Annotated in this window: 51 protein-coding genes and 1 tRNA gene (2 of these 52 running past the window's edge); 32 read left to right on the top strand and 20 right to left on the bottom strand. The window is 65.3% G+C overall.

The window, feature by feature from the left end; genetic code table 11:
- Positions 1-525, top strand: partial view of a hypothetical protein gene (locus tag PAA8504_RS13725; RefSeq protein ID WP_146190497.1) — the 3' portion only. It extends 192 nt beyond the left edge of the window; 525 of the gene's 717 nt are visible here — the last part of the coding sequence; its start codon lies off the left edge, out of view; it ends in the stop codon at positions 523-525.
- Here PAA8504_RS13725 and PAA8504_RS13720 read toward each other — a convergent pair.
- The gene (locus PAA8504_RS13720; protein WP_108894761.1) at positions 501-1,487 is read right to left on the bottom strand and encodes a 2-hydroxyacid dehydrogenase; all 987 of its coding nucleotides are present in this window, start codon (positions 1,485-1,487) and stop codon (positions 501-503) included. The genes PAA8504_RS13725 and PAA8504_RS13720 overlap by 25 nt on opposite strands.
- Before the next feature lie 120 nt (positions 1,488-1,607).
- On the opposite strand from PAA8504_RS13720, the gene PAA8504_RS13715 reads away from it, so the two are divergent.
- Positions 1,608-2,105: an SH3 domain-containing protein gene (locus PAA8504_RS13715; protein ID WP_108894760.1), complete on the top strand. Its 498-nt coding sequence runs from the start codon at positions 1,608-1,610 to the stop codon at positions 2,103-2,105.
- Positions 2,106-2,153: 48 nt separating this feature from the next.
- Here PAA8504_RS13715 and PAA8504_RS13710 read toward each other — a convergent pair whose 3' ends face one another.
- Positions 2,154-3,845 (bottom strand): acyl-CoA dehydrogenase family protein, encoded by a 1,692-nt coding sequence (locus PAA8504_RS13710; RefSeq protein WP_108894759.1) that lies wholly within the window; start codon positions 3,843-3,845, stop codon positions 2,154-2,156.
- Positions 3,846-4,014: 169 nt separating this feature from the next.
- On the opposite strand from PAA8504_RS13710, the gene PAA8504_RS13705 reads away from it, so the two are divergent.
- Positions 4,015-4,779, top strand: a complete 765-nt coding sequence (locus PAA8504_RS13705) for a sulfite exporter TauE/SafE family protein (RefSeq protein WP_108894758.1) — start codon at positions 4,015-4,017, stop codon at positions 4,777-4,779.
- Between the two features lie 57 nt (positions 4,780-4,836).
- On the opposite strand, the gene PAA8504_RS13700 is transcribed toward PAA8504_RS13705, so the two are convergent.
- Positions 4,837-6,336, bottom strand: coding sequence for a PRC-barrel domain-containing protein (locus PAA8504_RS13700; protein WP_108894757.1), 1,500 nt, complete (start codon positions 6,334-6,336; stop codon positions 4,837-4,839).
- Between the two features lie 110 nt (positions 6,337-6,446).
- Positions 6,447-8,045 carry a phosphoenolpyruvate carboxykinase gene (locus PAA8504_RS13695; protein ID WP_108894756.1) on the bottom strand — a complete coding sequence of 533 codons (1,599 nt, stop codon included), beginning with the start codon at positions 8,043-8,045 and terminating at the stop codon, positions 6,447-6,449.
- 303 nt (positions 8,046-8,348) lie between these two features.
- Between PAA8504_RS13695 and PAA8504_RS13690 the strand changes: the two genes are divergently transcribed.
- The 7 genes from PAA8504_RS13690 (at position 8,349) to PAA8504_RS13660 (ending at position 13,492) form a co-directional block, all read left to right on the top strand.
- Positions 8,349-9,050, top strand: a complete 702-nt coding sequence (locus PAA8504_RS13690) for a response regulator transcription factor (RefSeq protein ID WP_108894755.1) — start codon at positions 8,349-8,351, stop codon at positions 9,048-9,050.
- 10 nt (positions 9,051-9,060) lie between these two features.
- On the top strand, positions 9,061-10,770 hold the full coding sequence (locus tag PAA8504_RS13685) for a sensor histidine kinase (protein ID WP_108894754.1): 1,710 nt from the start codon (positions 9,061-9,063) through the stop codon (positions 10,768-10,770).
- Positions 10,767-11,201 (top strand): HPr kinase/phosphorylase, encoded by a 435-nt coding sequence (locus tag PAA8504_RS13680; RefSeq protein ID WP_245897640.1) that lies wholly within the window; start codon positions 10,767-10,769, stop codon positions 11,199-11,201. The genes PAA8504_RS13685 and PAA8504_RS13680 overlap by 4 nt, the downstream gene beginning before the upstream one ends.
- Positions 11,198-12,091 (top strand): RNase adapter RapZ, encoded by an 894-nt coding sequence (rapZ, locus tag PAA8504_RS13675; protein WP_108894753.1) that lies wholly within the window; start codon positions 11,198-11,200, stop codon positions 12,089-12,091. Before PAA8504_RS13680 ends, rapZ begins: the two co-directional genes overlap by 4 nt.
- Positions 12,088-12,510 carry a PTS sugar transporter subunit IIA gene (locus PAA8504_RS13670; protein WP_108894752.1) on the top strand — a complete coding sequence of 141 codons (423 nt, stop codon included), beginning with the start codon at positions 12,088-12,090 and terminating at the stop codon, positions 12,508-12,510. The genes rapZ and PAA8504_RS13670 overlap by 4 nt, the downstream gene beginning before the upstream one ends.
- Before the next feature lie 3 nt (positions 12,511-12,513).
- Positions 12,514-12,783: an HPr family phosphocarrier protein gene (locus PAA8504_RS13665; RefSeq protein WP_108894751.1), complete on the top strand. Its 270-nt coding sequence runs from the start codon at positions 12,514-12,516 to the stop codon at positions 12,781-12,783.
- Between the two features lie 91 nt (positions 12,784-12,874).
- On the top strand, positions 12,875-13,492 hold the full coding sequence (locus PAA8504_RS13660; protein WP_108894750.1) for a DedA family protein: 618 nt from the start codon (positions 12,875-12,877) through the stop codon (positions 13,490-13,492).
- Here the strand turns inward: PAA8504_RS13660 and PAA8504_RS13655 are convergent.
- Positions 13,489-14,364 carry a 3-hydroxybutyryl-CoA dehydrogenase gene (locus PAA8504_RS13655; RefSeq protein ID WP_108894749.1) on the bottom strand — a complete coding sequence of 292 codons (876 nt, stop codon included), beginning with the start codon at positions 14,362-14,364 and terminating at the stop codon, positions 13,489-13,491. The genes PAA8504_RS13660 and PAA8504_RS13655 overlap by 4 nt on opposite strands.
- A gap of 148 nt (positions 14,365-14,512) precedes the next feature.
- Here PAA8504_RS13655 and PAA8504_RS13650 point away from each other — a divergent pair, with 148 nt between their 5' ends.
- Positions 14,513-15,349, top strand: coding sequence for a DUF6473 family protein (locus PAA8504_RS13650; protein WP_108894748.1), 837 nt, complete (start codon positions 14,513-14,515; stop codon positions 15,347-15,349).
- 5 nt (positions 15,350-15,354) lie between these two features.
- Here PAA8504_RS13650 and PAA8504_RS13645 read toward each other — a convergent pair whose 3' ends face one another.
- The 5 genes from PAA8504_RS13645 to PAA8504_RS13625 form a co-directional block, all read right to left on the bottom strand.
- Positions 15,355-16,281, bottom strand: a complete 927-nt coding sequence (locus PAA8504_RS13645) for an electron transfer flavoprotein subunit alpha/FixB family protein (RefSeq protein ID WP_108894747.1) — start codon at positions 16,279-16,281, stop codon at positions 15,355-15,357.
- Between the two features lies 1 nt (position 16,282).
- Positions 16,283-17,044, bottom strand: a complete 762-nt coding sequence (locus PAA8504_RS13640) for an electron transfer flavoprotein subunit beta/FixA family protein (RefSeq protein ID WP_108894846.1) — start codon at positions 17,042-17,044, stop codon at positions 16,283-16,285.
- Between the two features lie 104 nt (positions 17,045-17,148).
- Positions 17,149-17,721, bottom strand: coding sequence for a cob(I)yrinic acid a,c-diamide adenosyltransferase (locus PAA8504_RS13635; protein WP_108894746.1), 573 nt, complete (start codon positions 17,719-17,721; stop codon positions 17,149-17,151).
- Positions 17,722-17,723: 2 nt separating this feature from the next.
- Positions 17,724-17,930, bottom strand: a complete 207-nt coding sequence (locus PAA8504_RS13630; RefSeq protein ID WP_108894745.1) for a twin transmembrane helix small protein — start codon at positions 17,928-17,930, stop codon at positions 17,724-17,726.
- A 60-nt stretch (positions 17,931-17,990) separates the two neighbouring features.
- Complete coding sequence (locus tag PAA8504_RS13625; protein ID WP_181375801.1) at positions 17,991-18,467, bottom strand: SH3 domain-containing protein; 477 nt, start codon at positions 18,465-18,467, stop codon at positions 17,991-17,993.
- Between the two features lie 136 nt (positions 18,468-18,603).
- Here PAA8504_RS13625 and PAA8504_RS13620 point away from each other — a divergent pair, with 136 nt between their 5' ends.
- The 4 genes from PAA8504_RS13620 (at position 18,604) to PAA8504_RS13605 (ending at position 23,974) form a co-directional block, all read left to right on the top strand.
- Positions 18,604-20,910, top strand: a complete 2,307-nt coding sequence (locus tag PAA8504_RS13620; protein WP_108894743.1) for a DNA topoisomerase IV subunit A — start codon at positions 18,604-18,606, stop codon at positions 20,908-20,910.
- Positions 20,911-20,980: 70 nt separating this feature from the next.
- A complete protein-coding gene (locus PAA8504_RS13615; RefSeq protein ID WP_108894742.1) occupies positions 20,981-21,619 on the top strand; it encodes a hypothetical protein in 639 nt (212 codons plus the stop codon).
- A 101-nt stretch (positions 21,620-21,720) separates the two neighbouring features.
- Positions 21,721-22,896 carry an elongation factor Tu gene (gene tuf, locus PAA8504_RS13610; RefSeq protein ID WP_108894741.1) on the top strand — a complete coding sequence of 392 codons (1,176 nt, stop codon included), beginning with the start codon at positions 21,721-21,723 and terminating at the stop codon, positions 22,894-22,896.
- A gap of 82 nt (positions 22,897-22,978) precedes the next feature.
- A complete protein-coding gene (locus PAA8504_RS13605) occupies positions 22,979-23,974 on the top strand; it encodes a zinc transporter ZntB (RefSeq protein ID WP_108894740.1) in 996 nt (331 codons plus the stop codon).
- Positions 23,975-24,257: 283 nt separating this feature from the next.
- Here PAA8504_RS13605 and PAA8504_RS13600 read toward each other — a convergent pair whose 3' ends face one another.
- Positions 24,258-24,752: a ferritin-like domain-containing protein gene (locus PAA8504_RS13600; protein WP_108894739.1), complete on the bottom strand. Its 495-nt coding sequence runs from the start codon at positions 24,750-24,752 to the stop codon at positions 24,258-24,260.
- 121 nt (positions 24,753-24,873) lie between these two features.
- Between PAA8504_RS13600 and PAA8504_RS13595 the strand changes: the two genes are divergently transcribed.
- Positions 24,874-24,949: transfer RNA gene (locus tag PAA8504_RS13595), tRNA-Trp, on the top strand.
- Positions 24,950-24,985: 36 nt separating this feature from the next.
- Here PAA8504_RS13595 and PAA8504_RS13590 read toward each other — a convergent pair.
- Positions 24,986-25,339, bottom strand: a complete 354-nt coding sequence (locus PAA8504_RS13590) for a DUF3140 domain-containing protein (RefSeq protein ID WP_181375800.1) — start codon at positions 25,337-25,339, stop codon at positions 24,986-24,988.
- Between the two features lie 154 nt (positions 25,340-25,493).
- On the opposite strand from PAA8504_RS13590, the gene PAA8504_RS13585 reads away from it, so the two are divergent.
- Together PAA8504_RS13585 and treS are read left to right on the top strand one after the other, a co-directional pair.
- Entirely contained in the window at positions 25,494-27,464 is a 1,971-nt protein-coding gene (locus PAA8504_RS13585; protein WP_108894737.1) for an alpha-1,4-glucan--maltose-1-phosphate maltosyltransferase, read from the top strand.
- Positions 27,461-30,769 carry a maltose alpha-D-glucosyltransferase gene (gene treS, locus PAA8504_RS13580; RefSeq protein WP_181375799.1) on the top strand — a complete coding sequence of 1,103 codons (3,309 nt, stop codon included), beginning with the start codon at positions 27,461-27,463 and terminating at the stop codon, positions 30,767-30,769. The genes PAA8504_RS13585 and treS overlap by 4 nt, the downstream gene beginning before the upstream one ends.
- Positions 30,770-30,774: 5 nt before the next feature.
- Here the strand turns inward: treS and PAA8504_RS13575 are convergent, their stop codons facing one another.
- On the bottom strand, positions 30,775-31,458 hold the full coding sequence (locus tag PAA8504_RS13575) for a TetR/AcrR family transcriptional regulator (protein ID WP_108894736.1): 684 nt from the start codon (positions 31,456-31,458) through the stop codon (positions 30,775-30,777).
- A 140-nt stretch (positions 31,459-31,598) separates the two neighbouring features.
- On the opposite strand from PAA8504_RS13575, the gene PAA8504_RS13570 reads away from it, so the two are divergent.
- Positions 31,599-32,780: an efflux RND transporter periplasmic adaptor subunit gene (locus tag PAA8504_RS13570; protein ID WP_108894735.1), complete on the top strand. Its 1,182-nt coding sequence runs from the start codon at positions 31,599-31,601 to the stop codon at positions 32,778-32,780.
- A complete protein-coding gene (locus PAA8504_RS13565; protein WP_108894734.1) occupies positions 32,777-35,896 on the top strand; it encodes an efflux RND transporter permease subunit in 3,120 nt (1,039 codons plus the stop codon). Before PAA8504_RS13570 ends, PAA8504_RS13565 begins: the two co-directional genes overlap by 4 nt.
- A gap of 5 nt (positions 35,897-35,901) precedes the next feature.
- On the opposite strand, the gene PAA8504_RS13560 is transcribed toward PAA8504_RS13565, so the two are convergent.
- From PAA8504_RS13560 to PAA8504_RS13550, 3 genes are read right to left on the bottom strand one after another with little or no spacing between them, the layout of a single operon-like run.
- Complete coding sequence (locus PAA8504_RS13560; protein WP_108894733.1) at positions 35,902-37,890, bottom strand: TRAP transporter permease; 1,989 nt, start codon at positions 37,888-37,890, stop codon at positions 35,902-35,904.
- 6 nt (positions 37,891-37,896) lie between these two features.
- Complete coding sequence (locus PAA8504_RS13555; protein WP_245897638.1) at positions 37,897-38,319, bottom strand: DUF1850 domain-containing protein; 423 nt, start codon at positions 38,317-38,319, stop codon at positions 37,897-37,899.
- 26 nt (positions 38,320-38,345) lie between these two features.
- Positions 38,346-39,305 carry a TAXI family TRAP transporter solute-binding subunit gene (locus PAA8504_RS13550; RefSeq protein WP_108894731.1) on the bottom strand — a complete coding sequence of 320 codons (960 nt, stop codon included), beginning with the start codon at positions 39,303-39,305 and terminating at the stop codon, positions 38,346-38,348.
- Positions 39,306-39,542: 237 nt separating this feature from the next.
- Here PAA8504_RS13550 and PAA8504_RS13545 point away from each other — a divergent pair, with 237 nt between their 5' ends.
- From PAA8504_RS13545 to PAA8504_RS13535, 3 genes are all read left to right on the top strand, one after another.
- Positions 39,543-40,244 (top strand): autoinducer binding domain-containing protein, encoded by a 702-nt coding sequence (locus tag PAA8504_RS13545; RefSeq protein WP_108894730.1) that lies wholly within the window; start codon positions 39,543-39,545, stop codon positions 40,242-40,244.
- 100 nt (positions 40,245-40,344) lie between these two features.
- Positions 40,345-41,175 (top strand): acyl-homoserine-lactone synthase, encoded by an 831-nt coding sequence (locus PAA8504_RS13540; RefSeq protein ID WP_108894729.1) that lies wholly within the window; start codon positions 40,345-40,347, stop codon positions 41,173-41,175.
- A 187-nt stretch (positions 41,176-41,362) separates the two neighbouring features.
- The gene (locus tag PAA8504_RS13535) at positions 41,363-41,986 is read left to right on the top strand and encodes a helix-turn-helix transcriptional regulator (protein ID WP_108894728.1); all 624 of its coding nucleotides are present in this window, start codon (positions 41,363-41,365) and stop codon (positions 41,984-41,986) included.
- Here PAA8504_RS13535 and PAA8504_RS13530 read toward each other — a convergent pair.
- Positions 41,979-43,427 carry an alpha/beta hydrolase gene (locus tag PAA8504_RS13530; RefSeq protein WP_108894727.1) on the bottom strand — a complete coding sequence of 483 codons (1,449 nt, stop codon included), beginning with the start codon at positions 43,425-43,427 and terminating at the stop codon, positions 41,979-41,981. The genes PAA8504_RS13535 and PAA8504_RS13530 overlap by 8 nt on opposite strands.
- A 235-nt stretch (positions 43,428-43,662) precedes the next feature.
- Here PAA8504_RS13530 and PAA8504_RS13525 point away from each other — a divergent pair, with 235 nt between their 5' ends.
- The 6 genes from PAA8504_RS13525 to xylB all read left to right on the top strand — a co-directional run bounded on the left by PAA8504_RS13525 (position 43,663) and on the right by xylB (position 50,814).
- A complete protein-coding gene (locus PAA8504_RS13525) occupies positions 43,663-45,237 on the top strand; it encodes an OpgD/OpgG family glucan biosynthesis protein (RefSeq protein WP_108894726.1) in 1,575 nt (524 codons plus the stop codon).
- A complete protein-coding gene (locus PAA8504_RS22090) occupies positions 45,222-45,392 on the top strand; it encodes a hypothetical protein (RefSeq protein WP_181375805.1) in 171 nt (56 codons plus the stop codon). Before PAA8504_RS13525 ends, PAA8504_RS22090 begins: the two co-directional genes overlap by 16 nt.
- A complete protein-coding gene (gene mdoH / locus PAA8504_RS13520; protein WP_108894725.1) occupies positions 45,385-47,157 on the top strand; it encodes a glucans biosynthesis glucosyltransferase MdoH in 1,773 nt (590 codons plus the stop codon). The genes PAA8504_RS22090 and mdoH overlap by 8 nt, the downstream gene beginning before the upstream one ends.
- Positions 47,132-48,394, top strand: coding sequence for an OpgC family protein (locus PAA8504_RS13515; protein ID WP_108894724.1), 1,263 nt, complete (start codon positions 47,132-47,134; stop codon positions 48,392-48,394). The genes mdoH and PAA8504_RS13515 overlap by 26 nt, the downstream gene beginning before the upstream one ends.
- Before the next feature lie 75 nt (positions 48,395-48,469).
- Entirely contained in the window at positions 48,470-49,294 is an 825-nt protein-coding gene (locus PAA8504_RS13510) for a bifunctional allantoicase/(S)-ureidoglycine aminohydrolase (RefSeq protein ID WP_108894723.1), read from the top strand.
- 68 nt (positions 49,295-49,362) lie between these two features.
- Entirely contained in the window at positions 49,363-50,814 is a 1,452-nt protein-coding gene (gene xylB / locus PAA8504_RS13505; RefSeq protein WP_108894722.1) for a xylulokinase, read from the top strand.
- A gap of 342 nt (positions 50,815-51,156) precedes the next feature.
- On the opposite strand, the gene PAA8504_RS13500 is transcribed toward xylB, so the two are convergent.
- A complete protein-coding gene (locus PAA8504_RS13500) occupies positions 51,157-51,666 on the bottom strand; it encodes an ureidoglycolate lyase (protein WP_108894721.1) in 510 nt (169 codons plus the stop codon).
- Positions 51,663-53,072 carry an allantoinase PuuE gene (gene puuE / locus PAA8504_RS13495; RefSeq protein WP_108894720.1) on the bottom strand — a complete coding sequence of 470 codons (1,410 nt, stop codon included), beginning with the start codon at positions 53,070-53,072 and terminating at the stop codon, positions 51,663-51,665. The genes PAA8504_RS13500 and puuE overlap by 4 nt, the downstream gene beginning before the upstream one ends.
- A 72-nt stretch (positions 53,073-53,144) precedes the next feature.
- Between puuE and uraH the strand changes: the two genes are divergently transcribed.
- Together uraH and PAA8504_RS13485 are read left to right on the top strand one after the other, a co-directional pair.
- The gene (uraH, locus tag PAA8504_RS13490) at positions 53,145-53,498 is read left to right on the top strand and encodes a hydroxyisourate hydrolase (RefSeq protein ID WP_108894719.1); all 354 of its coding nucleotides are present in this window, start codon (positions 53,145-53,147) and stop codon (positions 53,496-53,498) included.
- 273 nt (positions 53,499-53,771) lie between these two features.
- The gene (locus tag PAA8504_RS13485; protein ID WP_108894718.1) at positions 53,772-54,392 is read left to right on the top strand and encodes a sensor histidine kinase; all 621 of its coding nucleotides are present in this window, start codon (positions 53,772-53,774) and stop codon (positions 54,390-54,392) included.
- A gap of 11 nt (positions 54,393-54,403) precedes the next feature.
- On the opposite strand, the gene PAA8504_RS13480 is transcribed toward PAA8504_RS13485, so the two are convergent.
- The gene (locus tag PAA8504_RS13480; protein ID WP_108894717.1) at positions 54,404-55,129 is read right to left on the bottom strand and encodes a Crp/Fnr family transcriptional regulator; all 726 of its coding nucleotides are present in this window, start codon (positions 55,127-55,129) and stop codon (positions 54,404-54,406) included.
- A gap of 326 nt (positions 55,130-55,455) precedes the next feature.
- Between PAA8504_RS13480 and PAA8504_RS13475 the strand changes: the two genes are divergently transcribed.
- Positions 55,456-56,057, top strand: the 5' end (the start) of a protein-coding gene (locus tag PAA8504_RS13475) for a urate hydroxylase PuuD (RefSeq protein ID WP_108894716.1). It continues 649 nt past the right edge of the window; only the first 602 of its 1,251 coding nucleotides appear in the window; its start codon is at positions 55,456-55,458; its stop codon lies beyond the right edge, outside the window.

Raw genomic sequence — 56,057 nt, 5'->3', positions numbered from 1 at the left:
GCCCGCCGCCGCGTCGATGAGCCGACGAGCCGGTTCGAGGACATAGAGAAGCTGGCCCAGACCCTATTCCGGACCCCCACCTCCAGCCTGCCGCAGAGCGTGCCCGGCGGACTGCGACAGGTTCCCGTGCCCGATCCCCTGCCGCAGGGCCTTGCCGGACCCGCACTGGCCAGCTTGGTGGTTTGCGCCGACGACAGGATGGTCGCGCTGGACCGAGGCTATCGCATCCTCGCCGTCAGCCAGGCCGAGGCCCGATATCGCCGCGCGACGGCTGGCCATCTGGCGGGCAAGCATCTGCTGGAAGTCATCGGCTGCGGTACCGCGCAACTTCGCGAAAAGAACCGGATCGACCTTGCCTTCGCCGGGCAGCCCCAATCGCGCGAGATCGAGGCGCCCGAGCACCATGGTGCCGGCCCGTTGATGAAGCGGATCGATGCGGTAACGGACAAGGCAGGGCGGTGCTACGCCGTGGCGATCCGCACGACGCCCGTGGCCGAGGATCAGAGGTCGGCCGGGACGACCTGATCGGGCGGTCGGTGCCCGTCGGCGAAGGTCTTGATGTTGATGATGACCTTCTCGCCCATCTCGGCCCGCCCTTCGACCGTAGCCGATCCCATATGCGGTAGAAGCACCGTGTTCGGAGTCTCGCGCAGCTTCGGGTTGATCTCGACCCCGTGTTCGAACACGTCGAGGCCCGCGCCCGCGATTCTTCCATGCTCCAGCGCCCGGGCCAGCGCATTCTCATCGATGACCTCCCCGCGCGAGGTGTTCACGATCACCGCCGTAGGCTTGAGCAGCTGGATACGGCGGGCATTCAGCAGGTGGAAGGTCGAGGGGGTGTGCGGGCAATTGACGCTGATCACGTCCATCCGCGACACCATATGGTCGAGGCTTTCGTGATAGGTCGCGTCCAGGTCCTCCTCGATCCGGGGGCGGACGGGGCGACGGTTGTGGTAATGCACCTGCATCCCGAAGGCCTTGGCGCGGCGCGCAACCGCCTGGCCAATCCGGCCCATCCCAAGAATGCCGATGCGCCGCCCCGCGATGCGTCCGCCCAGAAAGGCGTTGGGCGACCAGCCCTCCCACGCGCCGGACTGCATGGTGGCCAGACCTTCGGGAATGCGTCGGGTGACGGCCAGGATCAGCGCCATCGTCATGTCGGCCGTATCGTCGGTCGAGGCGCCCGGCGTGTTCGATACCAGGATCCCCTTTTGCCGCGCGGTCGCCACGTCGATATTGTCCACGCCTGCGCCGTAGTGGGCGATCAGCTTCAGCCGCTCGCCCGCGCGGGCCAGAAGGCGGGCGTCGATCCGGTCGGTGACCGTGGGCACCAGCACGTCGGCGCGGGCGACCGCGTCGGCCAGCTCTTCGCGCGTCATCGGGCGGTCGTCCTCGCGCAGTTCGACGTCGAACAGTTCGCTCAGGCGGGCCTCGACCGCGGCGGGCAACCGTCGCGTGACGACAACACTCAGACGATCAGGCGACATCTATACCTCCTGGGGAATTTCATTCGGATTTTGTTTGGCGCAAGGTGCAGGGGAACGGGGCGCAGCACAAGCCGAAGACCCCGACAGGCCCCTGGTCGAGCGGTTGGTCCGGACGGACACATGACAGAACGAGTTTTCCTTGCGGCGTTGGCCGCGTGTTTCATCGCGACGGGCGTCGCGGCCGAGGCCGAGCGTGGTCCGGTTACGAACCTGCCCATGCCGCGCTTCGTTTCCATGAAGGCGACGGAGGGTAACGTGCGGCGTGGACCGTCGCTGAGCCATCGGATCGACTGGGTTTACAACCGCAAGGACCTGCCGCTGATCATCACCGCCGAATACGGCCATTGGCGCCGGGTCGAGGATCGGGATGGTCAGGGCGGATGGGTGCATTACTCGCTTCTGTCGGGGGTGCGGACCGTGATGGTCGACGCCGAGGAGGTCGTGCTGCGCGCCACCCCCGATCTCCGCGCGCCCGAGATCGCGAACGTCAAGCGCGGCGTGGTCGCCCGGATCGACGAATGCGTGCGCGACTGGTGCCGGCTGCGCAAGGCGGGCTATCGCGGCTGGGCCCCGAAGGCCGCACTGTGGGGCGTGGGGTCGGACGAAGTCATCGAATAGGCCCCCCTGCCAAGGGGGGCGGCCGTACTGTGCGTCAGTCATGCCAAATCAGGTCGCGCGCGTGTCGAGGAGGCGGCGCGCGATGACCTGTGCCTGGATCTCGGCGGCGCCTTCGAAGATGTTGAGGATCCGCGCGTCGCACAGGACACGGCTGATGGCGTATTCCAGCGCAAAGCCGTTGCCGCCATGGATCTGCAAACCATTGTCGGCGGCCGCCCACGCGACCCGCGCGCCAAGCAGCTTCGCCATCCCGGCTTCGAGGTCGCAGCGCCGCCCGTGGTCCTTCTGGTAGGCCGAGAAATAGGTCAGCTGCCGGGCCACCATGATCTCGACCGCCATCATCGCCAGCTTGCCCGACACGCGCGGAAACTCGATCAGGGACTTGCCGAACTGCTTGCGGTCCTCGGCGTAGCGCATGGAGATGTCGAGCGCGGATTGTGCCACACCGATCGCGCGCGCGGCGGTCTGGATGCGGGCGGATTCAAACGTCTCCATCAGCTGCTTGAAGCCGCGGCCTTCCTCTCCGCCCAGAAGGTTCTCGCCCTTCACCGCGAAGCCGTCGAAGGCCAGCTCGTATTCCTTCATCCCGCGATAGCCCAGAACCTCGATCTCGCCGCCGGTGATGCCGTCATCGGGGAAGGGGGCGTCGTCCGTTCCGGGGGTCTTTTCGGCCAGGAACATCGACAGGCCGCTGTAATTCGTGGTCGCGGGGTCGGTGCGCGCCAAAAGCGTCATGACATGCGTGCGCGCGGCGTGGGTGATCCACGTCTTGTTGCCGGTGATCTGCCAATCGTCGCCGTCGCGGGTGGCGCGGGTGCGCAAGGCCCCCAGATCCGAACCGGTGTTGGGTTCGGTGAAGACGGCGGTGGGCAGCGTTTCGCCCGAGGCGATGCCCGGCAGCCACTTCTGCTTTTGCTCTTCGGTGCCGCCGCACAGGATCAGCTCGGCCGCGATCTCTGACCGGGTGCCAAGGCTGCCGACGCCGATATAGCCGCGCGACAGTTCCTCGGACACGACGCACATGGACGCCTTGGACAGGCCGAAGCCGCCGTATTCCTCGGGGATGGTCAGGCCGAAGACGCCCAGCTCGGCCATTTCCGAAACGATCTCCATCGGGATCAGTTCGTCCTTCAGGTGCCATTCGTGGGCGTGGGGTTCGACCTTGTCGACGGAGAAACGGCGGAACTGCTCACGGATCATCTCGAGCTCGTCATCGAGGCCGGTGCGGCCCACGGTGATCTCGGCCGAGCGTTCGCGCATCAATTCCAACAACCGCGTGCGCGCAGCCTGGTTGTTGCCAGAGCGGATCAGGGTGTCGATCTCGGGCCCCTCGATGCCCGCGTCGAGGCCGAGGTCCGTCAGGCGCAGCATCTCGCCCTGGCTCATCGGGATGCCGCCGCGGATCTGGGCGAGGTACTCGCCGAACGCGATCTGATGGACCAGGCCTTCGACCTCGCCGAAGGTGCCGGCTTCGGTCAGCTTCTCGGCCCAGGTCTGCATCTGGCACAGCGCCTCGACATAGGTCGCCAGCCAGGCAAGCCCGTGAACGGCATGCTGGTGCGCCTCGATCCGTGCGCCGGAGACGCGGTCACCTTCGGTCACATGCGTGCGGACCGCCTGAATGGCCTTGTCCTGCACCGATTCCAGCGCCGGGATCGCCGCCGCCGTCAGCGACAGCAGGTCGGGAAGAAGGTCTGTCCGAGGCTCGACCTGAAACTGGTCCTGTCCATCGTGGGGCATGATCGTTCCTTATGCTGCGGTTGCGAAGCGAGGTAGCGCGACCGGATCGCGCGCGCAACAAGATTTCTAAATAATGTGCGTGATCTTTCCAAAAGTGACGCGTCCAATTTTTGCGCGCGGGTGGTTTTGCAGGATGCGCCCCCCGGTCCCTTGGGATACCGCTGGGCGCATGTTGCCAGACACGCTTCCCCCCGCCCTTCTTGCCTATGCCTTCCTCCTGACCCTAGGCGCCGGGTTCGTGAAGGGGGCCGTAGGGTTCGCGATGCCGCTGATCATGATCTCGACCCTGTCGATCCTGATCGACCCGCGGCTGGTCGTGGCGGGCATCGTCCTGCCCATCGTGATGTCGAACGCGTTGCAGGTCGCGCGATCCGGCCGCGCCGAGGCTTGGGCCGCCGTGCTGGAATTCCGGCGGTATATCGTCATCGTCTGCGTGATGATCCTGATCGCGGCGCAGTTCCTGACGGTGGTGCCCGAACGGGCGATCTATGTCGCGCTGGGCGTGCCCGTCGCGATGCTGTCGGTCATCCAGCTGACCGGGTGGAGCTTTCGCGTCCCGGACGCGCAACGCGGGCGCTACGATCTGGGGATCGGGCTGGTCGCTGGGGGGCTGGGCGGTTTCGCGGGCGTGTGGGGGCCGCCGACGGTGCTGTACCTGCTGGCGCTCGATACGCCGAAGAAGAAGCAGATGGCGGTGCAGGGGGTGGTCTACGGGCTGGGATCCGTGGCGCTTCTGGTGGGGCACCTGCAATCGGGGATCCTGAATGGCGAGACTGTGGGCTTCTCGGTCTTCCTGCTGATCCCGGCGGCGCTTGGCATGTGGATCGGGTTCAAGGCGGGCGACAGACTGGACGCGGTGAAGTTCCGGAAGGCCACTTTGGCGGTGTTGATCGTCGCGGGGCTGAACCTGATCCGCAGGGGTATCTTCGGATAGAAAAAAGCCGCGCGCCGGGGGACCGGCGCGCGGCGGAAAAGCAATCCCGTCAGGGAATTACATGTTCACTTGCGCATCGTCGGGAAGCGCAGTCTCCGAGTCGTACTCGAAGCCTTCGGCACTTTCGATCTGCTCTTCGGTCATCGACTGAAGCATGATCTGGCCGTCCTGCATGGTGACGTCCGACAGGGCCACGGGAACTTGCGTGTCGCCGATCCCGAGGAAGCCGCCCGAGGAGATGACGAGCATCTGCTCACCGTCCATCTCGATCACCGCGTCGGGGGTGCCGAGATCGTCGCCATTGGCGCTCATCACGGTCATGCCGAGGATGTCGCCCACGGTCATGGTCTCACCGCCGGCCGCGGCGCTGTCTTCTTCGGCGGAAGCTTCGCCGTCCGACATCGTCACGGTTTCATCGGTGCTTTGCTCGGACGACTGATCCGAAGCCTGCTCCTCCGAGGATTGCTCCGCCGAAGTGGCAGCGGCCTCATCTTCGGACTGCTGACCTTCGGACTGCGATTGCTGCGACTGGCGCTGCTCACGCTCTTCCTGCGTCTCGAAGGTTACCTGAGGCTCGCCGCTCTGGACGATCTCGACCGACGGCTGCTGGGCGAACTGAACATCGACCTGCGGATCGGACCCGCTGTAGCTTACAGTCGGCTCGCCGCCGCTGTTGATCTCGACCTGCGGTTCTTCGTCGTTCTGGACCATCTGCACGGTCGGCTCGCCGCGGGTGGTGGTCACGTTACCGTCGACGGAATCGCCTTCGGACCCGTCGGAGCTTCCGCCCTCGGCACCTTCACCTTCGACGTCGGTGGCGTTCTCGCCAACTTCGTCTTCGGCCAGAGCAATGGTGACGTTGGGATCAGGCTGCGTGACTTCGACCTGAGCTTCGCCCTGCTGAACGTCGACCTGCGGCTCGCCCTGCTGCACGGAAACCGACGGATCGGCCTGCAGAACATAGAGGTTCGGCGCGGGGATCTCGACGCGTACGATGATTTCGGGGATCTCGACCGAGACGGTCGGCTGCGGCTGCTCGAGCTCGATCTCGGGCGCTGTCTGATCGACAGTGACCGTGGGCGTGCCGGGCGTTACGGAAACGTCGGAGCCGGGAACCTGAACGTCGACATTCGGCGCGGGCACGGAGGCCTGTGCTTCAGCTTCGACATCGAGTTGCTCGGTCGCCTGGACTTCTTCGCTGACTTGAACGTCGGCCTCGGCCTCTGCATCGGCTTCAGCCGTGGCCTCTTCGCTCGCCTGGTCTTCTTCGGATGCCTGGGCCTGATCTTCGGTCTCGCCGGACGTGCCACCAAGCTCGCTTGCTAGCGTGGAGCAGGTTTCAGCTTCGTCCTGGTTGATCGCGGTCACGACGTCCTGGGCGGACACGTTTTCGACCTGACCGTCCATATCGGCGACCATCTGGCCGAGATCCTGGCATTCGGTCGACTTGCCGGTCAGCTGGTCGGGGTTGATTTCAATTTGCTGGGCGAGGGCGGTGCCGGCGAGCGGCAGCGTGAGAGCCGTGCCAAGCAGCATTGCGCGTGTGCGGTTGTTCATAGGAGCCTTCCTCCACTAGATACGTAACTGACCTCATCGGGCCTGTTCACGAAAGGCGGAGGAAGGCGAGAGGTTCCGAGAAACTTCTACTTTTCCAGAGAGCCAGAAACCTAGTTCAAGGCGATCGCGCGGACGTCGTCGTCGATATGCGCCTCATATTGCGCGAAATTCTCCGAGAACATGTCGACGAGCTTGCGTGCCTGCGCATCGTAGGCCGCCGGATCATCCCAAGTCTTGCGTGGGTTGAGCAAAAGGTCGGGAACGCCGCCGACGGTCGTAGGGACCTCGAACCCGAAGTTCGGATCCTTACGGAACGGGGCCTGGTCGAGCGATCCATCCAGTGCAGCGGACAGCAGGGCACGGGTCGCCTTGATCGGCATCCGGCTGCCTTCGCCATAGGACCCACCGGTCCAGCCGGTATTGACCAGCCAGCAGGTCGCGCCGTGCTTGGCGATCTTCTTTTTCAGCAGTTCGCCGTAGACTTCGGGGCGCCGCGGCATGAAGGGCGCGCCGAAACAGGTTGAGAATGTCGGCTGCGGCTCGGTCACACCACGTTCGGTCCCCGCGACCTTGGCGGTGAAACCCGACAGGAAGTGATACATCGCCTGCGCCGGGGTCAGCCGCGCGATGGGGGGCAGCACGCCGAACGCATCGCAGGTCAGCATGATGACGTTCTTGGGGTGTCCGCCAAGCGCCGTTTCAGACGCGTTCGAGATATAGTGCAGCGGGTAGGCGCAGCGCATGTTCGCCGTCAGGCTGTCATCGTCGAAATCCAGATCGCGCGTGGTCTCGTCATAGACCATGTTCTCGATGATGGTCGCGAAGCGCTGGGTTGTGGCATAGATCTCGGGTTCGGCCTTGGGGTCGAGGCCGATGGTCTTGGCGTAGCAGCCGCCCTCGAAGTTGAAGGTGCCGCGATCCGACCAGCCGTGTTCGTCGTCGCCGATCAGCACCCGGTTCGGGTCGGCGGACAGGGTCGTCTTGCCGGTACCCGACAGGCCGAAGAACACGGCCGTGTCCACCGGGTTGCCCGGCGCGTGATTGGCCGAACAGTGCATCGGCATGATGTTCTTCTCGGGCAGGATGTAGTTCAGCAGGGTGAAGACGGACTTCTTGTTCTCGCCGGCATATTCAGTGCCACCGATCAGGATTGTCTTGTCGTCCATGTTGATGGCGATCACCGTTTCCGAGCGGCAGCCATGCTTTTCGGGCTCGGCCTTGAAGGTCGGGCAGTTGATGATCGTGAAATCGGGCGTGAAGGTCTTCAGGCTTTCCGCATCCGGGCGCCGCAGAAGATGGCGGATGAACAACGAATGCCAGGCCAGTTCGGTCACGACGCGCACGTCAAGGCGATGGGCCGGGTCGGCCCCGCCGAAGAGGTCCTGCACAAAATAGTCGCGGCCCTTCATATGCTCCAGCATGTCGGCCTTCAGCGCGTCGAACTTTGCCGGATCCATGGGGGGGTTGTTCTCCCACCAGATGGTGTCCTCGGTCGAGGGGGTCTTCACGACGAACTTGTCCTTGGGTGAACGCCCGGTGTGCTTGCCGGTCGACACCAGCAGCGTGCCGCCCTGGCCCAGCTTGCCCTCGCCCCGATCAAGGGCCGTTTCCATCAACTGCGGCTCGGTCAGGTTATAATAGACGGTGCCGAGCCCGCCGATACCTTGCGTCTCGAGGGTGTGGTTCGGGTTCACGCGTCCGTCGGTCATCCTGTCCGTCCTGAATGAAGTAACAAAGTTGCTTGGTAGGTGCCTGCCAAGGGTCCTTCGTTACACCGTCGAAGGTTTTGGGGCCAGACCGGTTAGCGCAACCGGGGCGAGTTTAACGCCAACGGGCAATTTGGCGAGGTGAGGCAATTAAGTCAGCCCTAACGATTTAAAGGTCACATGAGGCAGCGCATCGGGCGCCGAATCACGAAACCTGTTGCCTCGGTTTCGGCCACACGAAATTATGACCGAAAAAAGACGGCCACAGGCAACAGAAGAAAATCGTGCAGTAGAAGGACGACTCCCATGTCGAGAATTGCCCTCGTGGACGATGACAGGAACATCCTGACATCGGTCGCCATGACGCTCGAGGCCGAAGGTTTCGAGGTCGAGACGTACAATGACGGTCAACAGGCGCTGGATGCATTCAACAAGAAGCTTCCGGACATGGCCGTATTCGACATCAAGATGCCCCGCATGGACGGGATGGATCTGCTTCAGCGCGTGCGCCAGAAGACGCAGATGCCGGTGATCTTCCTGACCTCGAAGGATGACGAGATCGACGAGGTCCTGGGCCTGCGCATGGGCGCCGACGACTACGTGAAGAAGCCCTTTTCTCAACGGCTTCTGGTCGAACGGATCCGCGCGCTTCTTCGGCGTCAGGAGGTTCTGTCGGGCGAAGAGCCGACCGCGGTCGAGGCCAGCCAGGCCCTGACACGCGGCCATCTGACGATGGACCCGGCGCGCCATGCCGTGAAATGGAAGGGCAGGGACGTGTCGCTGACTGTAACCGAGTTCCTGCTTTTGCAGGCCCTGGCGCAACGCCCGGGCTTCGTGAAAAGCCGCGATCAGCTGATGGACGTGGCCTATGACGATCAGGTCTATGTCGACGACCGTACGATCGACAGCCACATCAAGCGTCTGCGCAAGAAGATGCGTTCGGTCGACGACGATTTCGCCGCGATCGAGACGCTGTACGGCATCGGATATCGTTACAACGAAGAGTAGACAGGTGACGATGGCGATAGACAGCAATTCGGGAAGCGCACAGCGTTCTGGTCTGATCCTGGGCGAGGACTGGATGCGTCCCGATGCGTCGGCCGAGCGCGAGGCGCGCAACAAGTCGCGCCCCAAAGGTCCCATCGCGATCAACCGCTCGCCGCTGGCGCGCAAGATCGTCATCTTCAACCTTCTGGCGATCCTGATGCTGGTCGCCGGCGTGCTGTTCCTGAATCCGTTCCGCGATAGTCTGGTGTTCCAGCGCGAGGCCGGGTTGGTCGCCGAGGCCGAGCTGGTCGCCAATGTCTTCGAGGCGCGGCTGGCCCAGGACCCCGAGGCCACCCTGGGCGCCGGCATCGACCCCGAACGCACGGTCGCGATGCTCGATCTTTCGGGGCAATCCGAGGTCTTCGTCTTCGACCTTGACGGGGCAATCCTGACGACGTCTCGCGGCATGCCACGGGCGCCGGGAATGGTGGCGCAGAGGCTGGACCGGGACGGACGGTCGACGGTCATCACCGACATGCTGGACCGTGCCTGGATGTCGATCGCCAACCTTCTGCAGAAAGGCGACAACAGCACCACCGCGGCCGAGACGCAGAGGCTGGCGAACCTGCTGGTTGCCCGCGCGCTGGACGGCGGTACCCATGTCGAGACGAACCTGGTCAAGGCCGGCAGCACGATCTTCGCCGTCGCCACCCCCATCGAGCGGGACGATGTGGTTCTGGGCGCCATCGCGATGACCAGCGGCGCCGGCGAACTCGACGAGCTGGTCCGCGCCGAGCGCGAGCAGGTGCTGCAGATGTTCGTCGTGGCCATCATCGTCTCGATCGGGCTGAGCCTGGTCCTGGCGTCGACCATCGCCAATCCGCTGGCGGACCTTGCCGCTGCGGCCGAGATCGGGCGGGACCGCCATTCGCGCGCCGTGAAACCATCGCGCGTGCGCATCCCCGACCTTTCCGCGCGCCCCGACGAGATCGGGCGCCTGTCTTCGGCGCTGCGCGGCATGGTTGCAGCCCTGTATGACCGGATCGACGCGAACGAGCAGTTCGCCGCGGATGTCGCACACGAGATCAAGAACCCGCTCGCCTCGCTGCGCTCGGCCGTTGGGTCGCTGCGCTTCGTGAAGAAAGAGGAGCAGCGCGACAAGCTTCTGGACGTGATCGACCATGACGTGCGCCGGCTGGACCGGCTGGTCAGCGACATCTCGAACGCCTCGCGGCTGGACAGCGAACTGGTCAAGGAGGAGGAGGAGAGCTTCAACCTCCTGGGGATGCTGACCAATCTGGGCGACTACCTGGGCGCCGATGCCGAGAGCAAGGGGATCGAGTTCATCGTCGACCTGCCGTCCGAGCCCATCGTCATCGACGGTCTGGAAAGCCGCCTTGCGCAGGTCTTCGTGAACCTCATCACGAACGCGATCTCGTTTTCGAAGGAGGGGGACGCAATCCGAATGTGGGCCCGCAAGCGCGAGAACCGGGTTCTGGTCGTCGTCGAGGATACCGGCCCGGGCATCCCCGAGGGCGCGCTGGCGAAGATCTTCAACCGTTTCTACAGTGAGCGTCCCGAGGGGCAGTTCGGGAACAACTCCGGCCTTGGGCTGGCGATTTCCAAGCAGATCGTCGAGGCGCATGGCGGCGTGATCTGGGCCGAGAACATCAAGCCCACCGATGCCGATCCGACCTCTGCGCCTATGGGCGCACGGTTCGTCGTCGGTCTTCCGGTGTGACGCCGACGGCGCAACTGACCCTTCATGCCAGCGCCGTGGCGCTGAACGGGCGCGGCCTGCTGATCCGCGGGGCCGCGGGGCAGGGCAAGTCGGCCTTGGCCCTTGCGATGCTGGCCCGTGGTGCCACTCTGATCTCGGACGACCGGACCTGCCTTGCGGCGCGGCAGCGCGGCATAGTCGCTTGGGCGCCCACCGCGATCCTCGGGCTGATCGAAGCACGTGGCGTCGGGCTTCTGACCGCAGAAGTCGCGCCACCTACGGGCATAGAAATGGTGGTGGACCTGGATGCCGAGCCTGCCGAAAGGCTGCCCCGCGCGCAGGAATGTGACATCCTGGGAGCGTCGATTCCGCTGGTTGCGGGCGCCGGAAATGTCCATCTATCCGATGCGATGCTGCAATTCCTCAAGACCGGTCGAAGGATCAACGAATGATGCAGAATGGGGGCGCCCGCGTTGTCCTCGTCACCGGCCCGTCCGGGGCCGGCAGAACCACGGCGTTGAAGACGCTGGAAGATATCGGGTTCGAGCCCGTCGACAACATGCCGCTGTCGCTGGTGGGGGAGATGCTACCCGCAGACCGTCCCCTGGCACTGGGCGTGGATATCCGCAACCGCGATTTCGACACGGATGCGATTCTGGCCTTGGTGGATAGCTTGCGTGAGGATGCGGCGAACTCGGTGGATCTTCTGTTCCTCGACGCCCGCCGGGAGGTGCTGATCGCACGGTATTCCGAAACACGGCGCCGTCATCCCCTGACGCCGCAGGAATCGCCGGAGGCCGGGATCGACGCTGAGGTCGCCCTGTTGGAGCCGATCCGCAGCCGCGCCACCAATCTGATCGACACATCCGACAAGACAGTCCACGAGACTCGGGATGATATTCGACGCCTGTTCGGTGGGGATACCGATCTGGGGCTATCTGTGTCGGTCGAGTCGTTCTCGTACAAGATGGGCCTGCCGCCGGGCGCCGATCTGGTCTTCGACATGCGCTTCCTCGCCAACCCCCATTGGGAGCCTCGGCTGCGCCCGCTGGACGGCCGGTCGGAGGACGTCCGCGATTACGTCACCGCCGACGCACGATTCGCGGATGCCTTCGACCGGGTGAGGGATCTTCTGCTATCGCTCCTCCCTGCGTATCGAAGCGAAGGGAAGACACACCTCACGGTTGCAATTGGATGTACCGGGGGGCAACACAGATCTGTTGCCGTTGCGGAATTATTGAGCAATGCACTTGCAGCAAACGCGTGGCGGGTGTCAACTCGGCATCGAGAGCTTGAGCGCCGCGGAACCTTGGGTCCGCGAGAGCCGGGAGTAACGCCGTGATCGGCATCGTCATCGTAGCGCACGGGGGCCTGGCCCGTGAATTCCTGGCCGCGGTCGAGCATGTCGTGGGCCGTCAGAACGGCATCCGCGCCGTGTCCATAGACCCTGAGTGTAACCGCGACATGAAGCAGGCCGAAATCTGTGCCGCGGCGGACGCGGTGGACGAGGGGGAAGGCGTGATCGTCGCCACCGACATGTTCGGCGGGTCACCCTCGAACCTGTCCTTGAGAGCGTGCCGTCCAGATGACCGACGGATCGTCTACGGCGCCAACCTTCCGCTGCTGATCAAGCTGGCGAAATCGCGGCACCTGCCCCTGGGCGAGGCGGTGTCCACGGGGTTGATGGCGGGCCGCAAGTACCTCGACACAATGGCGCAGCCCACGCCGGACCTCAAGATCGCCTCAGGCGGGCAACGCTGAGGCATGGCCAGCCGTCACCTCAAGATCGTGAACGAGAAGGGCCTGCACGCCCGTGCCTCGGCCAAGTTGGTCGAGGTCGTCGAAGCCCATGACGCCAGCGCCGATGTGCGTCACGGCGACCAAATCGCGTCTGGCGACAGCATCATGGGCCTTCTGATGCTCGCCGCCCATCGCGGCACCACGATCGAGGTCGAGACGCGCGGCCCGGACGCCGATGCCTTGGCCGACGCGCTGGAACGGCTTGTCGAAAGCCGGTTCGGCGAGGATATGTAGCGGGTCCGAGCCCAACGCGCCTTCCAGGGTGCATATGCCGGGGAACGCAGCGCCTTCCACTCGGTTGGGACCGAGGTACAAGGGGGACTGCATGTTCGATTGGATATCCGGCACGATCGAGGCGATGGGCTATTTCGGAATCGCCTTCCTGATGTTCGCCGAGAACGTCTTTCCCCCCATCCCGTCCGAACTGATCATGCCGCTGGCCGGCTTCAACGCCGCGCGGGGCGACATGACGTTCTGGGGCGTGCTGATCGCGGGGTCCATCGGGTCGCTTGCCGGCGCGGTGCTTTGGTACTGGATCGGCTTGAAGATCGGACAGCGCCGTATCCGCAAACTGGCCGCGAAGCACGGGCGATGGCTGACGGTCAGCCCCGACGAGTTCGACCAGGCGCAGGGCTGGTTCGACCGGCACGGCGGTATGGCCGTGTTCTTCGGGCGTCTTCTGCCGACGGTGCGCACGTTCATCTCGGTGCCGGCGGGCCTGGTTCCGATGCCTCTGCCGCGGTTCCTGGCCTATACCAGCGCAGGCACGCTGATCTGGACGGCTTTCCTGACCGCATCGGGCTATTTCCTGGAAAGCCAGTACGAGCGGGTGCAGGCATGGCTGAACCCGGTTTCGACGGCTGTCGTCGTCGGCTTGGTCGCATTCTACATCTGGCGGGTGGCGACCTATCGGCGGCGGGTGCCCGAGCCCGAAGACGCCTAGCGGGTCGGCACGGGCTCGTCGCCGCGATAGTCGTAGAAGCCGCGGCCGGTCTTGCGGCCCAGCCAGCCGGCCTCGACATACTTGGTTAGAAGGGGGCAGGGGCGGTATTTCGTATCGGCCAGCCCGTCATGCAGGACGTTCATGATGGCAAGGCAGGTGTCGAGCCCGATGAAATCGGCCAGCTCCAGCGGTCCCATCGGGTGGTTGGTGCCCAGCCGCATTGCCTTGTCGATGGATTTCACGTTGCCCACGCCTTCATACAGCACGTAGACCGCTTCGTTTATCATCGGCATCAGGATGCGGTTGACGATGAAGGCAGGAAAATCTTCGGCCGTGGCGGCGGTCTTACCCAGACGTTCGACCACGGCCATGCAGGCGTCGAACGTTTCCTCGTCGGTTGCGATACCGCGGATCAGTTCGACCAGGCTCATCACCGGAACGGGGTTCATGAAGTGGAACCCCAGGAATTTCTCGGGACGGTCGGTCTTCGACGCCAGCCGAGTGATCGAGATCGACGAGGTATTCGATGTCAGGATGGTCTCGGGCTTCAGGGCGGGGACAAGCTCCTTGAAGATCGCGTCCTTCACGGCCTCGCGCTCGGTCGCGGCCTCAATCACCAGGTCGCACTGGCCCAGATCGGTCAGCGTGCCGGTGGTTGCGATGCGGGCCACGGCGGAATCGCGCTCCTCCTGGGAAATCTTCTCGCGCGCGACTTGCCGGTCCAGGTTCTTGCCGATCTGGTCGGCAGCGCGGTCCAGCGCCTCGGCGTCGACATCGGTCAGAACCACGTCGTACCCGGCCAAGGCGCAGACATGGGCGATGCCGTTGCCCATCTGACCGGCGCCGATCACGCCCACGCGTTCGATATTCATCCTGTCATCCCCTGTCTTGCGCGTGCGGACGATAGGGGTCGGCTAAGGTCGGGGCAAGGGCCGAGAAATAGGTTCAATCTTCGCCTTTAGGGAAATCCCAACCTTCCGCCCGCATGGTGGAACGTGGGGAACGAAAGGGGGACAGGTAATGGTCCTGACACAGCGAATCGGCGCTTTGCCGAAGGAAGAGACGTGCGTTTATCCGGGCGGCAGACTGGCCTGCCCGGGACCGGAGCGATCATTGGACGAGCCGTTCGTCGCCGTCCTGGGCGCGAAAGAGACTGTCTCGCCCCCCGGCCACAGTTCAGTGCCCGACGCACTGGAAGTCAGGCTGGGTCTGCCATGCGTGGATTTCTCGGCGAGCCAAGCGGGGCCCGACGCCTATCTTGCCGATACAGGCCTGATGATGCACGTCCAGCGCGCCAGCGCGGTGGTCATCACCGTGCCGGGGGCCCACGCGCTGCGTAATCCGTTTTTCACCGTCCACAAATGGTCGAATGACCGTGTCATTGGTCAAAGCGAGAAGTTGCGCGACCTGTTCCCGGAGATGGAATTCCTGAGTTATGGCTTCGTGCGGCAGATGCTGGGCGACATGCAGGCGTGCTCTCCCGGTCGGTTCGCGGTGGTTCGACAGGCGCTGCAGCACATCTGGATGGAGCGGATGCAGACGTTGCTGGCCCAGTTCGATCAACCCGTGATCGCGCTTTGGCGCGGGAACCGCGGGCCGGACGATGCTGATCCCAACCGGTTGGACACGGACCCGGCCCTGGTGACGAAAGAGATGTTCGAGGCGTTGGACGTGGAGCGCAGGGTCGTCGTTCCGGGCGCTAGGAAGACCTTTTTGGCAGGTAGGCCGAAAGCCGGTCGGAGCTGCCCGGTCGAAGATCGACTTGCGCCTGTAGTGGCGGAGTTGGCGGAATGGCCGCTCGGCCCGGCGAAGGATCCGGAAGGGCCCCGCCGCAGAGGGGCCCTGTTCGGGACGTGAGGCGATCAGACCTTTTCGGTCAGTTCCGGGATCGCCTCGAACAGGTCCGCGACCAGTCCGTAATCGGCGACCTGGAAGATCGGGGCTTCCTCGTCCTTGTTGATCGCGACGATGATCTTGCTGTCCTTCATGCCCGCGAGGTGCTGGATGGCACCTGAAATGCCGCAGGCGATGTAGAGGTCAGGCGCGACCACCTTGCCAGTTTGCCCGACCTGCCAGTCGTTCGGGGCATAGCCCGAGTCGACCGCCGCGCGGGACGCGCCGATCGCGGCACCCAGCTTGTCGGCGAGGTTCTCGATAATTTTGAAGTCTTCTTCGGATCCGACACCACGCCCGCCCGAGACGACGATCCCGGCGCTGGTCAGATCGGGGCGATCGGTTTCGGCGACGTGATCCTCGACCCATTCCGACAGGCCCGGAGCGTCGGCGGGAGAGACGTTCTCCACAGAAGCCGAATTGCCGGTGCCGGCGGCGTCGAAGGTCGAGGTGCGGATCGACAGCACCTTCTTCGAATCGTTGGATTTCACGGTCTGGATGGCGTTGCCGGCATAGACCGGACGCTCGAACGTATCGGCGTCGACGATGCCCGAAACGTCGGTGATCACCATTACATCCAGCAGCGCGGCGACGCGGGGAAGGATGTTCTTCGCATCGGTCGTAGCGGGCGCGACGATGTGGTCGTAATCGCCCGCGAGGCTGACCAGCAAGGCCGCGGTGGGCTCGGCCAGGCGGTGCCCGTACTGACCGTCCTCGGCGCAGAGGACCTTGGCGACGCCCTCGATGGTCGCGGCCTCGTTGGCGGCGTCGGCGGCTTTCGCCCCGGCGCACAGGACCGTCACATCACCCAGCGACGTCACCGCGGATACCGCCTTGGCGGTGGCATCCATGTTCAGCGCGCCGTCCGAGACTTCGGCAAGAAGAAGCACAGCCATATCAGATCACCCCCGCTTCGTTCTTCAGTTTATCCACAAGTTCATCCACAGACCCGACCATGATCCCGGCCTTGCGCTCGGGCGGCTCGGAAGTCTTGACGACTTCGAGCCGGGGCGAGACGTCGACGCCGTAATCGGACGGGGTCTTCTCGTCCAACGGCTTCTTTTTCGCTTTCATGATGTTGGGCAGCGACGCATAACGCGGCTCGTTCAAGCGCAGGTCGACGGAAACGACGGCCGGCAACTTCACCTTGATCGATTGCATCCCGCCATCGACCTCGCGCTTCACGGTGGCGTGCTCGCCCTCGATCTCGATCTTCGAGGCGAAGGTCGCTTGGCTCCAGCCCAGAAGGGCCGACAGCATCTGTCCGGTGGCGTTCATGTCGTTGTCGATGGCCTGCTTGCCGCAGATCACCATGCCGGGCTGTTCCTCGTCGACGACGGCCTTCAGAAGCTTGGCGACGGCCAGGGGTTCGATGTCCTGGTGCACGTCATCGGCCGCGACGATCAGGATGGCGCGGTCGGCGCCCATCGCCAGCGCGGTGCGCAGGGTTTCCTGCGCCTGCTTCACGCCGATCGAGACCGCGATGACCTCTTCGACGGTGCCGGCTTCCTTCATGCGGATCGCCTCTTCCACGGCGATCTCGTCGAAGGGATTCATGCTCATCTTGACGTTGGCGAGGTCGACCCCGCTGCCATCACCCTTCACGCGGACCTTGACGTTATAGTCGATCACGCGCTTGACCGGGACGAGTACTTTCATCATGCGCCTCCTCTGAATTTGTACGAACACGTAGCGCGGGCCGCTGCCGCGTAACAGGCCAAAAACGTCGCGTCATGTAGCTGTGACGCCCCGTTTCGGGCCTTTCAGCGGTTCGCCCCGGGCGTCCACAGAATGTCGCTGCGCCCGTCGTCATTCGCCAGCCGGGCCGCGCAGAAACACCAGTCCGACAGCCGGTTGAGGTATGTGATCGCAGCCTCATTCACCGTTTCGACAGACGCCAGTGCCTGTGTGCGACGCTCGGCCCGGCGCACCACGGTGCGGCAAAGATGAAGGTAGGCAGACAGGGCGGAACCACCGGGCAGGATGAACGAGCGCAGCTTCTCCAGCCGTGTATTCATCGCGTCGATCTCGGCTTCCAGGCGGTCGGTCTGTGAGGCGATCATGCGTAGCGGCGGATACTCGGCTTCGGCGTCCTTTTCGATGTCGGGATTGCAAAGGTCCGCGCCCAGGTCGAACAAGTCGTTCTGGATCCGCTCGATCTGCTGCGCCAACTCGCCTTCGGCATGCAGGCGGGCCATGCCGAAGGTTGCATTTGCCTCGTCCACTGTGCCGTAGGCCTCGACGCGGGTGTCGTGCTTTGCGACCCGCTCGCCATTGCCCAGGGCCGTCTGACCCTTGTCGCCGGTGCGTGTGTAAATTTTCGACAGAACGACCATGTTCACCCTCCCATGCGGCGGAAGAACACGAAGACCAGGATCACGACGATCGCAAGGGCCTGTGCGTAGATCCGCCAGCGCATGTACTTGTTGGATTTCTTCGCATTGTCACTTCCGCCCCGTCCGAAGGTCGAGATCCCCAGAATAAGAATGACCGCGACCGCGATGCAGGCGATCAGGACAAGGAGGAAAAGGGGGTCTGTGAACATCGGCGGGCCCTTCGTGTCGGTTCGCACCGACCTAACGCGGCCCGCCGGAAAAGCGAAGTGTCAGCCCTGCGGCGTCAGGAAGCGGTCGAAGATATAGGCCGTGAGTCCCGACTTCACGACACGCACCTCGGCCCAGCCATCGTTGGTGGTGCCAAGAATCTCGACCGTCTGGTCGCGCACAACCTGATCGAGGACCTCGTTCCCGGTCGAAGGGCCGGCCCGCAGGTTGACGCGATTCGCGTTCACCGTGGCCGTGGGCCAAGCTGTGCTGTCGGTCGAGGCCACGGCATCCTGCGCATTGGCGGTCGAAGCCTGCGCAGCACCCGGCGTGTAGGTTTCGGTCGCGGCCACTGCGCGCTGGATGGCACCCGCCTCGTCGTCAAGGGCCAGAAGGCCGGGCGTGGGGTCGGTCAGGTCGGTTTGCGCGCGAGCCATGTCGACCCCCGCATCGCTGTCCATCGGGCGATCGAGGTCACGGCCAGCGACGGACAGGGTCACGCCGATGCCGGCGAGAAGAAGAGCGGTAAGACGAATCATTGTACGTCCCTCATGAGAATGTGCTGTCAAGCGTTGTGGCGATAACGCGCCGACCCGTGATTGGTTCGCCACGCCGCCAAAAAACTCGCCGAGAATTCGCTTTCCCGCGTCGCGGCGTGCCGATACTCCCGGTTGCATGACCGACGAGACCGAAGACGACACCCCCCCGGCCGAGCTGTCGGAATCGCTGAGCCGTGCGATCGGCGAGCGGTATCTGACCTATGCCCTGTCCACGATCATGCACCGCGCGCTGCCCGATGCCCGCGACGGGCTGAAACCCGTGCACCGGCGTATCCTGTTCGCAATGCGCGAACTCAGGCTGGGATCGAACGGGGGGTTCCGGAAGTCGGCCAAGATCTCGGGCGACGTGATGGGCAACTACCACCCGCATGGCGACGCCGCGATCTATGACGCGATGGCGCGTCTGGCCCAGGATTTCGCCGTGCGCTATCCGCTGGTGGACGGGCAGGGCAACTTCGGCAACATCGACGGCGACAACCCGGCCGCTTCGCGCTACACAGAGGCGCGGATGACCGTAGCGGCCGAGGCGCTTCTGGCGGGCTTGGACGAGGATGCGGTCGACTATCGCCCGAACTACGACGGCACCCTGTCCGAGCCGGTCGTGCTGCCCGCCGCCTTCCCGAACCTGCTGGCCAACGGCTCCAGCGGGATCGCGGTGGGGATGGCGACCAACATCCCACCCCACAACATCGTGGAACTGGTCGACGCCTGCCTGCATCTGATCAAGACGCCCGACGCCCGCGACGAGACGCTTCTGAACTACGTGAAGGGGCCCGACTTCCCCACCGGCGGGGTGATCGTCGAAAGCCCCGAAAGCATGGCCGAGGCCTATCGCACCGGCCGTGGCGGTTTCCGCCTGCGCGCCAGCTACGAGGTCGAGGATCTGGGCCGCGGTCAGTGGCAGGTCGTCGTGACCGAAATCCCGTACCAGGTGCAGAAGTCGAAGCTGATCGAACGGATCGCCGACCTCATCCAGTCGAAGAAGCTGCCGATCCTGGCCGATGTGCGCGACGAAAGCGCCGATGACGTGCGCATGGTGCTGGAACCCCGGACCCGCAGCGTGGACCCCGAGGTGATGATGGGGATGCTGTTCAAGCAGACCGATCTGGAAGTACGGTTCGCGCTGAACATGAACGTCCTGATCGACGGCCGCACGCCGAAGGTGTGTTCGCTGAAGGAGGTTCTTCGCGCCTTCCTTGATCACCGGCAGGAGGTTCTGCTGCGCCGCAAGCGTCACCGGCTGGCGAAGATCGACCACCGGCTGGAGGTGCTGGAAGGCTTCATCATCGCGTTCCTGAACCTCGACCGCGTGATCGAGATCATTCGATATGACGAGGGCCCGAAGCCCGCCCTGATGCGGCAGGACTGGGCGAACGTCCCGCCTCGGGCCGAGGACGAAGCGGCCTACGTCTCGCCCCCCGCGGGGGAGGGGGAGCTGTCGGACGTTCAGGCCGAAGCCATTCTGAACATGCGACTTCGCGCCCTGCGCCGCCTTGAAGAATTGGAATTGAAGCGCGAGCGTGACGAGCTGATGCGCGAGCGGGCGGAGATCGAGGATCTGCTCGCCGACGAAGGCGTGCAGTGGAATGCGATCTCGGGCGAGCTGCGCGAGACCAAGCGTCAGTTCGGCAAGGACTACGAACGCGGCGCCCGCCTGACACGCTTCGCCGAGGCCGGTACGGTCGAAGACGTGCCGCTCGAGGCGATGATCGACCGCGAGCCGGTGACGGTCGTATGCAGCCAGATGGGCTGGATCCGCGCCATGAAGGGCCACATCGACCTGGGGCAAGAGCTGAAGTTCAAGGATGGCGACGGCCCGCTTTACGCCTTCCATGCCGAAACGACCGATCGGCTTTTGCTGGTGGGGTCGAACGGGCGGTTCTACACGTTGCCCGTCGCCAACCTGCCAGGCGGTCGCGGCATGGGCGAGCCCGTGCGCCTGACGGTGGACCTGCCGAACGACGCGCAGATCGTGGCGCTGCGCATCCACCGCCCGGGGGAGCGTCTGCTGGTCGCCTCTTCGGCCGGGGACGGGTTCCTGCTGCCCGAGGACGAGGCGCTGGCCCAGACTCGTGGCGGCAAGCAGGTGCTGAACGTGAAGGCCCCGGTGCGGACCCTTCTGGTCCGCCCGGTCGATGGCGACCACGTCGCCACGGTGGGCGAGAATCGCAAGCTTCTGGTCTTCGCGCTGGATGAACTGCCCGAGATGGGGCGCGGCAAGGGCGTGCGCCTGCAACGTTTCAAAGATGGCGGTCTGTCGGATGCCATCGTGTTCACTCTGGCCGACGGGCTCAGCTGGCAGGATCCGGCAGGCCGTACGCGGCATGTCGGCCGCTCCGAGCTGTCGGAATGGATTGGCAAGCGGGCCAGCGCGGGCCGCATGGCCCCCCGGGGGTTCCCGCGAGACAACAGGTTCCCCTGATCGTGCCGCGGGGGGTTGCACCCCCCGCACCCCGCAGCCAACCTGCCCGGGTCGTCAAAGGGGGGTATCCGTGATCCATCGCTTTCTGGCCCTGGGCCTGCTGTTCGTCCTGTCCGCCTGCGTCGCGCCCGAGGTGCCCGAAGGCCCCGGGACCCTTGGCGATTTCCGGTTGGGCTATAACATCGTGCAGGCCAAGACCGTGAAGCAGGGGCCGTTCTCGCGCCAGGTCTCGGACGAACAGTTGACCGGCGCCCTGACGGACGAGATCGAGCGGCGTCTGGGCCGCTACGACGGCGACGGTCTCTATCACCTCGGCGTGGCCATCGGCGGCTTCGTTCTGGCCCAGCCGGGGATCCCGCTGATCTATACCCCGAAATCGGTGCTGATCCTCGAAGTGAACCTTTACGACAACGCGACGCAAGCCCGCCTGAACCCCGAGCCAAAGCAGATCACCGCGTTCGAGGGGATCAACAACGCCGCCCCCATCATCGGCTCGGGCATCGCCCGCGGCGCGGAGGAGCAGCTGGACAACCTCGTCACCTCGGCCGCCTTCCAGATCGAGCAATGGCTGAAGGCCAACCCCGATTGGTTCACGCCCAAACCCGGCCAGCCGCGGGTTCAGATCGACCGCGCGACGCTGAATGCCCGCTCGGCCGCGGCGATCGTCGCAGGCGGAAACACGACCCCTGGGGCCGTGCCGGCCAACTGACGCTTGCGTTTCGCAGGTCCGACCGATAAGCAGCGCGCGTTGTTGAACCGGGCCCGCCCGCGCGGGTGTTCTGGCCCCCAGAAGAACGAGGCTGCGACGCCATGGCGAAGGCAAAATTCGAACGTAACAAGCCGCACGTGAACATCGGGACGATCGGTCACGTGGACCACGGCAAGACGACGCTGACGGCGGCGATCACGAAGTATTTCGGCGACTTCCGCGCGTATGACCAGATCGACGGCGCGCCCGAAGAGAAGGCCCGCGGTATCACGATTTCGACCGCGCACGTGGAGTACGAGACCGAGGCGCGTCACTACGCCCACGTCGACTGCCCCGGCCACGCCGACTACGTGAAGAACATGATCACGGGTGCCGCGCAGATGGACGGCGCGATCCTGGTGGTGAACGCGGCCGACGGCCCCATGCCCCAGACGCGCGAGCACATCCTGCTGGGCCGCCAGGTCGGCATCCCGACCATGGTCGTCTACATGAACAAGGTTGACCAGGTGGATGACGAGGAGCTTCTGGAGCTCGTCGAGATGGAAATCCGCGAGCTTCTGTCGTCCTACGAGTACCCTGGCGACGACATCCCCGTGGTCAAGGGCTCGGCCCTGGCGGCGATGAACGGCGAGAACCCCGAAATCGGCGAGAACTCGATCCGCGAGCTGATGGCCGCCGTCGACGACTGGATCCCCACGCCCGAGCGTGCGGTGGACCAGCCGTTCCTGATGCCGGTCGAGGACGTGTTCTCGATCTCGGGTCGTGGTACGGTCGTGACCGGTCGCGTCGAGCGTGGCGTGATCAACGTGGGCGACGAGATCGAGATCGTCGGCATCCGCGACACCAAGAAGACGACCTGCACGGGCGTCGAGATGTTCCGCAAGCTGCTGGATCGTGGTGAAGCCGGCGACAACATCGGCGCGCTTCTGCGTGGTATCGACCGTGAGGGCGTCCAGCGTGGCCAGGTTCTCTGCAAGCCCGGCTCGGTCAAGCCGCACACCAAGTTCGAGGCCGAGGCCTACATCCTGACCAAGGAAGAGGGTGGCCGCCACACGCCGTTCTTCGCCAACTACCGTCCGCAGTTCTACTTCCGCACGACGGACGTGACGGGCACGGTTCAGCTGGCCGAAGGCACCGAGATGGTGATGCCCGGCGACAACGTGTCGTTCGGCGTCGAGCTGATCGCCCCGATCGCGATGGAAGAGAAGCTGCGCTTCGCCATCCGCGAAGGCGGCCGCACCGTCGGCGCCGGCGTGGTCTCCAAGATCATCGAGTGATCTTCGGCTGGGCGCCCCGGCGCCCTGGCCCTAGTATTCGGGGGGCGGTCTTCGGGCCGCCCCTTTTTCGTATCGGACGACCATGCAAGATCATATCCAGTTCGCCCGCGTCCTTGGCGGGACCGACCACGGCAGCCCCCTGACCGATGACGCGGCCATCTCGAACGCGCTGCACGACGACCGTCCGGCCTGGTTGCACCTTCAGGCCGACCATCCCGAGACCGATCCCTGGATCGACACGCACCTGGAATGGCTTGATCCGTCGATCCGCGATGCCCTGACCGAACCGCAGACCCGCCCTCGCGCTCTGCGGCTCGGTGACGGGCTTCTGGTTAATTTACGTGGGATCAACACCAATGTCGGCAAGGACCCCGAGGACATGGTGTCGGTCCGCCTCTACATCGACTCCGCGCGGATCGTTTCGATGTCACGGTTTCGCCTCCGCTCGATCGAGGGGCTGGGCGCCAGCATTGATGCCGGGCAGGGGCCGCAAACCGCCGGGGCCTTCCTGGCCGACCTCATCGAACGCCTGACGGATCTGGTCGAGGCGCAGGTCGAGAACCTTGAAGATCGGGCCGACCAGCTTGAGGAAGCTTCCATCGCCGATCCCATCGGCGCGCACCGCGAGGAGGTGTCGGACCAGCGTCTCGAACTGACCGAACTGCGCCGCTACATGGCACCGCAACGTGATGCGGTGCGCACGGTGGTGCGGTCGGGCGTGCCCTGGCTGACAGAGGCGGACATCCGCAAGATCGACGAACAGCTTGACCAGATCACCCGCGTAACCGAGGCGCTGGAGGCCACGCGCGAACAGCTTCAGGCGATCCGGGACGAGATCGAGGGGGCCAAGGCCGATCGGCTGAACCGCAACCTCTATATCCTAAGCGTCGTATCAGCCGTGTTCCTGCCGCTGGGGTTCCTGACCGGCCTGATGGGGATCAACATCGCGGGCATGCCAGGCACGGACTGGCCGCCCGCGTTCTGGGTCTTCACCGGCGGCCTTTGCATCATCACCGCCGTCGCCCTTCTGCTGATGCACCGCACGCGTATTCTGCGGCCAACCCGCGGGAAACGATAATGGAGGTGGGGCGTCGCGATGCGAGGTCGGGGCTGTCCGACGATGAAGCGCAGTTCCGGGGCTCTGGGAACGTTCCGTATCCCCGCCCCCGGGCCTTATGATATTCTATCCCGTAGCGCGGGGATCGCTGTCGCCGCGGCGTGATGAGCGCAGAACTCCAATCTTCGAGACGTACCGCAGCCAGCCTGATTGGGCTCCTCCGATGGCTCGGGCACCGGTCTCCGCAAGAAAAAAGGCCCCGCCCGATGGGGCGAGGCCATTTATTGGTGGATAACCGAGCAGATCAGGCGGCCTTGGGGTTCACGCCTTCGGTCGCGATCTTCGTCATGTGCTCGTCGCCTTGGCGCGTCTGCTCCAGGCACTCCTTCAGAAGTGCGCCGTCGCCTTCAAAGCCAAGGCGGTTTGCATAGGCCATGCAGCAGCCATAACCCGCAATCGCGTAGTGCGTCATACGCTGGTATTGGCTGATGATCATCGCATCACGCGCATCGTCCGAGCCGAACTGCTCGTCCAAGGCATGGGCGTGGGCTTCCGTCACGAGACCTTCCATACCCTTGCAATGTTCGCCATTGGGGTCGATCCCGTGATCCGAGCAGATACGCTCCAGCGCTTCCATGCCGTCGGCGATGCCCTTGGACCCAGCCGCCAGCGCCTTGCCAAGCTCATCATCCTTGGAGGCTTGTCCCAGCTTGGTGGTGGCGTCGATGGACTGTTTGCAGGCGCTGTAGAGGTCCTGGATCTGGTCGAGATACACGTCTTTGAGGTCGTTGAGGGCCATTTTTGGTCTCTCCCGGCGTTGTTTTGAATTTCATCCGTCGAACGTTGGACCAAGCTGCTTGTTCCATGGCGATCCGGTCTTGACCCCGTCCCAGCTGTGACATAGGCGAAAGGTCGGCCTTAGGGGTTTAGCTCAGTTGGTAGAGCAGCGGTCTCCAAAACCGCAGGTCGTGGGTTCGAGTCCCTCAGCCCCTGCCATTTTCCCGGATTTCCAGAACATCGGCACCCCCGGCGTCATCCGTCGTAGCAGCCATCCTCCTTCAGCGGATCGTGTCCCCAGTTCATCAGCGAATAGCGCCAGGTCGAGGTCTTCACGTCTTCCTGCGGCCCGCCTTGGGCGCAATGGCGGTTGATGTAGCCCACCACCTTGCCCATCCACGCCCACTGATCGTCGGACAGGTCGTCCTTCTTGGTCCTCTTGATCTCGACGATGCGGCGGCCGGAGTAGTGGCCGGTGCTTTCGCTGTCGTCGTCGCTGTCGCCGACTGACTTGGCCTCTTCCGTTTCCAGCCAGTCTTCCAGTTCCTTGGGCGCCATGTTCACCCGATCGCCCCATTCGTCCCAGATCTGCTCGCGGGATTTACTCATCATATCGCTCCTTTCGATTTTCCGAAAAATGGGCTGGCCGGGACGTGGGTTCCTGCGACGAAACGCCGGCAAGGGGATCCCGGCGATAATCGGTGGAACAGGGCTTATGAGGCCCACGTTACCGCTGGACATGTTACTTGCTTCGCGAGGTTTGATGCGCATGTCGCCCGAGAAACGTCAGAAATCCCCCGATCTCGAGGGGCCCGCCCGGCAACGGATGGTGATCGAGGGGGTCACGCCCCTGATCGGTGGCGGCCGCTTTGCCGCAAAGGCCGTGGCGGGATGGCCGATGGCTGTCTCGGCCGACATCTTCGGCGACGGGCACGAGGTGTTCGCGGCCGCGATCGAGACGTCGGACGGGGCCGAGACGCGCATGGCCTTCATCGAGAACGATCGCTGGGGGGCCGAGGTCACGTTCGACCAGCCCGGCCCCGCAAGCTTCGCGATCATCGCTTGGCGCGACCTGTGGGGCACTTGGGCCCGGGACGCGAAAAGGAAGCTGGATGCGGGTCAAGACATCTCGGTCGAGATGCAGGAGGCCGCGCAGATTCTTGGGCAGACGAAGGCGCCCCGGGGGGCCTCGGCCCAGGTGAAGAAGCTGGTCACGGCGGCGAAGAAGGGGGACGCCGCGATCCTGTTGTCCAGCGAGGCGGCTGAGCTGATGGGGCGTATCGGCCCCCGTGCGAACGTCACCCGGTATGAGCGTGACATCCCCGTCTGGGTCGACCGCGAGCGCGCCGCATTCTCGGCCTGGTACGAGCTGTTTCCACGTTCGACCGGGCCCGAGGGGCAGCACGGCACCTTCCACGACGTGATCGGGCGACTGGATTACGTGAAGGATCTTGGGTTCGACGTCCTCTATTTCCCGCCGATCCACCCGATCGGCACGACAAACCGGAAGGGCAAGAACAACTCCCTCGTCGCGGAACCCGGCGATATCGGATCACCCTACGCCATCGGCTCGTCCGAAGGGGGGATGACGGACGTCCACCCCGAATTGGGCACGTTGAAAGACTTCGACGATCTCGTCGAAGCCGCCGCGGAAAAGGACCTGGAAATCGCGCTGGACATCGCGCTGAACGCCTCGCCCGATCATCCCTGGATCGAAGAGCATCCAGACTGGTTCGAACGCCGCCCCGACGGGTCGATCAAGTTCGCCGAGAATCCGCCGAAGAAATACGAGGATATCGTCAACTTCCGCTACTACAACGACGACGGCACCCCGAACACACCGTTCTGGAAGGCCGTGCGCGACATCTTCCTGTTCTGGGCCAAGCATGGCGTTTTGTGCTTCCGCGTGGACAACCCCCACACCAAACCGTTCCCGTTCTGGGAATGGATCATTGCCGACGTTCGCGCCAAGCATCCCGGCGCGATCTTCCTGTCCGAGGCGTTCACGCGACCTAAAGTGATGAAGCGGCTGGCGAAAATCGGCTTCAACCAGAGCTACACCTACTACACATGGCGCAACACCAAGGAAGAGCTGACCGAGTACCTGACGGAGCTGACGACGGAGGAGTGCGCCGACTACATGCGGCCGAACTTCTTCACCAACACCCCCGACATCAATCCCTACTTCAACCACACTTCCGGGCGGCCGGGGTTCCGGACGCGGGCGGTCATGGCGGCGTCCCTGTCCGGGAACTGGGGGCTTTATTCGGGTTTCGAGCTTTGCGAGGACGATTGGCTGCCGCCCAAGGACGAATACCTCAATTCCGAGAAATACGAGCTGAAGCATCGCGACTATGACGCTCCCGGTCACATCAAGGATGACATCCGCCTGATCAATCGGATCCGCCAGGCCGAACCGGCGATGCGCGACTTCCGCAACTTGCGCTTCTTCGAAGCTTTCGAAGACCGGGTGCTGTATTATGGGCGCTTCGATCCGACGACTGGAAGCTACCTGCTGTTCCACGTCCTGATCGACCCGCTGAACCCAGCGCATTTCGAGTTCGAAGTGCCGCTGTGGGAGTTCGGGTTGCCGGACGACGGCGCGATCGGGGTGACGGACATGCTGTACGGCAATTCGTTCGACTGGCAGGGCAAGACTCACTGGCTGGAGTTGAATCCGCACGAACGGCCCTACGCTATCTGGAAACTCACCCCGCCGGAGATTGCCGAATGACCAAGATGGAACAGGGACTGACCGCCGGGGCCGACACGGCCGAGGCGCCGGACTGGTACAAGGATGCGCTGATCTATCAGCTGCACATCAAGGCTTATCAGGATTCGAACGGCGACGGCGTCGGCGATTTCCGCGGTTTGATGCAACGGCTCGACCATATTCAGGAGCTCGGCGCGACTGCGATCTGGGTCCTGCCGTTCTATCCCTCGCCCCTGCGCGACGACGGCTATGACATCTCCGAATTCAAGGCGATCAATCCCGCCTACGGGACGATGGAGGACTTCGAAAACCTGGTCGCCGAAGCTCACCGCCGTGGCTTGAAGGTCATCACCGAGCTTGTGATCAACCACACCAGCGACCAGCACGAGTGGTTCCAGCGGGCCCGCAGGGCACCAAAGGACAGCCCAGAGCGCGACTTCTATGTCTGGTCCGACGATCCGCAGAAATGGATGGACAAGACGCGGGTGATCTTCAACGACACACATGACAGCAACTGGACATGGGATCCGGTTGCCGGGCAGTTCTACTGGCACCGCTTCTTCGACCACCAGCCCGACTTGAACTTCGACAACCCCGCCGTGATGGAAGCGGTTCTGGACGTCATGCACTTCTGGCTGGACAAGGGCGTCGACGGGCTGCGGCTGGACGCGATCCCCTATCTGGTCGAGCGCGACGGCACCAACAACGAGAACCTGCCCGAAACCCATGACGTGCTGAAGGCGATCCGCGCCGACCTCGACAAGCACTACACGGGCAAGATGCTGCTGGCCGAGGCCAACCAGTGGCCCGAGGATACCCGCCCTTATTTCGGCGATGGCGACGAATGCCACATGGGCTTTCACTTCCCGCTGATGCCGCGGATGTACATGGCCGTCGCGCAGGAAGACCGCTATCCGATTTCCGACATCATCCGACAGACGCCCGAGATCCCCGAGGATTGCCAATGGGCCATCTTCCTGCGCAACCATGACGAGCTGACGCTGGAAATGGTCACGGATCGCGAGCGCGATTACCTTTGGGATTTCTATGCCTCCGACAAGCGCGCGCGGATCAACATGGGCATCCGCCGCCGCCTTGCGCCGCTTCTCCAGAACGACCGCCGCAAGATCGAGCTTCTGAACTCGCTGCTGCTGTCCATGCCCGGAACCCCCATCGTCTATTACGGGGACGAGATCGGGATGGGCGACAACTATTACCTTGGCGACCGCGACGGCGTGCGCACGCCCATGCAATGGTCTGCCGACCGCAATGCCGGGTTCAGCCGCGCGCTGCCGCAAGAGCTGTATCTGCCCACCATCCAGGATCCGGTCCACGGCTATCAGGCGATCAATGTCGAGGCACAGCAATCCTCGCCCACTTCGCTTCTGAATTGGGTCAAACGCATGATCGGCGTCCGCCAGCGCCACGACGTCTTCGGCCGGGGCGAGATCGAGCTTCTGTATCCCGCCAACCGCAAGGTCTTGGCGTACCTGCGCCGGACCGAGACCGAGACCGTGCTATGCGTCGCCAACCTGTCGCGCCAGGCCCAGGCGGCCGAGATCGACCTGCGCGATTTCGACGGTCGCGTCCCGATAGAGATGACGGGCCAATCCGCGTTTCCGCCCATCGGTGCGCTGCCCTATCTGCTGACCCTGCCCAGCTATGGCTTCTACTGGTTTCTGCTGAAGGAGGCCGAGGACGCTCCGTCCTGGCACACCCCCCATGCGCAGCAGCTGCCCGATTTCCTGACCCTGACCACGCGGGACGGGACGATCGCAGGGGCCTTGTCGGACCGGGCTGCCGGCGACTTCGTGTCGAAGACCCTGCGGGACTACCTTCCGCTGCAACGCTGGTTCGCCGCCAAGGAAGACCGGATCGACGGCGTCTCCCTGCGCCAACTGGCCGCTATGGATGACGGGCAGCACATGCTGGCCGTGGCGGATGTCGAGGTCGGCGGCGGCATGCAGCGCTACTTCCTGCCCCTTGCCGCCGTCTGGGGCGAGGATGCGCTGACCATGTCGCCGCGGCTTCCCGCGACGCTGGCGAAACTGCGCCAGGCCAACAAGGTGGGCGCGATCCTCGACGGGGCGGTGGACGACACCATGGCCACCTCGCTTCTGGCGGCGTTGCGCGAAGGCCGGTCGATCGACGCCGAAACGGGTCAGATCGAATTTACCCGAACCGACCGACTGGACGCGGTGAACGAGGATGCGGGTGAACCGCGTCTTCTGTCGGCCGAGCAGTCGAACGCCTCCATCGCGTTTTCCGACAAGGTGATCCTGAAGCTCTACCGCCGTCTGCAGGAGGGCGTGCAGCCCGATATCGAGGTCGCGCGTTTCCTCACGGAAGAGACCGATTTCACCGCCAGCCCCGCGCTTCTGGGCACCATCGACTGGACCGGCCCCGACGGCGCCGTCACCACGCTGGCCGCCGCATCGGAATTCGTGCGCAACCAGGGCGATGCCTGGACCTATGTCATCGACGCGCTGGACCGCGACCTTGAACGGCGCGAGATGGGCGGCCACAGCACCGACCCCGCCGCGCAGGAAGATCAGCCGCTTCTGGGCGGACCCTTGGATATCGGCGCCGTCCTCGGGCGGCGCACGGCCCAGCTTCACATGGCGCTGGCCAGCGGCGCCGAAGGCACCCCCTTCGCGCAAGAGCCGATGACGCCGGAGATCGTCCAGAAACTGGCCGACACTGTCGAGGCCGAGCTTGCGGATACCCTGGAGCGTCTGCAGTCGCGCCTCTCCAGCCTGCCCGCGGGCAGCCGTGCCGTGGCTGAGGCCGTGCTGGACCGGCGGGGGGCCTTCATGGACCGGATCGACGCGCTGCGTGGTCAGACGCCCTCGGGCGGGATCGGGCGAATCCATGGCGACTATCACCTGGGCCAGGTTCTGGTGGTCGAAACGGACGTGATGATCATCGATTTCGAAGGGGAGCCCGCCCGCAGCCTTGCCGAACGGCAGGCCAAGACCTCACCCATGCGGGACGTTGCGGGAATGATGCGCAGCTTTGATTATGCGCTGTGGTCGACCCTGCGTCGCCGGATCGAACTGGGCGCTGATCTGGAACGGACGATGCAGCATGTCGAAGGCTGGCGTCAGGCAACTCAGGGCACCTTCCTGCAAGCCTATCGCGACACCGCGTCGGGCAGCGATCTTCACCCCGGCGATTCGGCGTTCGAACAGGCCCTTCTGGACCTCTTCCTCATCCAGAAGGCCGCTTACGAGGTGGGCTACGAAATGGCGATGCGCCCCGATTGGGTCGACATCCCGCTTCGGGGGCTGTTGTCGCTGGCAGGGTCGTCGGTCGAGGGGGCCTAGCCGGGTCAGACGCCCGCAAGGCTTTCGACCATGGCGCGAAACCTGTCCGGGTGACCGAACAGGACGCTGCCCTCTGGCAGGCCCAGTAACCGGTCGCAGACCGCGCCTTCGGCCGTCAGCCGCGCCTCCAGCACCTGCGTCGCGGCGTCGATCCGGTCCGCCCGCGCCTCGGCCACGACTTGCGCCAGCGCGGCGCGGCGCCCCTTTGTCAGACCGACGATGATCTCAGCGATCAGAGCGGGGGCGGGGGCATCGAATAAGCCGCTCTCGACCCCTTCCGTGATCATCTCGGTCAGGGCCGGGCGCAGGATTTCTGCCGTCGCGGCATAGGTGCGCTGCGACAGCGCATCGTCTTCGGGACGGGACAACAGTTCGGCAAAGATGGGCAGGGCTTCGGGATTCTCGGCGTTCCAGCGCCGGGTTTCCGCGATGAAGGCGTTGAGGCGAACCAGCGCGTCGCCTTCGGTTTGTTCCCGGGCGACCTTGGCGGCGTCGACGGTCCGCGCGGTCATCCGTGCGACGATGGCGGCCAGCAAGTCGTCCTTGGTCGCGAAATGATGGTAGAACCCGCCCTTCGAGATCCCCGCCGCTGCCACGACGTCGGCCATGGTCACGGCATCCCAGCCCCGTGACACGAACAGGCTTTGCGCGGCGTCCAGGATCGCTTCCCGCCGGTCTGATGGGGCCATGCGGTGACGGCGTTGTGACCCTTTCGTTCGATTCACCCGAATTGCCCTCTTGAATACCGACCGGCAGTCGGTATCTACCCTTCAGCCCATGGCGTCAAGCCGTGCGGCCGGACCCACGACGCCGAAGGATTTGCCGAGACATGGACAAGACGCCCGACACGGCCGCCCAGCCCGCCCACCTGGAGTTCGAGACCGATCGCGGCGCGTCCCGCTCGGTCTGGATCGCGGCCGCGCTGCTCGTGGCCATCATCGCATGGATGGGCAGCGGGTTCGTGATGCCGTCCGAGGAAGCGGCGCCGTCGCAGGAAACGGCCGAACAGCTTCCCCCGTCGGTCGTCGCCCGAACGTCTCGGGCCGAACCGGTTACGCTGACCTTCCAGGCCGAGGGGCAGGCGCAGCCCGACCGCGACACGGCCCTGCGCGCCGAGGCCACCGGCGACGTGGTCGAGGTTCTGGCCGACAAGGGCGCAATGGTCGAGGCGGGCCAACCCATCGCTCGCCTGTCATCCACCCGCGCCGAGGCCGATCTGGCCCGCGCCGAGGAAGAGCGCGCCCGGGCCCAGCGCGAGATCGATAATGCCGAGCAGCTTTTGGAGCGCGGCGTGGGCACGGCCGACCGGGTGGCCGAAGCACGCGCGGAACTGGCCTCGGCCGAATCGCAGGTCATCTCGGCCCAGCAGACGCTGGAAGACCTGACGATCCTCGCACCCTTTCCGGGCCGGATCGAAACACTCAGCCTCGACGAGGGGGAGTTCGTGTCGGCCGGCGAGCAAGTCGGCCGCATCGTCGACAACCGGCCCCTGACCGTGGCGATCCAGGTGCCCCAGCAGGCGCTGAACCGGATCGAGGACGGCCAGCCGGCCGAAGTCACGTTCATCACCGGTGAGACGCGCGAAGGTACTGTCACCTTCGTCGGCACCTCGGCCTCGGCCGAAACCCGGACCTTCCTGGCCGAGATCGAGGTGGCGAACGAGGATGGCGCGATCCCCGCCGGCGTCTCGGCCGAGATCGTGATCCCCACGGGGCAAGCGCAGGCGCACTTCATCTCGCCCTCGGTCGTGTCCCTCAATCCCGAAGGCGCGCTGGGCGTGAAGACGGTCGAGGACGGAACCGTCCGCTTCCACCCGATCGAGATCGTCAAGGCCGAGCTTCAGGGCGTCTGGGCCACCGGACTGCCCGACACGGCCAACATCATCACCATCGGCCAGGGCTTCGTTCAAGCGGGCGAGCCTGTGCGCGCCCAAGCCCCGGAAGACGGCGAAGGTGATCTGGCCAGCGCCGCCGACACCCAGCGCGAAGCTCCGCAGGAGGTCGCAGAATGAACGGGCTTATCGACGCCGCATTCTCGCGCAGCCGCGTGGTGGTGATCGCGCTGGCGATGATCCTTGCGGTGGGCGCGATCGCCTATGTCTCGATCCCGAAGGAGGCCAACCCCGAGGTGCCGCTGCCGCTGGTCTATGTTTCGACCGGGATCGACGGGATCAGCCCCACCGACGCGGAACGGCTGCTGCTGGAACCGATGGAGGCCGAGTTCGGCGCCATCGAAGGACTTGAGAAGATGTCGAGCGAATCCGCCGAAGGTTTCGCCAGCGTCCAGCTGGAATTCACGGCCGGCGGCGATATCGACGAGGCGCTGGACAAAGTGCGCGATGCCGCCGACCGCGCCCAGGGCGAGCTGCCCGACGATGCGTATGACCTGACCGTGACCGAGATCAACACGGCGCTGTTCCCGATCATCACCGCGATCCTGTCCGGCCCCGTGCCGGAACGGGCGCTGAACGACCTGGCCGAGGACGTCCAGGACGAGCTCGAAGCTCTTGCCGGCGTGCTAGAAGTCGATATCGGCGGCGCGCGGGAAGAGTTCCTTGAGGTTCTGATCGACCCCACGGTTTTCCAGACCTACAACCTCAGCTTCGACGAGCTGACCAGCCAGTTGCAGCGCAACAACCGCCTGATCGCCGCCGGCGCCATCGAAACCGGGGGCGGGCGGATCGTGCTGAAGGTCCCCGGCCTGATCGAGAACCTCGAAGACGTGATGGAGATGCCCGTAAAGGTCGACGGCAACACCGTCGTCACCTTCGGTGATGTGGCGCAGGTCCGCCGCACGTTCGAGGATCCGACAAGCTTCGCGCGGATCGACGGGCAGCCGGCCCTTGCACTCGAGGTCAAGAAGCGGTCGGGCGCCAACATCATCGACACGGTCGCTGCCGTGCAGGCCACCATCGACGAAATGCGCGCGGAATGGCCCGACTCGGTCGAGGTGACGTATCTTCAGGACCAGAGTGAGGAGGTGAAGGCCCTGCTGACGGATCTGGAATCCAACGTCATCGCCGCCATCATCCTCGTGATGATCGTCATCGTCTTCGCACTTGGCCTGCGCTCGGCCATACTTGTCGGGCTGTCGATCCCCGGCGCGTTCCTGGCGGGCGTCGCCGCGCTGTGGTTCATGGGCTACACTATGAACATCGTGGTGCTGTTCTCGTTGATCCTCGTCGTGGGGATGCTGGTCGACGGCGCGATCGTCACGGTCGAACTGGCCGACCGCCGTCTTCAGGAAGGGGACGACCCCAAGTCCGCCTATGCCCACGCCGCCAAACGCATGGCTTGGCCGATCATCGCTTCGACCGCGACGACGCTCAGCGTGTTCTTCCCGCTGCTGTTCTGGACCGGCCTGATCGGCGAGTTCATGAAATTCCTGCCGATCACCGTGATCCTGACCCTGTTCGCGTCCCTCTTCATGGCGCTGGTCTTCATCCCCGTCGTGGGCGGCGTCATCGGCAAGCGCCAGCCCCAATCGGCCCGCGCCAAGGCGATGCTGTTCGAATCCGAGACGGGCGATCCACGCAAGATCAGCGGGTTCACCGGCGCTTATGTCCGGCTTCTGGAAAAGGCGATCCTGCGGCCCGGCACGACCCTGATCCTGGCCATCGCGCTGCTGTTCGGCGGCTTTGCGATCTATGGCGAGTTCGGGCGCGGCGTGTCCTTCTTTCCCTCGGTCGAGCCCGAGTTCATGCAGGTCGAGGTCCGCGCCCGTGACAACCTGTCGATCTACGAGCGCGACGCGCTGGTGCGCCGGGTCGAGGACCGTCTTCTGGATCAGGAGGGCGTGTCAAGCGTCTATGCCAGGTCCACGATTGGCGGCGGCGGCGGGGACGAGGAAGTCATCGGCACCATCCAGCTTGACCTTGTGGACTGGGACCAGCGGCGCCCCGCGGAACAGATCGGCGAGGATATCCGGGCCGAGATGTCGGACATTGCCGGCATCGACATCCAGGTTCTGACCGAAAGCGGTGGCCCGACCAGCGGCAAGCCCGTGAACCTTCAGGTCACCGCCCGCACGCCCGAGGACCAGACCCAGGCCGTGGAGAAGGCGCTGGCGATCATGGATCGCATCGGCGGCTTCACCGACGTCACCGACACGCGGCCGCTGCCGGGGGTCGAGGTCGCGATCAGCGTCGATCGCGCGGAGGCCGCGCGCTTCGGCGCCGATGTCAGCCTTCTGGGACAGGCGGTGCAGCTTCTGACCCAGGGCATTACCGTGACCGACTATCGCCCCTCGGACGCGGACGGAGAGCTTGACGTGCGGGTCCGGTTCCCCAGCGACCAACGCTCTCTGGCCGAGCTTGGGAACCTGCGCGTGCCGACTTCGTCGGGGCTTGTCCCGATCTCGAACTTCGTGACCTTCGCCCCGGCCGAGCGGGTCGGCATCGTCCGCCGCATCGACGAGGAACGCGTGACCACCATCGAGGCCAACGTCGCCCCGGGTCTTCTGGTGGGCGACCAGATCGCCGCGCTGCAATCCGCGCTTGCCGAGGCGGACCTGCCCGAAAGCGCCGAGTTCGACTTCGCGGGCGAGGCCGAGGACCAGCAGGAATCGATGACCTTCCTGTTGGGGGCCTTTGCTGCGGCCATCGTGCTGATGTTCGTGATCCTCGTTCTGCAGTTCAACAGTCTGTTTCAGGCGTTTGTCGTGATGAGCGCGATCGTCTTCTCTGTCGCGGGCGTGCTTCTGGGCCTCGTCATCACCGGGCGGCCCTTCGGCGTGGTCATGGGCGGCGTCGGGATCATCGCGCTGGCGGGGATCGTGGTGAACAACAACATCGTGCTGATCGACACCTATAACGACCTGCGCAGGATCGGTATGCCCCCGCTGGAGGCCGCGCTGAGGACGGGGGCGCAGCGTCTGCGTCCCGTGGTGCTGACCTCGGTCACGACCGCGCTGGGATTGCTGCCCATGGTGATCGGCCTCAACATCAACTTCTTCACGCGCGAGATCGTGTATGGCGCGCCGTCCACGCAATACTGGACGGAACTGTCCAGCGCGATCGCGGGCGGCCTGATCGTCGCGACCCTTCTGACGCTGGTCGTAACCCCTGCCATGTTGATGCTGCGGGAAAAGAAGGCGACCCGGGCCGGGACCGCGCCCGCCCCGGCCTGACGGGGTCAGGCGGGGTCGGGCCTTGCGTCCGGCGCCGCCCGCCGCCCCGCCATCGCGTTCAGCCACAAAACGACCACGATCGCCGCGGCACCAACCGCCTCGATCGCGATGGACGGCCAGAAGACCGCCACCACCGAGGGGACCAACACGGCGCGCTGCCACCATGGCATGGGCGCGAACAGGAACCCTTCCAGCGCGGCGGCGAAGGCCGTCAGGGCCAGGATCGCGATCAGGCCGTTCCACAGGACCAGCGGGATCGGGCCGCCGACGATGATCGGCTCGTTGAAGATCATGAACAGCGGAACCAGATACAGGCCCTTCGCGAACTTCCACGCCTGCACCGACGTCTCCATCGGTGGCGATCCTGCGATGGCCGCTCCCGCGAACCCCGCCAGCGCCACGGGCGGAGTGACGTTCGAATCCTGACTCCACCAGAAGACCACCAGATGCGCGACCAGAAGGGGGATCCCGAATTCCTCGGTCAAGGCGGGGCCGATCAGGATGATCAGCACGATATAGGCGGCCGTCACCGGCAGACCCATCCCTAGGATCAGGCTGGCGATCACCACCAGCAGCAGCGCCAGCAGCAGGTTGCCCCCCGAAAACGCGATCATCATGGACGAGAACTTCAGCCCCAGCCCAGTCAGGCCCACGACGCCCACGATGATCCCCGCCAGCGCGCAGGCGACCGACACCGCGACGGCGTTCCGCGCGCCCAGCTCCAGCGCCTCCAGCGTCTTTTCGACCCCCGCGCGGCCCAGCGCGACGGCACCCGCCCATGTCGGACCGTGACGCAGGTAGGACAGGATCGCCCGCAGCACCGCCGATGCGACCACCGCGACGACGGCATAAAACCCCACGCGCATGGGCGAGTATCCCGCCACCAGCAGCCAGACCAGCACGCCAAGCGGCAGAAGGAAGTGCCACCCCTCCAGCAGGACTTCGCGTACTTTCGGAAGTTCTTCGGCCGGCAGGCCTTCCAGACCCCGCTTCACCGCCGCGATGTGCACCAGCAGGTAGACCGTCCCGAAATATAGGATCGCCGGGAAGATCGAGATCATGACGATCTCGATGTAGGGCGTCCGCGTGAACTCGCTGATGAGGAACGCGCCCGCGCCCATCAGGGGCGGCATGATCTGCCCGCCCGTGGAGGCCGCGGCCTCGATCCCGCCGGCCTGCGCGGGGCGATACCCCAGCTTCTTCATAAGCGGGATCGTGAAGGCGCCCGTGGTCACGACGTTCGCGATGGCACTGCCCGAGATCGAGCCCATGCCCGCCGACGCGATGACAGCGGCTTTCGCCGGTCCGCCGCGCTGCTTTCCCGTGGTGGCGTAGGCCAGGTCGATGAAGAACTTGCCCGCGCCGGTCACTTCCAGAAACGCGCCGAACAGCACGAAGATGAAGATGAACGTGGCTGCGACGCCCAGCGGGATGCCGAATATCCCCTCGGCCCCCAGGGTCAGCTGACTGGCCAGCCGGTCCAGCGAATAGCCGCGGTGGTTCAGGATGCCGGGCATGAGGTCTGAAAGGAACGGTAACTCGCCCCGGTTGCCTGCGAAGGCATAGACGACGAAGACCGCGCCGATGACGGTGATCGTCGGCCCGATGGCCCGGCGCGAGGCCTCAAGCACCAGAAGCGCCGTGACGATGCCCACGGCCACGTCCTGCGTGCGCGGGAAGATCGCGTTGGCGATGGCGTCGATGTTGGCAGGCACCCAATAGCCCACCAGCACCCCGCCCAGGACCAGCGGCAGGTCGATGGCCCAGCCGAGGGCACCGCGCGGACGTTCCCCCGTGACGGGATAGATCAGGAAGCACAGCACCAGGATGAAGCCCAGGTGAATGGGCCGCTGATAGAACAGGCCCAGCGGCTGGATCCCGGCGGCGTAAAGTTGGAACAGCGACAACGCGATGCCGATGACCGAGATGAGCCCCAACGCGAGTTTCGGCTGGATATTGCGGATCTCCGCGCTGTTGACCCGATCGTCAGCCATGCCGGTCTACTCCAAAGCGATGCGAACGCGCCGATGCGCGGCTGTTTCAGAAAGCGAGACAACGGTGCCCCCGGCCGCCAGACGGTGATCGACCGCCATGCTGCCGGGTCTCAGCACATAGGCGTTGCCCGGAACCGGCTCGTCGATATCCTCGATCCAGTACCCGCCGTCGCCGTCCGAGACCTGCCGGCCGCGACCGGGGATATGCCCCAGACCCGCGGCGAAGTCGGGTTGGTGGGACCGCATCAGGACCATGCGTCCGTCCATGTTGCGATAGCAATCCTCGACGTCGAACCCCTGCACGGAATGGCGCCACAGTACGCACCAGTCCTGCCCTTCGGCAATCTCGATCCGCGCGATCTCGGTCCCGTCGTCGATCGTCGCGGTCAGGTCCGCCGCCGAAAGAGGAGAGGCCAGCAGGAGGGTCAAGATCCCCCCTGCAAGCAGTGGTTTCATTATTCCCGCAGGTCGTCGGGAATCTCGGCGCCCGCTTCCTCGAAATAGCGGATCGCGCCGGAATGCAGCGGCACGGGCGTCGCGGACATGGTGAACTCGACCGTGGTTTCTTCGGCGGCGGGGTGGACCGCGCGCAGCTCGGCGATGTTCTCGTACATCGCGCTGGTGATCTGATAGACCAGATCCTCGTCCAGCTCGGAGGATACGACCAGCACGTTCGGCACGCCGATGGTCGCGATATCCTCGTCCACGCCTTCATAGGTGCCGCCAGCCAGCGACAGCTCGGCGAAGGTCGGATCCGCTTCCTCGGCCGCCGCGATCTGTTCGTCGGTCAGCGAGATCATGCGGATGTCCTGCGTCGTGGCGAGGTTCAGGATCGACGAGGTGGGGGCGCCCACGCTCCAGAATCCGGCGTCGATATCGCCGTTGGCCAGCGCATCCGCCGTTTCGTTGAAGTTCAGGCGCTGGGCGTCGAAGTCGTCGAAGGACATGCCGTTCACTTCCAGCAGCGTCTGGGCATTGACCTCGGTCCCGGATCCGGGCGCACCGACCGACACGCGCATCCCCGCCAGATCGTCGATCGACTGGATGTCGGAATCGGCAGGCGTCACAATCTGCACCATGTTGGCATAAAGCGAGCCGATGGCGCGGACCATCGGCAGTTGCTGCCCCTCGAACCGGCCGGTGCCCGCATAGGCCTGCTGGACGGTATCGGCCAGCGCGATGGCAAGGTCAGCGTCGCCGGTGGCAATCAGGCCCATGTTCTCGACCGAGGCGCCGGTGACCTCGGCGGTGGCGCTGACGCCTTCGACGTGGTTGTTGATGACCTCGGCCAGGCCGCCGCCCATCGGATAATAGACGCCGCCCGTGCCGCCCGTGGCAATCGACAGCTGCGACTGCGCGACGGCCGGACCGGCCGCCAGCGCGGCGAGAATCGCAATTGATCGCATATGTAGCATGGTGTTCCTCCCTATGATTTTCTCTGCCCAAGCCTACCCGCAGGATAGCCGGGGTCAAACGACATCTTGAAAGCACGCCCATGTCGCATTCCCGGGCGTTTTTCCTAGCTCAATCGAAAAAGTTGAAGTCCTGCGTCTGGAATATGAACCTTTTACCCGTATAGGGTGACCTTGACATGGGGTCATGCCCGGCCTAGGGCGAAACAAGGGACACGGCTTTATGGGGGTGAAACCCAGATGGGCCTGATCGACATCGGCGCGGAACCTACGTCCCGCGACACCTTCAATGCGTTCATCGAACAGCTTCGGGACAGGCTCGGCGTCGATCACGCCGCCTATGCGGGAATGGATCATGCGGGGTCGGACATCCGCGGGTTCGTGACATATCCCGGTGCGTGGATCGAGCACTACCAGCAGAACGAAATGGCATCGAAGGACCCGACCCTGCGCCTTGCCAGCCGCAGTATCGCGCCGCTGGACTGGGCCCGGGCGGCGGCGATCTGCGAAGGCGATCGAGTGATGCTCGAGGCGTCGGATTTCGGGCTTCCCAGGAACGGCGTCACCGTACCCGTGCGCGGCCCATTCGGTGATATCGGCATGCTCAGCGTGTCGGCGCACGGCTCTCCCGAGCAATGGAAGAAGCAGTTCGCGCATATCCGGTCCGATCTGCAATCCATGGCGGTGTACCTGCACGACCGTGTGGTTCAATCCTTCACGGATCAGAACCCGGCGATGCGGCCCTTGATGTCGCAACGCGAGATCGAGATTCTGCAATGGATCGCGGTGGGCAAGACGCAACGCGATGTCGGCACGATCCTGTCGATCTCGGATCGCACGGTCGAGGTTCACCTCAGGTCCGCCCGCACCAAGCTCTCGGCATTGACGACGACGCAGGCTGTCGCGCGCGCTATTGAATCTCGGCTGATCAACCCCCGGTAAGGCTGACGTGGGGTAATTCTGCCGCTACGGGATTCCCCCAATTGTGAAGCCTGCCCAGCGCGACGATTCTCATTCTCGTAAATCTTTTGGAGAATCTGAGATGATCATCATCGTCGATGCACTGAACCGTCACAAGTATACCACATTGGTCGACCGTATGTTCCAATTGCGGGCCCAGGTGTTCGGGGGGCGTTTGGGCTGGGACGTGCAGGTCGAGAATGGGCGAGAGATCGACCAGTACGACTCTTTGGACCCGGCCTACGTGATCGGGGTGAATGCGGCGGGTGACGTCGTGTCGTGCGTGCGCGCGCTTCAGACCACCGGCCCGCACATGCTGTCGGACGTCTTCAGCGCCATCCTCGGGGACGAGCCGCCGCTGCGCAGCCCGACCTTGTGGGAATCCACCCGCTTTTGTGTCGATACCAAGCGCCTTGCCCGGGGCCGGGGACCGGGTTCGATCTCGGATGCCACGGCCGAGCTGATGATCGGATCGCTGGAATATGCCATGTCGTCGGGGATCGACGATATCGTCACCGTCATCGATCCCGTCATGGACAAGGTCCTGAAGCGGTCGAACAACGCGCCTTACGACTATGTCGGCAGTACCGTCCAGATGGGCAAGGTGCCGGCACTGGCCGCGCTTCTGGACTGCACGCAAGAAAGGATCGACCGGGTGCGCGACTTCGCCAACATTCCCCACGACGTGTTCGCAGGCCCCGAGGAATTGGCCCGTTTCACCGATGCCGGATTGCTGTCCCAGTCCAATTCGGTCGGCCGCGAGCTGACGGTCGATTATCTCTGGGCGCAGTTCGATGCGGCCAAGACGGTGGACGAAGTGGCGGCGGTCTATCGGATGTGGATGGACCTGTTTTCCAAGGGTCTGGTCGAAAGTGCCCCGCCCGAATCTCTGACGTCACGTCACGTCGCTTGACGGGATCGGCAGGCGGCCCATACCGGTGGACCGCCTGCCTCTGTGGTTGTAATTCCACATCAATCTTCGCGTGAAGGACTCGATCGCCGGCTTTTTTGCGTTGCGCCCTCGGATTGTCCGACCGTATCTTTCTAAGCCATAAGGTGCGCGTTGGGGGCTCCTATTCGGTCATGATCGTCCTTTTGATATGAACTCACACCTTTCGGCTCGGGAAGGCCTGGACATTGCGCTCAGGCACCTCGACGCGCTCGCTCCGTCGGGCTACGCCATCATTCTTCATCTGCGGGGCCTGTCGTGCCGCATGGTCGAACGAACCTATCCCGTGAAATGGGTCAAACAGTACAATGAGAACGGGTATGCCCTGCGCGACCCGGTTGTCGGCTGGTGCATGGAACATACCGGTCTGTTGCGCTGGTCGGATCCGGCGCTTCCGGACCCGTACGACATCATGGGTCAAGCGGCGCGGCACGGTCTGAAATTCGGCGCCTCGGTCTCGCTTGGGCCGCGGCAATGCCGCAGTGTCATCAGCGTCGCCCGCGCGGATCGCGAGCTGACCGACGACGAAAATGCCCATTTCGAAGAGATCAGCCGAACGATCCACGGGATGTTCCCGTTGAACCTGTCCCTGTCACGCAAGCAGACCGAGGCGCTGGTGCGCCTTGCGACAGGCATGCGGACCAAGCAGGCGGCCGACAGCTTGGGGATTTCCGACTCGGCCTTCAAGTTCCGCATCCGTACCGCACGCGAGAAACTGAACGCCCGCACAACCGCCGAAGCGATCCAGCGCGCCAAGGATTACAACCTCATCTAAGGGGGCCGGTCCCGACCAGCGGGAAGCTGACGCCCAGCGTCCAGGCAAGGACCAGCCCCAGCGCCAGTCCTGCGGCCAGGGGACCGGACCTGCGCGAGGCCGCGCGGCCCAGCGTGCCGAACACCAGATAGAATAGCACGATGACCGGCGCGATCATCACCAGGAAGAACAGGTCGTCGAAGTCGAGCGTGACCGCCAACCCCAGCGACGCCAGAACCCCCGCCCGCAAGGCCACCCGCCGCGCCAGCGAGGCGCCGCGCGTCAGGATCGCATCTGCCATTAGAAAGCATACGGTTCCGGGCACCATGGCCGCCGCGATCCAGACCCTGTCCGCCGTCGGCCAGAAATTCGCGGCATAGCGGTCCAGCGCCAGCCCGACGATGCCGCTCCAGACCAGCACGAGGATCAGGGCGCGGCCCGACAGCGGTCCCCAGGGAAGTCCCCAGCGCCGGATGAGGATCAGTTGCACCAGGCCGAAGACTAGCAGGTGCAGGGCCAGGTAATCGGCGACCAGCACCGGCAGAAGATCGGGATCCAGGGGCACTGCCACGACCGGCGCAACGACGGCGGGCAACAGCGCGGCGACGGCGATCTGCCCCCGGCGCAGGGCAGGGGCCGGGGTGGCGCGGTCTGGCAGCACCCGCGCCACCGGACGGAACAGCAACACAAGCCCAGCCAGCAGCGCCAGGATCGCCGGGCCTGTCGGCAGAAGCATCACGTCGGACGCGCGTCCATAGACCTGGTCGAGCCAGTCCAGAGCCGCCCGACGACCCACGCGGCTGTGCAGGATCGACACATGCTCGATATATGGCGCGATGACCGTCCGGCGGGTGACCTCTCCATTCGACACCGTCTGGCTGGGGGCCGCGTCGGGGTCGACCATCCGCACGAACTCCACCGCGGCGTCGCGCAAGCCCGGCTCCCACGCGCCGGTCACGGTCAGCAAGGTTTCCGGGCGCTCTGCGTCGATCGCGTTCGAGAATGCCGAAAGCAGGACGAGCGGGCCGATATCGTCGCGCCCGCCCGCGACGCGCACCAGAACGTCCGTCGCCATCGAATGGCCCAGAAGGGCGAGGGGCCGGGTTCCGGCATCGATGGCATCGATCACCGCAGCGGTCTGATCGACCAGAAGGCGGGTCGTTCCCTCGATCGCGGTCAGGTCGCCGGACATCGGCACCGGGTTTCGGCCATGCCCCAGAAAATCGAACGCAAAGACCCGGTAGCCAGCGCGCGCCAGCGGCAGCGCATAGCCCTGCATCATCTGGCGCGAGCCGGCAAAGCCATGCGCGATCACCACGGCCGGCCCTTCCGCGCCGGGGCGGGCGTAGCGGGTCACGGGTGTCGCGCCCACGTCAAACGTCGTGATCTCCAGACCGGCACGGGGGAGTTCCAGAACGACCACCGAAAGCACGATCAGAAAGGCCGCGACCAGTGGCCTCATGCGGGTGTCCGCCGGAATGAAGACGTGTTTTTCAAAACTGTACTCCCCCTCGGGTACCGGGCGATGCAGTGCGATGCGCGTTCGCTCCTCTTGCGATCGTCATACGCGATCCGACCACCGGCACCAAATTGCCGAGACGTCGCGGCAAACAATCGCCCGCTTTCGCGTGGGGAATTGAAACTGCCCTGCCGGGGGGTAAGTGTTCTGCGGTGCAGAATTTTCCGGGATCCGCTTCATGACCATGCCTGACCGTCCGTTCGTCCTGTCGCGTCGTATGCTTCTTCGGATCGGTGGCTCTGTCATTGCCGCGGCGGCGGCGGGTCGGGTGACGGCGCAGGCGGCCATCACGGTTGAACCATTCTCCTTCGACCGCCTGATCGAGCGTGCGCGAAACGCGGCACAGGCTGAATACCAGCCCCCCGAGGCATTGGGCGCGCCGTTTTCGGATCTTGACTACGACGACTACCGCAACATCCAGTTCCGACCCGAGAACGCGGTCTGGCAGGCCGAGGAGGCTGAATTCGTCCTGCACGCCTATCACCCCGGCTGGCTGTTCGACGGGACCGTCCCCCTGTTCGAGGTCGAGGACGGCCGCGCCCGTCCGATCAAGTTCACAGCGGCCGATTTCAACTATTACGGCTCCGCGCGGGACACGATCCCCGAAGGCGCCGCGCTCCCGGGCGTCGCCGGGTTCCGCCTCAACGCGCCGCTGAACTCGGCCGATCGCTTCGACGAGGTCGTCTCGTTCCTCGGGGCCAGTTACTTCCGCGCACTGGGGCAGGGGAACCGCTATGGCCTCAGCGCGCGCGGCTTGGCCGTGAACACCGCCGTTTCGGGCGAGGAGGAGTTTCCCCGCTTCAGCGCCTTCTGGCTGGAACGCCCCGACCCCGCTTCAGGCGAGGTCACTTTCTATGCGATGCTGGAATCCCAGTCCGTGACCGGCGCCTATCGCTTTGTCCTGCGCCCGGGCGAGACGACGACCATGGATGTCGAGCTGCACCTGTTCTTTCGGCAGGATGTCCGGCAGTTGGGCATCGCGCCGCTGACCTCGATGTTCCTTTTCGGGCCGAACGACGGAGGGCCCTTCGACGACTACCGCACCCGCGTCCACGACAGCGAGGCGCTGGTACTGAACTTGGGCGAGTCGACCCTGGTGCGCGTGCTGGCCAATCCGCCACGGCTGGCAAATTCCTATTTCGGCGCCCAGTCGCCGGGCCCCTTCGGGCTGGTCCAGCGGCACCGCGACTTCGACGATTACCTCGACGCGGGCGCCCATTACGAGGCGCGACCCTCGCTGATGGTCGAGCCGCTGAACGACTGGGGCGCGGGCACGGTGAGGTTGATCGAGATCCCGTCGGACCTTGAAGCCAACGACAACATCGTTGCCTTCTGGATCCCCGAGGGCAACTTCGCGGCGGGCGACACCTACCAGACCTCTTATCGGCTGCACTGGGGCATGACGCCCCCGGGGGCGCGTTCGGAGCGTGCCCGAATCCTGCGCACGCTTGGCGGATTCGGAGGCGTTGCAGGCGTCGAACCCCGTCGCGATCGGCGGAAATTCGTCATTGATTTCCAGGGCGGGATGCTTGGGGAACCGCAAGGAGAGTCCGAGGTTGAGGCGCGAGTGAGCGTTGCGAACGGCACGCTCGAGGAACAGGTGCTGCAATATGTCGAAGGTCCAGACGGCCTTTGGCGGCTGGTCCTCGAAGTCCGTGCCGAAGCCGGCGCCGTAACCGAGTTGAAGGCGGATCTTGTGGCGGGCGACCGCACATTGTCCGAGACATGGGTCTATCAATGGATGCGAGACTGAACACCGCACTGGGACATACCGGGCAAAGCGATGCCGACCTGTGCCCGATGGCGCCGCCTTCGGCCCCCCTCGAAATGCCGCGCCAGGTCGTCGAGGGTCAGGCGCGTCTCGGCTTCTTCGATGCGCTAAGCCGTATTTTCATGCGCAATGCGTGACGCCCGCGCCTACCTGCGCGACGGCCCGACATGGCGGCGCAGGATCGCCGTCCTGTGCTTTGCCGCGATCTGCGCAGCCGCCGCGGCCGTGACGATGGCCCAGGCCGGGCTGGCGGCGGGATTCGGACCGCTTGACGGCGCCCGGGTGGCCCTGATCCTGCTGACGACCGGGTGGCTGGCCTGGGGGGCCGGGCAAGCGTTCCTTGGCCTCGGGCCCCTGCCGACCCTTCCGAACCCGGCCGCGGGACGGGTGCCGCCGACGGCCATCCTCATCCCCATCTGCAACGAGAACCCGACCGAAGTGCGTGCCCGGATCGTGGCGATGCGCGCCTCGGTTGCGGCGGCGGGGGTTCCGGCCGATTTCGTCATCCTGTCCGACAGCTCGGGCGAGGACACGTTGCGCAAGGAACAGGCCGCCTTCGCCCTTCTGGACGACCCGGATTTTGCGTCCCACCGGGTCTATTATCGCAACCGGACCGAACGGGTCGGCCGCAAGGCCGGCAATGTCGAGGATTTCATCCGCAGCTCCGGCGGGGCCTACGAATATGTCGTCCTTCTGGACGCCGACAGCCTGATGGAGGGGGAAACGATCCGCCACCTGATCGCCCGGATGGAGGCCGACCCCGGCCTCGGCCTTTTGCAGACCCTGCCCAAGATCGTTGGCGCAGGTTCGCTTTTCGGCCGCGCGATGCAATTCGCCGCCAGCTTCCATTCGCCCGTCTTCGCGCGGGGCCTCGCCCGTCTTCAGGGGCGCGCCGGGCCCTACTGGGGGCACAACGCCATCGCACGCGTGCGCGCGCTGGCCCATTGCTGCGGCCTGCCCGAGCTTCGCGGCAAACCGCCTTTCGGGGGCACCATCCTCAGCCACGACTATGTCGAGGCGGCCCTTCTTGCGCGCGGAGGCTGGCGGGTCGAGATGGACCCCCGCATCCCCGGATCGTACGAGGAGGGGCCCGACAACCTTCTGGCCTATGCCCGCCGCGACCGCCGCTGGTGCCAAGGCAACCTGCAACACATCCGCCTCGTGAACGCCCCCGGCCTTCTGGGGTGGAGCCGTTTTGTCTTCGTGCAGGGAATCCTGTCCTACCTCGTTTCGATCGCGTGGGGGGCGTTCCTGATCGTCTCGCTTCTGGCGACCGCCACGGCGCCGCTACCGGACTATTTCCCCGAGACCTATCAGCTGTTCCCGGTCTTCCCGACCGACCGGACCTTTCAGATCGTCGTGCTGGCCATCGGCATCGGCGGGCTGCTGCTTCTGCCCAAGCTGTCGATCCTGCTTGAGGCTGCCGTCACAGGGCGCGCGCGTCCTTATGGCGGGACCTTTCGCGCCTTCGCCTCTGTTCTGGCCGAAACGCTGCTGACCGCCCTGATCGCGCCCGTGATGCTGATCTACCAGACCCGCGCCGTGACCGAGGTATTCGCCGGCCGCGATGGCGGCTGGCCCTCGACCGCGCGGGGCGAGGGGCAGTTGTCCTTGGCCGCAGGCTGGCGCGCGGGCCGCTGGATCATGCTGGTGGGGCTTGGCGCCGCCGGGGCGGTCCTGTGGATCGCGCCCGAACTGTCTTGGTGGATGAGCCCCGTGACCGTCCCCATGATCGCCGCCCCGCTTCTGATCGCCGTCACCTCGTGGCCGGTCACCCGCGCGGTATTCCGCACCCCCGAAGAAACCGCGCCGGCCCCCGTCGTCCTCGCTTACCGCGAGACGCTGGCCCGTCCGCCCGTGCAGAAAGACCTGCCCAGTGACCCCGCCGCCCGATCGGCCTGACGCCAAGCTGATCCCCATCCGCGGGGGGCCGATCCACGCGCCCACGACCCGCGACCCCCGCATCGACGTGTTCCGCGGGCTGGCGCTGGTCATGATCATCGTCACCCACATGCCCGGCAACCCGTGGGAAAGCGTGACCATCCGCACCATCGGGTTCTCGGACGCGGCCGAGGCGTTCTTTGTCATGTCCGGCATTGCCGCTGGCATCGCCTACAGCCCCGGCATCGCGCGCTGGCTGGCGGGCGAAGGGCGCGCATGGGACGGGATCGCGCCAATGTGGCGGCGGGCCTGGACCCTCTACATGGTGCAGACCGTCCTGACCGTCGCGGCGCTGGGGCTGTTCGCCTGGGCGGCGTCGACCTTCTATCGCGGCGAGTTCCGGGTGATGCACAACCTTGCGCGGTTCTACGAGGATCCGGGCGCGGCGATGTGGGGCATGGCGACGCTGGGCTACCAGATCGGCTATGTGAACATCCTGCCCGCCTATATCGCGTTGATGCTGCTGGCCCCGCTGATACTTGTGGGCGGCATGCGCGCGCCGCGCCTGACGCTGGCGCTGGGCCTGGGGCTGTGGCTGGTGGCGGGCATCTACCGCCTGAACGTGCCGAACCACCCGGGCGGCGGAGGCTGGTTCTTCAGCCCCTTCGCATGGCAGGCGATCTTCATGATCGGCCTTCTGATCGGCATCCGGCACCGCAACGGCCAGCGCCTCGTCCCGGTGAACTGGCCCCTGTTCGGGGTCGCGCTGGCGTTCCTGTTCTTCGTCTTCGCATGGCGCCACGTCCCGGATCTGGGCGCTGCGCTGAACCGCAGGATGGCGCAGCTGGGGTCCATGGGCGCGCCCTACAACGTAGTCTCGCACAGCAAGACCTATCTGGCGCTGCCGCGTTTCCTGCACGTGATGGCGTTGGTTTACGTCATATCCTGCCTGCCCTTCGTCACCCGCGCCTGCGCCAGCCGATGGGCCGATCCGCTGCGCCGCCTCGGGCGGCACGGCCTGTTGGTCTTCGCGCTGGGCACGATGCTGGCGCTGACGGGGCAGATCGTCATGGATATCGAACCCAACGTCGCCTGGCTGCCCTGGGTCGTGCCGCCGCTGGGAGTGGCGCTGGCCTATCTCGCGGCGTGGATCGCGGACCGGGCGCGCCCCAGGCCCGGCGGGGCGCCGCGCCCGCGGGCCATCCCGACGCCGGATCACCGCGTGACGCAGGTGCGCGCCTCCTCCGACGCTAGCTGACGCTACTTTCGCCCTTCCCATCTGGCCGCGAAGGGGGTCCATTGCACGCCGTCATCCGTACAAAGGCCCCCTCGTATGCTCAGCTACTTCGCCCCCCATGGCGGCCACCCGCCGCAGACCGACCTTCTTTCCGGCCGCGCCGTCTTCACCGACGCCTATGCGGTGCTGCCCCACGGCACGATGCGCGACATCACCACCAGTGCCCTGCCGTTCTGGGACGCCACGCGCCTGTGGGTCCTCGCCCGCCCCATGACCGGCTTCGCCGAGACATTCTCGCAATACATCATGGAGGTGCAGCCGGGCGGCGGGTCCGACCGGCCCGAGGCCGACCCGGACGCGCAGGCGGTCCTCTTCGTGACCGAAGGACAGATCGTCCTGAGCATCGGCGATACGCCCCACACCCTCACCCCCGGAGGCTATGCCTACATTCCCCCCGGCCTCGCCTGGACCCTGCGCGCCACCGGCGAGGCCCCCGCCCGCTTTCACTGGATCCGCAAGGCCTACGAGCATGCCCCCGGCCTCGACACCCCCGATCCGCTGGTCCTGAACGAAGCCGACATCGCCCCCACGCCCATGCCCGGCACCAATGGCGCCTGGGCCACGACGCGCTTCGTCGATCCTGCCGACCTGCGCCACGACATGCATGTCACCATCGTCACCCTGCAACCGGGCGCGGTGATCCCGTTCCTGGAAACGCACGTGATGGAACACGGACTCTATGTCCTTGAAGGCAAGGCGGTCTATCGCCTGAATGCCGACTGGGTCGAGGTCGAAGCCGGCGATTTCATGTGGCTGCGCGCCTTCTGCCCCCAGGCCTGCTATGCGGGCGGCCCGGGTTCGTTCCGCTATCTGCTCTACAAGGACGTGAACCGCCACGCGCCCCTGACCTTGCGCCGCTGATCCCGCCCGGTGGACAGCCGCGCGAAATCGGGTCACACCTCGGCCTGACCGACAATTGGGGGACGGACATGAGCTTTCTCGGCATCGATCTTGGCACCTCGGGCCTGCGCGCCCTTCTGACGGACGAGGGCGGCGCGCCCTTGGGCTCGGCCGAGCGAGCCTATTCCGTCTCGCACCCCCATCCGGGCCATAGCGAACAGGACCCCGCCGACTGGATCACCGCGCTTGAGGACGCCGTCGCCGAACTGCGCGCCGCCCATCCCGAATTCGCGCAGCTCAAGGGCATCGGCGTCGCAGGCCACATGCACGGCGCCACGCTGCTGGACGCCGAGGATCGCGTGATCCGCCCCTGCATCCTGTGGAACGACACCCGCTCCCACGCCGAGGCCGTGGCCCTCGACGCGACCGAGGGCGTGCGCGACCTGTCGGGCAACATCGTCTTCCCGGGCTTCACCGCGCCCAAGCTGGAATGGGTCCGCGAACACGAGCCCCAGAACCACGCCCGCACCGCCAAGGTGCTGCTGCCGGCCGCCTACCTGAACTTCTACCTGACGGGCGACCACGTGGCCGACATGTCCGACAGCGCGGGGACCTCGTGGCTGGACGTTGGCGCGCGCGACTGGTCCGACACCTTGCTGGATGCAGGTCACATGCGCCGTGACCAGATGCCCCGCCTGGTCGAAGGCTGCGAACAGGCCGGCCTGCTGCGGTCTGAACTCGCCTCCGTCTGGGGCGTCACGGGCCCGGTCACCGTGGCAGGAGGGGCCGGCGACAACGCCGCCGCAGCCTGCGGGATCGGCGCACTGTCCGAAGGGCAGGGGTTCCTGTCGCTGGGCACCTCGGGCGTGCTTCTGGCCGCGCGCGACGGTTACCGCCCGGCACCTGAAACCGCGTTGCACACGTTCTGCCACGCGGTGCCGGGGCACTGGTACCAGATGGGCGTGATGCTGGCTGCGACCGACAGCCTGAACTGGCTGGCCTCCATCACCGGTGTCAGCCCCGCCGAACTCACGGCCGAGCTTGGCGATACGCTGAAAGCCCCCGGCCGCGTCCGTTTCCTTCCCTACCTCTCGGGTGAGCGGACGCCCCATAACGACGCCGCAATCCGCGGCAGCTTCACCGGCCTCGGCACCGACACGAAGCGGCCCGACCTGACCCGCGCGGTGCTGGAAGGGGTGGCCTTCGGCCTGCGCGACTCGCTCGAGGGGCTGAAGCAGGCGGGCGCGTCGCTCGACACGCTGATGGCGATCGGCGGCGGCACCCGGTCGCGGCACTGGCTGAAGCTTCTGGCGACGGTGTTCGACCTGCCGCTGCGCCTGCCCGCGGGGGGGGAGTTCGGCGCAGCCCTGGGCGCCGCCCGCCTGAGCCGGATCGCCGCCACTGGTGCCGACCCTGCCGACATCGTCACCCCGCCCGAAACGGGCGAGGAGATTACGCCCGACCGCGATCTCGTCCCTGCCTTCGACGAGGCCTACGCCGCCTTCCGCGCGGCCTACCCGGCCATCCGCGAGATCCAGTAGGTCCCCCACCGCGCGCCCGGTTCACCCGGCCTTCACACAGGCCGGGCCATACCCCACCCCGCGCGCATGACGAAGACAGCGAAACCTCTTTCGAGAGGGGCCGTGCGGCCTGACATCCCGCACACCGCCCTGATCACGGGTTTCACCGGTGAGACCACGACCGGGGGTGACGCCCCGTCTTGAAGAATTCGCGATTGGCGGGCCCGCCCCTCTTCTTCGCCAGACTATCCCGCAAATCAGCCCGGCGCCTCGCAAAGGCGACCCGGGCCAGCCCCGCATCCCCTTCATCCTTGGAAAAATACCCCACGGGGTCTGGGGGTGTGAAACCCCCAGTCCGCCCCGTCACCCCGGTTCCACGACCTGCCACGGTGCCTCGAACCAGTGTTCCTCCAGATTGGCGGCCGGGTCTTCCCCGTCCGGCGCGATCCGGTCGACCACGGCGAACAGCCCCGGCGCCGCCAGAGGCGTCAGCACCCCGTGCCACGTGCCCGGCGCAAAGTTGATCCCCTGTCCCGGCGCGGCGCGGAAGGCCTGCGGGCGGCCGGGGATGCCGCCTTCGTCGGGGGTCACGATCACCAGCCAAGGGTGGGGATGCATCGGCAGGAAGGCCTGACTGCCCAGCGGGTGACGCTCGACCATGTCCAGGGTGTAGGGCAGGGCGCGGGGGAGCGCGTCGAACAGGTTCACCCCGATCCGCCCGCCGCCTTCCGCCACCAGCGTCGCAAGGTCGTGGAACCGCCCGCAATTGCCCTGGTTGATGACCCGGTCCGGCGGCCCCGAGGCTTCCAGCACCTCTCCGAACGGGGCGAAGGCGGCCGCGGTCAGCGGGGTCAGGGGGATCCGCGCCGTCATCCTAGCATGTCCCGCAGCCGCAGCGCGGCGATGCGTTCGACCTGCCGGCACGCCTCGGCGAACTCGGTCGCGCGGTCGTTGGCGATGCGCCGCTCGAACGCGGCCATTATTCCTGCCTTGTCGTGATCGCGCACTGCGATGATGAAGGGAAAGCCGTGCTTGTCCATATATTCGGCGTTCGCCTTGGTGAAACGCGCCCGCTCGGCCTCGGTCAGGGCATCTAGCCCGGCGCTGGCCTGTTCGGCGCTGCTCTCGGCGGTCAGGGCCTTCGCAGCGGCCAGTTTTCCCGCCAGGTCGGGATGCGCGCGCAGGACGCCCAGACGCTCGGCTTCGGACGCGGTGCGCAGCACGCGGGACAAGGCATTCGCCAGCCCGACGGGCGTGTCGTGTGCCGGACCAAGCTCCAAGTCGAAGGCGCGCTCTGCCACCCAGGGTGAGTGTTCGACCACCCCGCCGAAGCGGGCGACGAAGGTCTCGCGGTCCATCTGACTGGGACGTTCGATCCGACGATGCGGATGCTCGCGCGCCCAGTGGTCCGCGATCTGTGCCCGCGTGGCGAACCAGACCCCGTCATGCGCCTGCGCGTGCTCGATGAAACGGCGCAGCGCCTCGATCCGGCCGGGACGGCCCACCAGGCGGCAATGCAGACCCACCGACATCATCTTGGCAGCGCCCTCCTCCCCCTCGCGATACAGCGTGTCGAAGGTCGCGCGCAGATAGTCGAAGAACTGTTCGGGCGCGTTGAACCCCTGCGGCGTGGCGAAGCGCATGTCGTTGGCGTCCAGCGTATAGGGCACCACAAGCTGATCGCGGTCGCCCACCTCGATCCAGTAGGGCAGATCGTCGGCATAGGCGTCGGCAATATATTCGAAGGCTCTCGTCTCGGCGGTCAGGCGCAGCGTGTTCTCGGACGACCGGCCGGTGTAGAACCCGCGCGGCGCTTCGCCCGTCACTTCGGTATGCAGGCGGATCGCCTCGGCGATGGCGGCGCGCTCCTTGGCTTCGGGCATGTCCTTGTGCTCGATCCATTTCAGCCCGTGGCTGGCGATTTCCCACCCCGCGTCCTGCATCGCGGCCACCTGCGAAGGGGATCGCGCCAGCGCCGTCGCCACGCCGTAGACGGTAATCGGCAGGTCGCCCAGAAGTCGGTGCAGCCGCCAGAACCCCGCCCTCGCGCCGTATTCATAGAACGACTCCATGTTCGCATGGCGCTGGCCGGGCCAGGGGGCGGCGCCGACGATCTCGCTCAGGAACGCTTCGGACGCGGCATCGCCGTGCAGGATGTTATTCTCGCCCCCTTCCTCGTAGTTCAGGACGATCTGCACCGCGATCTTCGCACCACCCGGCCAGCGGGGGGCGGGGGGCGTGGGGCCATGGCCCTGAAGGTCGCGGGGGTAACGGGTCATCGGCGGTCTCTCCAATAGCGGCGGTGGCACGCGCTAAGTGGTATGGTAGGACGTGCGAAAAAGGAAAGTGCCATGCCCGGATATCTGACGACCCATGTCCTCGACAATGCGCGCGGGGCCCCCGCCGCGGGTCTGACCATTACCCTGTACCGGATCGAGGGCGAGACACGTACCCGCCTCGCCGAGGTCGTGACCAACGACGACGGCCGCACCGACGGCCCGATCCTGCCCGAGGCCGAGTTCGCCACCGGCACCTACGAGCTGGTGTTCCACGCGGGCGATTATCTTGACCGCACCGCGGCTCCGGGGGCTGCGCCGCGGTTCCTCGACCAGGTGCCGATCCGCTTCGGCATGGGCGAGGATGCGCATTACCACGTGCCGCTGCTGCTCTCTCCCTACGGCTATTCAACCTATCGCGGCAGCTGAGGGGACCCGCCCGGGGCCGGGACGTCCGACGCCGGGGCCCCGCCAATTCTGGCTGAACGCACACCGGTTCCAGTGCTCTGCGTCTTGCTGGCAGCGCAGGGCCGAAGGCGTATGCCAAGTGTTCGAATACGCACCATAGGTTGTATGCGCGTGTTCAAAGTTTGATGAGTGACCCGGGGGCATCCGTCGGGCAAAGTGTGAACCCAGTGACCACGGTACGAGTGAGTCCGGCGGGTGCCCTCATCGTGATGCTGCTTCTGGAAGGAGGCCGTGATGGCAAAGATGCAGGTGATGGAAGAGCCGGCGGTGCCCCGGGACCGGGACCGGGAAGCTGACCACCGGATCGGGAACAGCCTCGCCTTTCTTGCTGCGACAATGCGGTTCGAAAGCCGACGAATCTCTTCGGTCGAAGAGGCGCGCCTTGCGCTCGAAAGCGCCGCCAACCGGCTGAGTGCGATCGCGCGCCTTCACCGGATCATGGGTCAGATCGGACGCGGCGAAGAGGTGCAGCTTCTGCCCCACCTAGAGGAGCTTTCGGAGGTTCTGTCGCAAAGCCTCGATATCGACGTGTTCGTGAACGGCGTCGACATCCCGGTGCCCGCGGACATCGCGGGTGCACTTGCCGTGGTGATCAGCGAATTGGCGACGAACTCGGTCAAGCATGGGCATGCGGATGGCGGGACGGTCGTTGGCGTGACCTATCGCGTCAGCAAGGCAGGGATCCTGATCGTCGATGTCGGGGACAACGGCCATGGCCTGCCGGACGGCTTCGACATCCATGATACCACCGGGCTGGGGATGACGATCGTGAACTCGACCGTCCAGCGGCATCGCGGCAAACTGACGGTCGAACATGGTCACGGCGCATCCTACCGGATCGAATTGCCGATCTGAAAGGCCGCTCGTCAGTCGGTGGGCGGGTTTCCGAAAAGGCGCGCATACTCTTTCTCGGCCACGCCGTAGGACCCGCGCGCCTCTGCTTCCAGTCCATCCCGATCCAGAATGGTGATGACGCCCCGGCCTGCGCGGATCAGGCCCTTGCCCTCAAGTATATGCGTCCCGACGGTCACCCCCGCCCGGCGAACGCCCAGCATGATGGACAGAAAGTCGTGGGTGAGGGCCATCCGGTCGTCTGACACTCTGTCGTGGCACATCAGAAGCCAGCGCGCCAAACGCTCCTCGAGCTTGGACTGGCCGTTCGACAGGGCCGTTTGGGTGGTCTGGATGTTCAAGCAGTGAATGTACCGCTTGAAATGAAGTTCCAGCGCGTCGTGCTGGTCGAGGAGACCGCGGAAGACTTCGGTGTCGATCGTGTACCCGTCCCCGGCAACCTGCACGAAAACCTCCAGCGGGCTCGTCTCCACCCCCATCACGATGCTGGTTCCCGACATCCCGTCGAAGCCGAACAGCCCGACCTCGATCCGCCGCCCCTCGTCCCCGACGGCCACCATCGAGCCCACGCAATCGACCGGGAAGGTGACACGTTCGATCTTCTCCTGCGGATATTCCAGGGCCGATCTCTGCTCGAGCCGCACAAGCTCCAGATGAGGGGCCAGCACAGCGCGCAAGTCGGGCGAAAGCGATGCCAGAAGAATGTTGTGATCGTTCGGTGGGCCGAAGGCTTTGGCCATGGCTGCTCCTGCGTGAAGGGCAAGAGCGCGCTGGCTGTCTCTCAAGCGGCCCAACCCAAAAAATCACGGGGCCGATGAATTCACATACCGGACGGCGGCCGGGGTGTCGAACTGGAACTGGATAGGTACAGAAGCGTACAAATCGGGTCCGGACGGGGCAGCGGCACCGGGCCGGGCGGGGGGCGCCGCGCCCGACTTGAATGAGGGGCCGTCACGCCTCGCACCGCGCCCGGTCTTGCCCGGCGGGGGTATCTGCCGCAAAAGGGGGGCCTGCCGCCGGGGTGCCACGCCGGCGGGCATATCTGGACACCGGGGAAGGGACCGCGATGTACGATTTCGCCGTCATGTGGGATTGGGCCGCCTTCGCGGTACGCTGGCTGCACGTCATCACCGCGATCGCATGGATCGGCTCGTCCTTCTATTTTATCGCGCTGGACCTGGGGTTGAATCGGAACATCGCAGGCCCTGCGGATGGCGAGGAATGGCAGGTCCATGGCGGCGGGTTCTACCACGTGCAGAAATACCTCGTCGCCCCGGACGCGATGCCCGAGCATTTGACCTGGTTCAAATGGGAAAGCTACTGGACCTGGATCTCGGGCGCGGCGCTTTTGATGATCGTCTACTGGGCAGGGGCCGAGCTGTATCTGATCGACCCCGCCAAGGCCGATCTGGCGGTCTGGCAGGCCGTCGGTATCTCGGCCGCGTTCATTGCGGTGGGCTGGGTCGCCTATGACGCGCTGTGCAAGTCGCCGCTGAAGGACAGGCCCACGGCGGTGATGCTGGTGCTGTTTGCGGGGATCGTTGTGGTGTCGTGGGCGCTGAACCAGATCTTCACCGGCCGCGCGGCGCTTTTGCACTTGGGGGCGATGACGGCGACGATCATGACAGCGAATGTCGCCATGATCATCATGCCCAACCAGCGCATCGT

Source organism: Palleronia abyssalis (assembly GCF_900302445.1).
Taxonomy (GTDB): Bacteria; Pseudomonadota; Alphaproteobacteria; order Rhodobacterales; family Rhodobacteraceae; genus Palleronia; species Palleronia abyssalis.
This window is presented reverse-complemented; position numbering and strand designations above follow the sequence as displayed.

Excerpts from the sequence above, each read along its gene's own strand:
- PAA8504_RS13720 (WP_108894761.1), bottom strand. The coding sequence starts at position 1,487 with ATGTCGCCTGATCGTCTGAGTGTTGTCGTCACGCGACGGTTGCCCGCC.
- PAA8504_RS13715 (WP_108894760.1), top strand. The coding sequence starts at position 1,608 with ATGACAGAACGAGTTTTCCTTGCGGCGTTGGCCGCGTGTTTCATCGCG.
- PAA8504_RS13710 (WP_108894759.1), bottom strand. The coding sequence starts at position 3,845 with ATGCCCCACGATGGACAGGACCAGTTTCAGGTCGAGCCTCGGACAGAC.
- PAA8504_RS13705 (WP_108894758.1), top strand. The coding sequence starts at position 4,015 with ATGTTGCCAGACACGCTTCCCCCCGCCCTTCTTGCCTATGCCTTCCTC.
- PAA8504_RS13700 (WP_108894757.1), bottom strand. The coding sequence starts at position 6,336 with ATGAACAACCGCACACGCGCAATGCTGCTTGGCACGGCTCTCACGCTG.
- PAA8504_RS13695 (WP_108894756.1), bottom strand. The coding sequence starts at position 8,045 with ATGACCGACGGACGCGTGAACCCGAACCACACCCTCGAGACGCAAGGT.
- PAA8504_RS13690 (WP_108894755.1), top strand. The coding sequence starts at position 8,349 with ATGTCGAGAATTGCCCTCGTGGACGATGACAGGAACATCCTGACATCG.
- PAA8504_RS13685 (WP_108894754.1), top strand. The coding sequence starts at position 9,061 with ATGGCGATAGACAGCAATTCGGGAAGCGCACAGCGTTCTGGTCTGATC.
- rapZ (WP_108894753.1), top strand. The coding sequence starts at position 11,198 with ATGATGCAGAATGGGGGCGCCCGCGTTGTCCTCGTCACCGGCCCGTCC.
- PAA8504_RS13665 (WP_108894751.1), top strand. The coding sequence starts at position 12,514 with ATGGCCAGCCGTCACCTCAAGATCGTGAACGAGAAGGGCCTGCACGCC.
- PAA8504_RS13660 (WP_108894750.1), top strand. The coding sequence starts at position 12,875 with ATGTTCGATTGGATATCCGGCACGATCGAGGCGATGGGCTATTTCGGA.
- PAA8504_RS13655 (WP_108894749.1), bottom strand. The coding sequence starts at position 14,364 with ATGAATATCGAACGCGTGGGCGTGATCGGCGCCGGTCAGATGGGCAAC.
- PAA8504_RS13650 (WP_108894748.1), top strand. The coding sequence starts at position 14,513 with ATGGTCCTGACACAGCGAATCGGCGCTTTGCCGAAGGAAGAGACGTGC.
- PAA8504_RS13645 (WP_108894747.1), bottom strand. The coding sequence starts at position 16,281 with ATGGCTGTGCTTCTTCTTGCCGAAGTCTCGGACGGCGCGCTGAACATG.
- PAA8504_RS13640 (WP_108894846.1), bottom strand. The coding sequence starts at position 17,044 with ATGAAAGTACTCGTCCCGGTCAAGCGCGTGATCGACTATAACGTCAAG.
- PAA8504_RS13635 (WP_108894746.1), bottom strand. The coding sequence starts at position 17,721 with ATGGTCGTTCTGTCGAAAATTTACACACGCACCGGCGACAAGGGTCAG.
- PAA8504_RS13630 (WP_108894745.1), bottom strand. The coding sequence starts at position 17,930 with ATGTTCACAGACCCCCTTTTCCTCCTTGTCCTGATCGCCTGCATCGCG.
- PAA8504_RS13625 (WP_181375801.1), bottom strand. The coding sequence starts at position 18,467 with ATGATTCGTCTTACCGCTCTTCTTCTCGCCGGCATCGGCGTGACCCTG.
- PAA8504_RS13620 (WP_108894743.1), top strand. The coding sequence starts at position 18,604 with ATGACCGACGAGACCGAAGACGACACCCCCCCGGCCGAGCTGTCGGAA.
- tuf (WP_108894741.1), top strand. The coding sequence starts at position 21,721 with ATGGCGAAGGCAAAATTCGAACGTAACAAGCCGCACGTGAACATCGGG.
- PAA8504_RS13605 (WP_108894740.1), top strand. The coding sequence starts at position 22,979 with ATGCAAGATCATATCCAGTTCGCCCGCGTCCTTGGCGGGACCGACCAC.
- PAA8504_RS13600 (WP_108894739.1), bottom strand. The coding sequence starts at position 24,752 with ATGGCCCTCAACGACCTCAAAGACGTGTATCTCGACCAGATCCAGGAC.
- PAA8504_RS13590 (WP_181375800.1), bottom strand. The coding sequence starts at position 25,339 with ATGAGTAAATCCCGCGAGCAGATCTGGGACGAATGGGGCGATCGGGTG.
- PAA8504_RS13585 (WP_108894737.1), top strand. The coding sequence starts at position 25,494 with ATGCGCATGTCGCCCGAGAAACGTCAGAAATCCCCCGATCTCGAGGGG.
- treS (WP_181375799.1), top strand. The coding sequence starts at position 27,461 with ATGACCAAGATGGAACAGGGACTGACCGCCGGGGCCGACACGGCCGAG.
- PAA8504_RS13575 (WP_108894736.1), bottom strand. The coding sequence starts at position 31,458 with ATGGCCCCATCAGACCGGCGGGAAGCGATCCTGGACGCCGCGCAAAGC.
- PAA8504_RS13570 (WP_108894735.1), top strand. The coding sequence starts at position 31,599 with ATGGACAAGACGCCCGACACGGCCGCCCAGCCCGCCCACCTGGAGTTC.
- PAA8504_RS13565 (WP_108894734.1), top strand. The coding sequence starts at position 32,777 with ATGAACGGGCTTATCGACGCCGCATTCTCGCGCAGCCGCGTGGTGGTG.
- PAA8504_RS13560 (WP_108894733.1), bottom strand. The coding sequence starts at position 37,890 with ATGGCTGACGATCGGGTCAACAGCGCGGAGATCCGCAATATCCAGCCG.
- PAA8504_RS13550 (WP_108894731.1), bottom strand. The coding sequence starts at position 39,305 with ATGCTACATATGCGATCAATTGCGATTCTCGCCGCGCTGGCGGCCGGT.
- PAA8504_RS13545 (WP_108894730.1), top strand. The coding sequence starts at position 39,543 with ATGGGCCTGATCGACATCGGCGCGGAACCTACGTCCCGCGACACCTTC.
- PAA8504_RS13540 (WP_108894729.1), top strand. The coding sequence starts at position 40,345 with ATGATCATCATCGTCGATGCACTGAACCGTCACAAGTATACCACATTG.
- PAA8504_RS13535 (WP_108894728.1), top strand. The coding sequence starts at position 41,363 with ATGAACTCACACCTTTCGGCTCGGGAAGGCCTGGACATTGCGCTCAGG.
- PAA8504_RS13530 (WP_108894727.1), bottom strand. The coding sequence starts at position 43,427 with ATGAGGCCACTGGTCGCGGCCTTTCTGATCGTGCTTTCGGTGGTCGTT.
- PAA8504_RS13525 (WP_108894726.1), top strand. The coding sequence starts at position 43,663 with ATGACCATGCCTGACCGTCCGTTCGTCCTGTCGCGTCGTATGCTTCTT.
- PAA8504_RS22090 (WP_181375805.1), top strand. The coding sequence starts at position 45,222 with ATGGATGCGAGACTGAACACCGCACTGGGACATACCGGGCAAAGCGAT.
- mdoH (WP_108894725.1), top strand. The coding sequence starts at position 45,385 with ATGCGTGACGCCCGCGCCTACCTGCGCGACGGCCCGACATGGCGGCGC.
- PAA8504_RS13510 (WP_108894723.1), top strand. The coding sequence starts at position 48,470 with ATGCTCAGCTACTTCGCCCCCCATGGCGGCCACCCGCCGCAGACCGAC.
- xylB (WP_108894722.1), top strand. The coding sequence starts at position 49,363 with ATGAGCTTTCTCGGCATCGATCTTGGCACCTCGGGCCTGCGCGCCCTT.
- PAA8504_RS13500 (WP_108894721.1), bottom strand. The coding sequence starts at position 51,666 with ATGACGGCGCGGATCCCCCTGACCCCGCTGACCGCGGCCGCCTTCGCC.
- puuE (WP_108894720.1), bottom strand. The coding sequence starts at position 53,072 with ATGACCCGTTACCCCCGCGACCTTCAGGGCCATGGCCCCACGCCCCCC.
- uraH (WP_108894719.1), top strand. The coding sequence starts at position 53,145 with ATGCCCGGATATCTGACGACCCATGTCCTCGACAATGCGCGCGGGGCC.
- PAA8504_RS13485 (WP_108894718.1), top strand. The coding sequence starts at position 53,772 with ATGGCAAAGATGCAGGTGATGGAAGAGCCGGCGGTGCCCCGGGACCGG.
- PAA8504_RS13480 (WP_108894717.1), bottom strand. The coding sequence starts at position 55,129 with ATGGCCAAAGCCTTCGGCCCACCGAACGATCACAACATTCTTCTGGCA.